Raw genomic sequence first — 48869 nt, 5'->3', positions numbered from 1 at the left:
CGCAACCAAAATGGTCCCGTGGTGTAGCGGTTAACATGCCTGCCTGTCACGCAGGAGATCGCCGGTTCGATCCCGGTCGGGACCGCCATTTTTTTTTTTGCCGGTGTAGCTCAGTTGGTAGAGCAACTGACTTGTAATCAGTAGGTCGTGGGTTCGACTCCTATCGCCGGCACCATCCCTTGGAGGGGTAGCGAAGAGGCTAAACGCGGCGGACTGTAAATCCGCTCCTTAGGGTTCGGCGGTTCGAATCCGTCCCCCTCCACCATTTTTAGGGGCATAGTTCAACGGTAGAATAGAGGTCTCCAAAACCTTTGGTGTGGGTTCGATTCCTACTGCCCCTGCCAGGTTTCAAGGTACTCGTTATCAAAAACTACTGTGATTACATATAGTGGCGATTGTGGCGAAGTGGTTAACGCACCGGATTGTGGTTCCGGCATTCGTGGGTTCGATTCCCATCAGTCGCCCCATTTATAATTGGGGTATAGCCAAGCGGTAAGGCAACGGATTTTGATTCCGTCATGCCTAGGTTCGAATCCTAGTACCCCAGCCATTCATTTTTTAATATGAGCCATTAGCTCAGTTGGTAGAGCATCTGACTTTTAATCAGAGGGTCGAAGGTTCGAGTCCTTCATGGCTCATCAGTTTTTATAAATGCGCCCGTAGCTCAATTGGATAGAGCGTCTGACTACGGATCAGAAGGTTATGGGTTCGACTCCTGTCGGGCGCGCCAAAAAAGCCTAATAGTATCGGAATGTAGCTCAGCTTGGTAGAGCACTTGGTTTGGGACCAAGGGGTCGTAGGTTCGAATCCTGTCATTCCGACCATCTTTCCTAACATGGGGCCTTAGCTCAGCTGGGAGAGCGCCTGCCTTGCACGCAGGAGGTCAGCGGTTCGATCCCGCTAGGCTCCACCATTTATATATTTCGGAGGTATACCCAAGTCTGGCTGAAGGGATCGGTCTTGAAAACCGACAGGCGGGTAACACCGCGCGGGGGTTCGAATCCCTCTACCTCCTCCATATTTTTTCGGGTCAGTAGCTCAGTTGGTAGAGCATTAGATTGAAGCTCTAAGTGTCGGCGGTTCGATTCCGTCCTGACCCACCATCTGCGGGTGTAGTTTAATGGTAAAACCTCAGCCTTCCAAGCTGATGTCGTGAGTTCGATTCTCATCACCCGCTCCAAAATAATGGGCCTATAGCTCAGCTGGTTAGAGCGCACGCCTGATAAGCGTGAGGTCGATGGTTCGAGTCCATTTAGGCCCACCATTATTCCGAAGTAGCTCAGTTGGTAGTAGCACCTGACTGTTAATCAGGTTGTCGCAGGTTCGAGTCCTGCCTTCGGAGCCACGGCCCGTTGGTCAAGTGGTTAAGACACCGCCCTTTCACGGCGGTAACACGGGTTCGAATCCCGTACGGGTCATCAAGCATGTTGCACATTAGTGCGACATGCTTTTTTTTGTATCTTTTGAAAACCCCTTGCTATGCGAGGGGTTCTAAAGAGCTTCTAGCTATGGACAAGAAAAAAACCCAGCCGTACAATGAAATCAGGTCTGGTCAACCGTGACTTCGTACGAAAGGGGATCAGCGTAAAAAAGCGGCAAATCCATGCTCAACAGTTATTCCCTCTGTAATTTCCCCTAATTTTAATAATGTCTACTCAAAATGGGCATCATAATCCATAAATAACTTTAGTTTTAGAAAAATAAAAGAGAGATGCTATAAAATATTGAACAAAGTATTTCATATATAAAATATGTATGTTTTCTGGCAGATTTTATCGTGGTGATTATAGTTCCATTCCTCTAATATGAGGGGAGATGGAGGAATTCAATATGAATTTACATGAAGTACAGCGGTTTTTAGAACTTTATCAAGTAGAACAAAATGAATCAAAAACATGGCTAGACAATAAATTACAGCAAATTAAAATAGCAGGCGAATATATACCGACAACGGAAGAATTAATCTTTGGTGCGCGAGTAGCATGGCGCAATAGTAATAAGTGTATTGGTCGATTGTTTTGGCAATCGCTGAATGTTGTTGATGCCCGTGATATTTCAAAAGAAGAGGATATTTTCAACGCATTGCTTGAACATATTCAATATGCAACAAATGATGGAAAGATTCGTCCAACAATAACGATTTTTGCACCGGGGCGTGTACGTATATGGAATCATCAGCTAATCCGTTATGCTGGCTATGAAACGGAATCTGGAATCGTTGGTGATCTGCATTCTGTTGAGTTTACAAAAGTATGTGAGTCACTCGGCTGGCAAGGTAAGAGAACAGCATTTGACGTGCTTCCACTCGTTGTACAGGTGGATGGAAGGGAACCACAAGTGGTTACTATCCCTGACGAATATGTACTAGAGGTACCTATTCGTCATCCGGAATCTGCTCAAGTAGAGAAGCTAGGATTAAAATGGTATGCAGTGCCGATTATTTCAAGCATGCGCTTTCAAATGGCAGGTATTGATTTTGAGGCGGCCCCATTCAATGGTTGGTATATGGGTACAGAAATTGGAGCACGTAATTTAGCAGATCATGAGCGTTACAATATGTTGCCCGCTATAGCAGAAATTTTCAATCTTGATACAACTAAACAGGCTTCTCTATGGCGTGATCGCGCATTAGTTGAGCTGAATATTGCCGTTCTGCATTCCTTTAAAGAAGACGGTGTCAGCATAGTAGATCATCATACAGCTGCACAGCAATTTAAATTGTTTGAGGAAACAGAAGCAGCAGCGGATCGAAAGGTTACTGGCAATTGGACGTGGTTGATTCCACCTCTCTCACCAGCTACGACTCATATTTTCCATAAACCTTATGTTAATGTTTACAATACACCAAATTACTTTTATCAGAAACCACCTTATTAGTAGAGAAAGGCAGCACACTTTAAGATTGTGCAAATACAAAGCGACCCATGATCAATTATGCCGAGGCATAATTTAATCATGAGCCGCCCTTTTTAATTCACATATTCATTTTTAGAAGCCCTAAATGAACATATAAAGAGAATAAATGTTACGACAACAAATAACCAGCCGGTGATATTCCAACCACCGAATAAATCATGTAAATAACCAAATAAGATTGGACCGATTGCGGCTAATAAATATCCTAGTGATTGCGCAAATCCTGATAAATCAGCTGCCTCAAAAGCTGTACGGGTACGTAGTGTAAAGAACATCATCGCTAATGCGAATGAAGCGCCTCCGGCTAAGCCTAGTAGCACCATCCACAGTACAGCGAGGGTCGTCCATTCCATGACTACTCCGATAAAGCCAACTAAGTAAAATACTGTAAACATTAATACGAGAGGACGTTGAGATGTCATTTTACTAGCGATAATAGGAACAGCTAAAGCCATTGGAACTTGTGAAAATTGCATGATGGAAAACATCCAGCCTGCGCGATCTGCAGCTAATCCTTGTGATATATATATTTCAGGAATCCAAGCGGCGGTTGTGTAGAATAATAATGACTGAAATCCCATAGCCCCTGCTACTGCCCAAGTAACAGGTGATTTCCATAATGGTGTACGTTCTTTCGTAGTCTTATTAGTCGGTTCAGGCTTATTAAATTTCAACTGTGGAATCCAAATTACAATAGTTAACACCACAAGAACAAGTGAAATGGCCAGTGCACCTTGCCAACCAAGTGATGAATTGGCAACAGGATAGCTAATGCCAGCACCGAGTCCAGCCGTCAAATTCATCGACATTGTGAAAAATGCCATAAGTAAACCTACGTGAAAGGGAAATTTCAATTTAAGTAATCCTGGAATTAGTACATTACCAAATGAAATGGCTATACCAATTAGCATCGTACCAAATACGAGTAAACTAGTTGTGCCAAGGGAGCGTAGTACAATCCCTCCCCCTAAAAGAATAGTTGATAAAAATAATGTTAATTCTAGTCCAAATTTACGTGCGACAATTGGAGCGAATGGTGAAATGATTGCAAATGCTAGCAATGGGATCGTTGTTAGAAAGCCTGCTAGTATATTGGATATGCCGAGGTCTTCACGGATAAAGGAAATGATAGGTCCAACAACTGTTAGCGGCATCCGTAATGTCGAGGCAATACAAATTATTCCGATAACGAGCAATAAGGTTGTACCTTTCCAGTTAATTTTCCTGCTAGGATAAGTATCGGTATGTTCATGAGTAGTCAGATAAATCCCCCCTTGTTAGAACAAACTTGATTGAATCACTATACCACTTTATCACAATAATAAAAATAGTGGAAAATTCACAAAATATAGAATATTAATCGAGTTATTGAAATGCCATAGGTCGTATGTTAAACTAATACCCATCATAAATTTAATATTTAATGCCTCATGTTTGTAGTGAGGTAGAGGTCGCGGTATTTAAGAGTATGTTAATGGAAATGACAAGCATTAGAGAAATTAGCTGAAAGGAAATACTGCCGAAGTGTGAGGGGACTTGAAAACCTCATGCTGGGGCTGTCTCCGAAAGGAACAGAACTGTCACGTTTGAACAACGTGTTGAGCTATCATTTTGAAGGAACAGAGGATTTACTTAGCCATCACAGCAACGTTCATGTGATGGCATTTTTTTCGCCTCTTAAAAAAGGAAGGAAGCTATATCGTGAGTGAAATAAAAGTCAATCAGCTCGGTCATAAAGCACCGAAGCTGAAAAAAGAATTAAAAAGCCGTCATATTACAATGATTTCATTAGGCGGTACAATCGGTACTGGATTGTTTTTAGCTAGTGGAGGTGCCATTGCGCAAGCAGGCCCTGGCGGTGCACTACTCGCCTATGCATTAATCGGTATCATGGTGTATTTTTTAATGACGAGCTTAGGGGAAATGGCAGCTTATATGCCATCATCGGGCTCATTTAGTACGTATGCTACAAAATTTGTAGACCCAGCTCTAGGCTTTGCGCTTGGCTGGAACTACTGGTACAACTGGGCAATTACAATTGCGGCAGAAATTTCTGCTGTCTCATTAATTATGAAATATTGGTTCCCAGATAGCTCATCAGCACTTTGGACTGTTTTATTTATTGCTGTCGTTTTAACGTTTAATCTATTATCTGTAAAAAGCTATGGTGAAAGTGAATATTGGTTTGCCATGATAAAGGTTGTAACTGTCATCATTTTTATTATTATCAGTTTCCTAATGATTTTTGGTATTTTAGGAGGAAACGCTCCGGTAGGCTTTACGAATTTCTTTATCAGTGATGGACCATTCCACGGTGGATTTCTTGCTACATTTGGTATTTTCTTAGCTGCTGGATTCTCGTTCCAAGGGACAGAGCTACTTGGAATAACAGCAGGTGAAACAGATGATCCTGGTAAAAATATTCCGAAAGCTGTTAAGTCTGTTTTCTGGAGAATTCTTTTATTCTATATTTTAGCGATCGGTGCAATTGGGCTGCTGATTCCATTTACAGACTCACGTTTGCTATCTGAAGATATCGCTGTTTCACCATTTACACTGGTGTTCGACCGTTTAGGAATTGCCTTTGCTGCTTCATTGATGAATGCTATCATTTTAACGGCAATGCTGTCAGCAGGGAATTCAGGGCTGTACGCATCTTCTCGTATGCTTTGGCAATTGGCAGTAGATGGACATGCACCGAAATTTTTCGCTAAACTAAGCCGTCGAGGTATTCCGATTTACGCATTACTGGCGACTTTAGCTGTAGGCTCCCTAGCATTTTTAGCTTCATTCTTTGGTGATGGTGTAGTCTATATGTGGCTTCTAAATGCCTCTGGGATGTCTGGCTTCATTGCTTGGCTAGGAATTGCATTTAGCCATTACCGTTTCCGTCGAGCATTCGAGGTACAGGGCTTAGATCCGAAACTGTTACCGTATAAAGCAAGGCTATTCCCATTCGGCCCGCTATTTGCCTTTACGGTTTGTATGATTGTTGTTATTGGACAAAACTACAATGCCTTTATGGGTAATACAATAGACTGGTATGGAGTCCTTGTCTCCTATATCGGTATTCCACTGTTCTTATTCTTATGGCTTGGCTATAAAATCAAGCATAAAACTAAAATGCTTCCATTAGAGCAATGTGATTTAAAAGTCGAACAATAAAAAATAAAACTGTCCTGTAAGTCATAGAAATTGACTTGCAGGGCAGTTTTTTTAGTTTAATAATAAATTTGTAATTCTAGACGTACAATCAAAATACTTCAAGTGAACGATTAATCTTTAAGGTTCAAAACCTCGTATCACCATAATTGCAATCATCGATCCGTAGATGACAAGAATAAGCAAAATGATGAGTAATCCTAAATATTTAGAAATACCTGTTTGTTTTGATCGAATTCCGGATATCCCAAAATAAACACTCATTATCCACAGTAGAGCACCTAAATAAAAGTAAATACCAAAAATGCTGTTTTCACTTAATGAACTAGCATAAAACAATAACAACCCAATAATACAAAATATAATAGAAAAAAACCGTAATTCCTTCTAAAAGTCATTTTTCCAGCCCTTTCTAAATTATTTTGATTATTGCTAACAATATACCAATCAATACAGTATGTTACAAATCTGCATTTTAGGCTTCAGATAAAATTACTGGAGAGAATAAAAAGGGGACTTTAGTTTCTCGAATCGTCCCCACTTTTGGTGCGCAACCTTAATATGGTAAAATGATAGATAAATAACACATCATCAAATTTTGGGTAGGACATTTGTTGAAACGTATACCATGCATATAAGTTGATTGGAGTGGAGGCTGGGCGACTCCTTGGGGATTAGCAATAGAGGAACGAAGGCTAAGAACATCACGTCCTGTGATAACGCCTTCGTGACCAACATCCTGCTGCTGACGCTTCGTTAGCACTACGCTTTCGCGCAAAAATCATCTGTTGCCCCAAGCGGCTCATCGGACGCCCCCAGGAAGCTCTGCTCTGCGCGAAAGCGAAGCGTCAGCGGCAAATGTTTTATCTGTGCGAAAGCGAAGCGACAGCAACAAATGTTTTATCTGTGCGAAAGCGAAGCGACAGCAACAAAGCGCCCAGTTGGAACGGAAATCAACCCCTCTTTGTGGTGATGATCATAGTAATGATAAGTCATATATATACTGCTTTATATTAGAAAGAGGTGCATGAAAGTGCAAAAGCATATTTTACTAGTAGAAGATGACGAAGCCATTCGTGAAATGGTAGAAAACTATTTAACGATGGAGGGGTTTCTTGTTACCTCTGCAGTAAATGGAGAAGAAGCATTACAAAACTGTTTAAACAACCCCTTTGATTTAGTGATCTTGGATATTATGATACCGAAACTTAATGGATTAGAAGTTTTAAAGATTATACGAGAGCAAGCATCACTTCCAATTATCATTATGTCAGCCAAGGATAGTGATGTTGATAAAGCATTAGGATTAGGGTTAGGGGCAGATGATTATATTGCCAAGCCATTTTCGATGCTGGAATTTTCGGCACGTGTTAAAGCCGTAATTCGTAGAGCTACAAAATACTCCAGTCAAGTAGAGGAGAAGAAAAATATTGTAGAGATAGACAAATTATCGATCGACCTTGTTAATTTTTCAGTTGAGAAGAATGGACAGCAAATAAAGCTCACATCAAAGGAATTTGGCATCTTAAAATTATTCGTGACAAATCGTAATCGAGTTTTTACAAAGCAGCAAATTTATCAATTGATTTGGAATGATGCTTACTATGGGGATGAAAATATTATTAATGTACATATAAGAAGATTACGCGAAAAAATTGAAGACGATCCATCCAATCCTCTATATATTAAAACACTTTGGGGAATCGGCTATAAATTAGAAGGATAAACTGATGATTATATTACTATTACTAATGATTGTGTTACTTTTAGGTATTATTATTTTTCAGGTGAGAGCAAAAAAACAACAAAACGCTATGATTCAATACATGCATCAAAAACTGCAAGCAATCATTAACGAACAATCGAGCGAAAAGATTTTAGTGTCGACGGCTAATCAAGAATTACAGCAGCTACTAATTGCGATGAATGCGTTGCTAGACCACAACCAAAAAGTACTGGCGACACATCGAAAAATGGAAAGCTCTATGAAAAAGATGTTGGCCAATATTTCTCATGATCTTAAAACGCCTTTAACAGTTGTACTAGGTTATACGGAAATGCTGAAGCTTCATCACTCACTTAGTGAAGAGGAGCAGAGACGATTGCTCACTGGCGTCCATTCGAAAACATTGGAAGTATTGAAAATAATCCATACATTTTTTGACCTGGCAAAATTGGAGGCAGGAGATACAGACTATCCAATGACGAAAATTAATGTAAGTGAAATTTGCCGGAAAAATATTTTATCATTTTACGATATGATCACATCTATGGGCCTAGAGATCGATATAGCAATACCAGAGATATCCGCATATGCACGTGGCAATGAAGAAGCGTTAGATAGGGTTTTGAATAATTTACTGTCCAATGCAGTTGCCTATGGAGCGGCAGGAAACATCATTGGGCTCACAGTAAGAAATGATGATACGAATATTTTTATTGATGTATGGGATCGTGGTAAGGGGATCGGCGAATATCATATTGATAATGTTTTTGAAAGAATGTATACACTTGAGGATTCCAGAAATAAATCCTTCCAAGGGAGTGGCCTTGGCTTAACTATTACAAAACGCCTTGTAGAATTAATGGAGGGTTCCATCCAGCTTTCTAGTATCCCATATGAGAAGACCATTTTTACAGTTTCTTTAAAACGAATGACATACTGAGCAGCCATGCTTGTAGAGCTTTTTAAGTGCTTTACAAGCTTTTCTTCTGCGCTTAAGAAATTTGTAAGAATCAAGTAATAAATTAGAGAGTTTCATTTTTTATAATAAGGATAGCAAATTTAAAGGAGAGATCTACATGACATATATTGTGAAAACAAATCAGCTTACGAAGGTGTTTGAGGGGAAAGAAGTCGTTTCTGCTGTGACTATGCATGTGAAAAAGGGAGAGATATACGGTTTTTTAGGTCCTAATGGTGCCGGAAAAACGACAGTCATGAAAATGCTAACAAACCTTACAAAGCCAACGAGTGGAGATATTGAAATCTTTGGTGAAAAATTAATGGACCGCTCATTCGACGTGCTGAAAAGGATGGGAACGATTATTGAATACCCAATTTTTTATGAAGATTTAACTGCACAGGAGACGTTAGAGCTACATTGTGAATATATGGGCTATTATGACAAGAAAGAAATTTCCCATGTCCTAGATCTAGTGAAACTAACAAACACGGAGAAGAAACGTGTAAAAGACTTTTCTCTTGGGATGAAACAACGGTTGGGTATTGCGCGTGCAATTATTACTAAGCCGGAATTACTTATTTTAGACGAGCCGATTAATGGACTAGATCCAGTTGGCATTAAAGAGCTTCGAGAACTATTTAGGATGCTTTGTAAAGAGTATGGAATTACGATTATTATCTCTAGTCATATTTTGGGTGAAATTGAACAATTGGCAGATACAGTTGGGGTTATTAAAGATGGAAGATTAATTAAGGAAGTATCAATGGACGCTGTCAATCGTAGTCAAACAGATTATATTGAAGTGATTGTCAATGATGGGAAAAAAGCTGCCTTTATTATAGAAAGTAAATTAAATATTACTAATTTCAAACTAATGGATGACAATTGTATTCGAATTTATGATTCGACAGCTTCACAAAAGGTGCTATCTAAAACATTGATTGAGCATGATATTGAAATTGAGGGCATCAGCAAAAAAACAAGCTCATTAGAGGATTATTTCTTGAAGTTAATCAATGGAGGTGTGGCTAGTGCTTAATTTAATGCGTCTAGAAATGAAAAAGTATCATATTGGTTCATATATAAAAAAAGCTGTTTTTGCAAATTTCATAATACTAGGTGTTATATTTATGCTTATATTTATTACTAAAATAGAAGGGGATCAAGATTTTAGAACTTATCAGACGGCATTTGGCCTTATAGATTCAGGCGTAAGGGCAGTATTTATTATTTTTGCTAGCGTGTTAATCGCCAAATTCATTATTGGAGAATTCAAATATAAGACCATCACAGTAGCATTTATGTATCCAATAAGTAGAAAAAAATTAATTGCTTCAAAGCTAGCCATTGTTGTTCTTTTTACCTTTAGTGCAATTATTTTATCGACTATTTTTGTAACAGCGATTTTTTGTGCTGTTAGCGAGAGTTTTCAGCTACTTCCAGAAACATTATCGTTCTCTTTCATAATACAACGAATTCCTGCCGTGATCATAAATGCAGTTTCAGCATCATGCATTGCATTAATACCATTGTATTTTGGCATGAGAAAATACTCCATTCCGGCAACTATTATATCATCTATAATAATTGTATCGGCCGTATCATCGAATTCAGGTAACTTCACCTTGTATGATATTATTTTCATACCCATCACTTTAGCTATTATCGGTATAAGCGTGGCCTATTTATCATTCCGAAACATTGAGAAGATAGATATTTAAGGGTAAATAAATAGCCAATCATAAAAAGTAGGGGATGATATTTGTTAAACCACGTTATGAAAAACCCCTTACATGTAAAAATGCCAGATACAAAGCCAAATAATGGTCTTTGTGTCTGGCATTTTATTAACCAAATACCGTTTGCCATAATAAATAAAGATTTAGAGCAACTACAATCACTACGACAATCCATCCTAATACAGTTGTAATACGATGATTGACGAGGCTTCCCATGATGTCACGTTTACTTGTAAACATAACAAGCGGTACAAGAGCAAATGCAATACCAAAGGATAAAATAACCTGACTTAGGACAAGCGCATATGTCGCATTAACGCCGGATGCAATGATCACCAGAGGAGGTATCATTGTAATAGCACGGCGTAAATAGAGCGGAATTTTCTTTTTAATAAAGCCCTGCATCACAATGTCACCTGCGAGTGTACCAACTGAAGAGCTAGCAAGACCTGCAATAAGAAGTCCAAGACCAAAGGACACTGCCGCCATCGGACCAAGCGCTTCTTTTAATCCGTTATAAGCGATATCTAAGTCTTCAACTACTACGCCCTGAGTATGGAATACTGCTGCAGCAATAACAAGCATACTCATATTGATAGCACCAGCGACAATCATCGCGATGATAATATCAATAAATTCAAAACGGAATATACGTTTTTTTTCAGCATCATTTCGGCCAACGATACGACTTTGAGTTAGTGAAGAATGTAAGTAAATAGCGTGTGGCATAACAGTTGCTCCTAAAATACCTGTTGCCAGTAGAATAGAATCTACACCATCAAAGCGTGGTGTTAACATGCCTATTGTTACCTCGCCCCAATTTGGCTGTGCTAAAAACGTCTGGAATGCAAATGCTAATACGACAATAACCACCATACCAGAAATGCCCGCTTCAAATGCTCTAAAGCCTCTGCGCTGTAATTCTAAAATAGCAAATGAGCCGACTGCTGTAATAAGCGCTGCAGGCAACATTGGAATGTTGAATAACAAGTACAGCCCTAGTGCAGCACCAATAAATTCTGCCAGGTCTGTTGCAATAATGACCAATTCAGCCTGTATCCATAAAAATATAGAAGTTTTTTTAGAAAAATTTTCACGTGCTATTTCGGGTAAATTTTTGCCTGTCGCAATACCAAGCTTTGCCGATAAGGATTGGATTAACACTGCCATTAAATTGGAAAAGGCGATTACCCACAGCAGTAAATATCCATATTGTGAACCTGCTGTAATATTTGTTGCGAAGTTGCCTGGATCAATATAGGCAACTGCTGCGATGAAGGCTGGGCCAAGAAACGGTAAGATTCGTCGCCAACCTTTTATATCTCCATCTAAAACCGCCTCCGCGGACGATTTATTCACTCGTTTGTAAACCATGTTGTTCCCTCATTTCAAAGAGTATCGCAAGTGAAATAAAGTTTCCTAGGGGAAAATGATATATTCTTATTTTATAGCTAGAAGAAGAAAATGTGAAGGAGTTTGCTCAATTTTTTTCTTAATACGAAATGTTTTTGATTTCGTAAATCAATTGCCATTAAAAGACTTTGATTTGGTTTGTGTATCATAATGTATTGAAGCATCATAGCAAAATATTCGATTCATTTTAAAATGATCCAAGGATTAATGTACTTAGCCATTTTAAAAGAGGGAATATACTTATAAGGTGGCCTTCTTAAATGATTTCTAATTTCGGTTATTCACATATTTTCTACCAATATTAAAGCGTTATTCTTCAAATAATAAAGAATTCTCGCCAAAGTTGAGGAATGATTAGAGTGAGGCTGGGCGACTCGGTGAGAGGTGACCTTAAACGCAAGCGAAGCGGCTTCCTAAGAAAGCGCCCAGTTGGAACGGAAATCAACCACACGTTATGGTAGTGGGACGTAATAAAAATATTCGAAATATCAAGTGAAAATTTTTTTTTGTAACCGTTCTTTTCATCTTTACTTTTTTTAAATACAGGCGTAATATGACATCATTATAAAAGTTTCAAATTTCTAAATCGCTGAAGCAATTAGACGCGGGGGACCCAATTTTTACGGATTACATAGGTATTCCTTGGGGTGAATCTCTTCATTTATTGAGGGGTAGGGCTACTCAGGCCCGAATCCGACAGCTAACCTCGTAAGCGTTAAGAGCAGAAAAGTGGAGCTTGGCAGACGAATGAACGTCTACAAGTCTTATTTAGTGATGACTTGTAGATTTTTGTATCTTCATTTTATAAAACAAGGCCCCGGTGAATGGAACAAAAAACGATTATGCTAAAGTGTAATCGATTTAGAAATGCGAAACACATTCTATGAAACTAGAAGGTGTTGAATATGAGATCCTCATTAAAACGTTTTATTATCGGTAAACCATTAAGATCGGATGCGTTAGGGGAACAAAAGCTTAGTAAAACAAAAGCACTTGCCATACTATCATCTGATGCGTTGTCATCAGTAGCGTATGGACCTGAGCAAATTTTAATTGTACTCATGACGGTAAGTACGGTTGCCTTTTGGTATTCTCTACCGATTGCTGCTGGGGTAGTTGTGTTACTGACAGCACTTATTTTCTCGTATCGCCAAGTTATTTATGCGTATCCACATGGTGGCGGAGCATATGTAGTTTCCCGAGAAAATTTAGGTGTCAATGCTGGTCTAGTCGCAGGTGGATCATTGCTTGTCGATTATATTTTAACAGTTGCGGTAAGTGTATCGGCTGGAACAGATGCCATTACTTCGGCATTTCCAAGTCTGCATCCTTATAACGTGGTAATCGCTGTGTTTTTTGTTATATGTTTAACGATTTTAAACCTACGTGGTGTCACAGAATCCGCATCCATTTTAGCGTATCCAGTTTATTTGTTTGTAATTGTGATGCTGATGTTAATCGGGGTAGGGGTTTATAACGTAGTAACAGGGCAAGTTCCTGCAGCGTTACATCCAAAGGTAGGTACACCTGTTGCAGGTATTAGTTTATTTATATTATTAAAAGCATTTGCATCAGGAAGCTCAGCTTTGACTGGTGTGGAAGCAATTTCAAATGCTATTCCTAATTTTAGAGATCCAGCACCAAAAAATGCGTCTAAAACATTATTGGCTATGGGCGGTATTTTAGCAGTGCTATTTATCGGTATTGTGAGTCTAGCATATTTTTATGGAGTTGCTCCAAATGCGAAAGAAACGGTTGTCTCACAAATTGCGGAGGTAAGTGTAGGTCGTAATATTTTTTACTATATAGTACAAGGAACAACAGCGATGATATTAGTACTTGCTGCGAATACAGGTTATTCGGCCTTTCCTTTACTGGCTGTCAATTTATCGAAAGACGGTTTTATCCCAAGAATATTCCAAATTCGTGGGGATCGACTTGGGTATTCAAATGGCATTATGATGCTTGGTTTAGCTGCCATTGTTTTAATCTTTTTATTTGATGGAACAACTGAGCATTTGATTCCACTTTATGCGGTAGGGGTGTTTATTCCGTTTACTTTAGCGCAGGCTGGAATGATGCGAAAATGGTGGCGAGAAAAGCCAAAAAGTTGGTTTGCTAAATTTACGATCAATACGGTTGGAGCGGTCATTTCCTTTGTTGTAGCCATGATGTTTTTCGTGACAAAATTGCCTCAAGTATGGCCAGTGTTTATCTTTTTACCAATTATTATTTGGACGTTCCATCGTATTAAACAGCATTATAAAACAGTTGGTGAACAGCTAAGATTAGATAATGTGGAATTACCGAATGTGGAGGGTAATGTTTTCATTGTCCCTGTTGCTGGTATTACGAAAGTAGTCGAAAACACTTTGCATTACGCGCAGACATTAAACGTTGATAAAATTATTGCCTTTTATGTGGCCTTCGATCAAGCGGACGCAAAAGCGTTTGAGGAGAAATGGAAAGCTTGGCAGCCGGATATACGGCTTGTAACATACTATTCACCATATCGAAGTATTACACAACCGTTGATGAAGTTTATTGATAAAGTTGAACATCAATGTACGAAATTGGGCTATCAAGTAACAGTTATCATCCCACAGTTTTTACCGAAAAAAGGATGGCACCATATGTTACACAATCAATCGAGTCTATTAATTCGCGCTTCGCTGTTATTTCACAGAAATATCGTCATTATGACAGTGCCCTTCCATTTATCAAAATAATGACTAGCAAGCTCGAAAATAGTCTGATATAATCATTACGTTGATTGTAAAACACGAACGTTTGCAATTGAAAGTTAGTAAAATAATAGTAAATTCCGAAAAAAACAGACTTTATTCAGTGTGAGAAACAAGTACATACCGAATAAAGTGCCATTTTTGGAAATAACGCCAAGGTGTATTAATAAAAGGAAGTTCTTACAGCTTAATACTATTTCACTCATATAATAGCGAGAATATGGCTCGCAAGTTTCTACCGATTTACCGTAAATAAATCGACTATGGGTAGCAATGCTTTAGAAGACTTCATAAAAGATGTTTTCTATTCATTTCGACGTTTTTACGCTGAATGCTTTGCTCCACTCGTAGATGATTGGAATCAAAGTATTCAGCGTTTTTTTATTACTTGCATTGCTTCTGGCGCTTGCCTGTAACGGAATGTAAGTTGCTCATTAAGAGTTATTACTATAAGAAAGAAGGCTATCAAGGAAATGAAGTTATTACACGACAAAATTACACAAGAGGGTAAAGTTTTATCTTCATCTGTATTAAAAGTAGATTCATTTTTAAATCATCAAATTGACCCAATGCTTATGAAAGAAATTGGTCATGAGTTTGCGACTCGATTCTCAGATCAAGTCATTACAAAAATATTAACGATCGAATCTTCAGGTATCGCACCATCTGTGATGCTAGGGCTTGAAATCGGTGCTCCTGTAGTGTTTGCACGTAAACGTAAATCATTAACACTATCAGATAATCTTTATAATTCAAAAGTACATTCTTTCACAAAAAATGAAACGAACGATATTTCAGTTTCACGTAGTTTCTTAAATGAAGATGATAACATTCTAATTGTTGACGATTTCTTAGCTAATGGGGAAGCTGTCAAAGGTTTGCTTGATATCGCAGCACAAGCTGGTGCAAATGTTGTAGGTGTAGGCATTGTTATTGAAAAAGGCTTCCAAGACGGTGGGAAATTATTACGCCAGCAAGGGGTTCGCGTAGAATCATTAGCAATTGTAGATTCTCTTGAGGATGGCAAAGTAACATTTGCTACGGAGGCTAATGCGTAATGAATACCGTTAAATCGACGACGCTAGCTATTCAACATTTACTTGCGATGTATGCAGGAGCCATTTTAGTACCACTGATTATCGGTGGGGCAATCGGCTTTGATTCAACACAAATGACGTATTTAGTAGCGATTGACATTATGATGTGTGGGATCGCAACGCTTTTACAAGTGTATTCAGGTAAAATGATCGGTATTGGTTTGCCAGTAGTACTAGGCTGTACATTTACAGCAGTTAGTCCAATTATTGCAATCGGTACAAATCCTGAACAAGGAATTACTGATATTTATGGATCTATTATTGCATCAGGTATAATCGTTATGATTATTGCAGGTTTTTTCGGTAAGTTAGTAAAATTCTTCCCACCAGTTGTTACAGGCTCGGTTGTGTCGATTATCGGTATCTCTTTACTACCAGTAGCTTTAAACAATATGGCAGGTGGACAAGATGCGGCAGATTTTGCATCTGGTTCTAATGTAACTTTAGCGTTTATTACATTGGTTATTATTTTAGTCGTTTATCGTTTTTCTACAGGTTTCATTCGTGCTATTTCCATTTTAATCGGATTAGTCGCAGGGTCAATCCTAGGAGTATTTATGGGGAAGGTTGATTTTAGCCCAGTATCAGATGCTGCCGTATTACACATGGTTCAGCCATTCTATTTTGGGGTCCCAACATTTAATTTATCTGCAATCATTACAATGACGCTTGTAGCAATGGTTTCTTTAGTAGAATCATCAGGGGTTTATTTTGCACTAAGTGATATTTGTAATAAAAAATTAGATTCAAAAGATTTATCACGTGGGTACCGTTCAGAAGGTCTAGCCTCTGTTATCGGCGGTATTTTCAACGCTTTCCCATATACAACATTCTCACAAAACGTGGGACTTACACGTATGTCAGGCGTAAAAAACCGTAAAGTCATTTACATCACAGGTGGTTTACTAGTAGCACTTGGCTTCTTACCAAAAATCGCGGCATTAACAACGATTATTCCAACACCAGTACTTGGTGCTGCAATGTTAGCGATGTTCGGTATGGTTATTACGCAAGGTATGGGCATGCTAGTACCTGTTATGAATGAGTCAGCGGAAAACGCCATGATTGCAGCAATTGCAGTCAGCCTTGGTGTCGGTGTATCAGTTGTACCTGGAATTTTTGATGCACTGCCAGAGAGTGTATCTCTTCTAACATCTAACGGTATCGTCTGTGGTTCTGTCACTGCGATTATCCTTAATATTTTATTCAACATGATTGGGCCGCAACGTAAGGAAGACCCTATGCATGGAGAAGCTTAAAGGAAATCTATACAAAATGTCATCTACTTCCATAGTAGGTGACATTTTTTTATGCGGAAAGAGGGCTACCTAATGAGGGGGGACTGCATTTTAACTTTACAACAAGGTTATTTCATTTTTATTCAGCTAAAAAGGCGGAAAATGCATGGGGAATATTGGTTAGAGGTTAGTGATTATAAAAGTTTATCGACTTATCGGGAGAAATAGTAAGGGCTTATATTTACTATATGCGGGAGGATCAATACAATTAAAAAACTAATGTTGCGAGCTGGAGAAGAGAAGTATTTTTTACCAGTGAGTTGGTTATATGCTTTTTGCTAGTATTGAGTATGTAATTAACAAGGAGTTGACTGAAAAATTGACAGCAAAAATAATAATATCATTGATGATATTGAGTGGATTGGTACTTATGTATATAGCGATTTTCTCCAAGAATAAAGATATTGAAGAGATATTTTTATTCGGTGTAACAGATTTAATTACCACAGTACTTATTTTAGTATTTAATTTTTCATCAATAAAGTTAAAAAGAATATTGCTATTTTTATTTGGGTTGCTTTGGGTAGGTTTATTCTTTTTTATCTTTATTACTGGGGAATATTAGCTTCTTTAAATGGAAGTCGTGGATTTTCGTCTTTATATATAGAATAAGTCCATCCGTAGTTTTCCATCTTCATACATTGCTTATTATTACAAGAAAACAAGTAGGTCTGTTCATCTGTACGAACACTGACCTGAAAATAGTAGGGGAAGGCACCGCCTTTATTTTTATTAATACTTGTATCAATAGCAATGACCTTTTCTTGTTCGGCTAACTTTTTATAATCTTCACTATCCACTGTTTTTTGAACCATTTCACTTAAAATAATCTTTTCTTCTGAAGTAGCTTCATACCATTGGTCAATCAGAAACCACTTCCCAAATATATATAAATTTACGCTTAAGCTAACTATCAGTAGAATGAACACCATCGTATTTCTCAATATAATCACTTCCTTTAATCTCCCATCGTTAGTAAAGTCTGTCAAAACTACGAAATCAAGTAGATATTAAACCTACAAATAATACCATCTTGCACTTTGTGTGTAATTTTACACTATTTTTGTTTTTGATGTCCATATATTTATAAAAGGGGAAAATTAGGTATTGTAATCCAAATTGGTATGGAATATCATGAATCTTATGGAAAGGTTGGTTATAAATGAGTTTAAAAACTGCTAAAGAAGTTATTGAAGAACTACAAGTAACTATGAATTCACATATGTGTCAAGAAGAAAGAATGAAATTAGAAGTTTGGTTAAAAGAGTATTACATAGACGAACTAATAAAAAATAAAGTACCGATGAATTCGGATTGCTAGTCATTTAAAAAAGTAGTTATGGGGCACTTCTTTTTGGAGGTGTCCTTTAAATACCCACCACTGCAAAGTACCCCACCCAATTAGTATTTGGCCAAAGCATCGGGAAGACTGAGACTTAAAGGATTTCTATAATATACACAATGTCATCTACTTCTATAGTAGGTGACATTTTTTTATGAAAAGTAGATGTTTAAATTTAAATTGTTAGGGAATCTAGAAAATAAATACATCTTAATAGAATGCAAGTCGATGTCTCAACATACATTTAAAATATATAAAACTACTTTTGAAAGGTCTCTTACAAATGCAAAGTATATTTCTGATTTTAATACTTCAATTAATTTATGTGCCTTTTTTAACGTTACGTACAATACTTTTAGTGAAGAATGTTACTTTCCTTGCCGCCATATTCGGTATGCTGGAGATGTTAGTGTATGTATTTGGCCTTTCACTCGTTTTTAGTGGGAAGCAAAGTATGTTAGCTATGGTTTTTTATGCAGTTGGCTTTGGGTTAGGTATATTTTTAGGGGCCAAAATTGAACGTAAATTAGCGATTGGCTATGTTTATACGACCATTAATACGCAAAATAAGAATGAGGAACTTGTGAAATTTCTTCGGAATGAAGGGTTTGCGGTCACGATTTACATTGGTGAGGGGCGAGATAGTAACCGCTATAAATATGAAATATTAACAAAGAGAAACCGTGAGCCGGAATTGTTCCAAATTGTTGAGCATTATGAACCGAATGCTTTTATTATTTCGTACGAGCCTAAATCATTTAAAGGTGGATTTTTGCTGGATCGAATGAAGGCCAAAAACAAATAGTTTTCCCCTAATATTGCCCTTCCGTTTATATACAGAAGGGCATTTTGGGGTTCTCACCAAAAGTTGTGGATGACTTTGTTAAAACGTCTATTATGTAAATAAGTTGATTGGAGTGGAGGCTGGGCGACTCCTTGGGGATTAGCGTCACAGATGAGACCCTGGAGCGAGCATCGCGAGTGAAGCGGCTCAACGGACGCCCCCAGGAAAGCGCCCAGTCGGAACGGAAATCAACCACACGTTTTGGTGATGATCCATTTTTTGTATTCACACAATTTATAGAGAAATTTAGCGACCAAGCTCGATAAAAAATATTACTACTATTATACCGACAGACGTGAACAATAACATGTTCAAATCGATTTTTTCATACTATAAAAACATGCAAGTCTCGGAGGGGTGTTGTATGTATTTTTTTACGAAAGGCTTGGTCATTCTTATAGGAAGTACCGCGGTAGCATTAGGGATAAACTTATTCTTAACACCCTATCAAATTTTAGATGGGGGCGTTGTAGGAATAGCGCTTATTTTACACTATATATATAAGCTTAAAATAGGTTTAATGATCATCATTATTAGTATTCCAATTTTCGTTATTTCTTGGTATAAATACAGAGCGTATTTTTACAATAGTATCCATGGATTATTCGCATATTCTCTTAGTATCGATTTACTAAAGCCCGTCCGGAATCTTATTCATGTAGATGCCATCTATAGCGCCATATTTGGAGGGGCACTTATGGGTTTTGGTGTTGGTTTGATGCTTAGATTTCAGACAAGCACTGGCGGTACAGATTTGATTGCCCAATTTTTAAGTGATAAAACCGGAATTAATGTCGGGATACTTATTTTTATGATAGATTCAATCGTCATTGTCATAGGGGGGCTGCTATTATCTTCTAGTACATTATTGCTTTCTATTATTACAATTTTGGTAGCAGGGATTACTACAAGTATCATGACTAGCCGTGTTTAATAAAAAATAGCTTCAGTAGGACTGAAACTATTTCGAAAATCGTTATCGAGAGCTCTTCATCATTCGCTTTTTAGGATGTGCAGGCTTCACTTCTGCAATTAATATGGCGAGTAAAATCAGTATTGCCCCTACAACCATACGACTTGTTAATACCTCATGTAAGAATATAACGGATAATACCATGCCGAAGAAGGATTCTGTAGACAGGATAATCGCAGCCTTTGTAGCAGACGTATATTGATTCGCAATATTTTGAAAAAGGTAGGCAAGGGTAGTTGAAAAAATGGCTAAATAAACGATTGAATAGATTGCTTCTTTTTCAAGAGTGGACGGGATATCGCCTTGACTGACTAAGACCAAGACACCTAAAAAAGATGCTGTGATAAATTGAATAATCGTCAGAGCAATGGCATCTTCCTTTTGGACAAAAAGGTTCGTACAAAAAATATCAAAAGCGAAGGCGACAGCGCATGCTAAGGAAAGCGCATCTCCGATGTTCATTGTTAGCGAGCCCTGCAAAGATAGAAAACCAATACCAACAATAGCTATAATCGAACCAATCATCTCATAGCCATCTATACGACGCTTGTAAACCGCAAAGGCAATTAGTGGAACAATAATGACATTTACAGCGGTTAAAAATGCATTTTTAGATGGTGTTGTATATTGTAGTCCTACTGTTTGAAGGGCAAAGGCGATATACAAAATGGTCCCTAACAAAATACCTTTCCAGATAACTGATTTTGAAGCTTTTTTTAATTTATATCCAAATAAGACTGTCAGTATAATTGAAGCTAATAAGAACCTACCTGCCATTACTTGATAGGCTGTTAAATATTCTAATGCAATAGCCGTTATGACAAAACCGCTACCCCAAACGATTGCAGTGACTAATAGCATACCATCAGCTATGTATTGTTTCATCATTCCTCCTCCTAACTTCAATAGAATAGCATGAGATGGGAGAAAATAGTTTGATTTTAATTCTAAAAATTCAGGCGTTTTTTTGTACTTATTCCAAAGCTGTCATTCAACATTCGTTTTGCTATGTAATAAGTACAATTTAACGGCTGCAGCTATATGCTCATAAAAAACATAATCATTTTCTAAAGGTGCTACTAGCTGACGTATTTTTGACATACGATAACGGATTGTGTTTGGATGGCAGAAATGAGCAACGGCTACTTCTTTAATATTTCCTCGTTTTACGACATAGGTGATGGCTGTTTTCATTAAGTCCGGATCAATCTTTTCCTCAAATAAGGGACCGAGATAGCTATTTACATAGTCCATAGCGAATGTAGCGTCCTTACGATGCAATTCAATTAATAACGAATCGGAAGCAAGGTTCTCATAATGGCATATAGGAGCCGTTTCAATTTCAGCCATGATGCGTGCGTAAAAGGCTTCACGAACAGCAATAGGGAGTTCGGTTTGTGTTACATGACAACGACTATAGCCAAAGGTCATTGATTCTGTTGAGATTGCATACATCGTCAACCATTCATTTAGAAGTTTTTCGAATTGAAATTGCTGTGATGGATGGGTCATTACAATAAAGAGGCTCTTTTTATAGCTACAAATCATACCAGATTTCAATAGAGGCTCTAATTGGAAAAGGGATTGCATCCATTGACTATTTGCATGATCTTGCATTTGAATATTAGCAACAAATACATATTTTTCAAAGGGCTTATTGATTTGTTGTAAAATAAACTTTATTTGTTCATCAGTTACTTCTTCCTCCATGATACGTCGCATAATCGTATCTAAAAAGAATGAATAATCCTGCGTTTTTGCATAGGCCATCGTTTCTAAAATAATCTTTTCAAAAAATTCATCTCCGCCAAATCGCAATATCGGGAAATTTTGTTCATCTGCATAGACGATCACTTCCTCAGGCAAATCCTCATAGATAACAGGTTTATAAGCTAGAGCACTTGCTCCTAGCTCAATAAGGCTTTTCACGGCATTCCATAAATATTCTGGTTTTTGCTTTGCGAATAATAAGCTGCTTAAAACAACACTATTCGGTGTGAAAATCGTTTCTCTCACAGTCTGAATATCGGGTGAAAATTCAAAGTCTAGAATTTCCACATTTTGAACGGGCTTATGTAAACCATTGCGACCAGCAACGACTGTAAAATCTTTTGTAATTGGCAGTTGTAAAAAGTTCTCTACGTTCATTAGGCTATCAAACAACCTTTCTTGTGATTGAGCTTCTATTACTTATTATAACTGATAAGCCCAGTGAAAAAGCTGATAAGGCAATTCGAATCGCTGATAAACCAACCAATTAAAAAGAATCTGCTGATGTTCTACAGACTAAGTCCGTAAAGCAAGCAGATTCTTCCACATTATTAAGTTTAGATATTAGCGAAAATATTAGGTTTTCTATTTTTCATTGGATTCGTTTGTTCAATGGCGTAACCAACGTTAAGAATACGACCTTCCTTAAAGGCTGGACCAATAATTTGGAGGCCAACTGGTAAATTACCTTTAAAGCCACAAGGAACGGAAAGGGCAGGTAACCCTGTTAGGTTACTTGGGCCTGTAAAACGAATGATATTATCAATTAAATCAACTTTTTCACCATTTAAATATGCAAAGTCATCACCAATAGTACTTGCCACTACAGGTAATGTAGGCGTAATAAGCACATCAACCTGATTAAAAATCTGTGTAAATTCTTGCTTGATTTGTCGTCGCACCTGTTGAGCCTGTAGGTAATCAACGGCAGATGGTATTTCACCTAGTTCAAATAACAGACGAATATCATCTCCGAAATCCTGTGGTCTTTTCTGTAAATCGGAATGATGGATTGCAGCTGCCTCCGAAAGGGAAGTAACGAGCTCTGCCCACTCTGCATATTGCAAGGATGGAATTCGAACGATTTCAACTTTTGCTCCTTGATCCACTAAGCTTTGAATACTTGCCCGAACAGCCTTCTCCACATCGGAATCTACTCTGTTAAAGAAATACTCTTCGTTGATGCCGATGACTAAATCCTTCACATTACCCGAAATTTGCTGTACATAATTCTCTGTTGGAACGTCTGTACAGGTAGGGTCTCTATGGTCAAATCCAGAAATAATCTCAAGTAAGCCGGCTGCGTCTTTTACTGTCTTTGTCATTGGACCAATATGGTCTAAGCTCCAAGCAAGAGGGTAGCAGCCATATTTACTTACGCGCCCATGAGTAGGCTTTAAGCCGACAATCCCACAGGCTGATGAAGGGATTCGAATAGAGCCAGCAGTATCTGTACCTAATGATGCGACGCTTGCCCCTGCTGCAACTGCTGCGCCAGAGCCTCCACTAGAACCACCAGGGATTTTATCTAAATCCCATGGATTTCGAACGGGTCCGTAATGAGGGTTATTATTCGTGATGCCCCATGCGTACTCATGCATGCTTAATTTACCTGTGAAAATAACACCGGCATTACGAAGCTTTTCTACAACCGTCGCATCATAATTTGAAACGAAGTCCTTATGAATCTTTGATGACATCGTTGTTATCTTATCTTTAAAGTACAAATTATCTTTTAATGCCATAGGAATCCCGTGATATATTCCTCGATACTGTCCATTCAAAATTTCTTTTTCTACCACTTGTGCTTGTGCTAGGGCTTCTTCACGATAAAAAGCCATGTATGAATTAATTTTAGGCTGACTTTCTTCAGCAAAATCTAAAATTGCTTTCGTCAACTCGACAGGAGAGAGTTTTTTAGTTTCAAGTAATGGTGCTAATTCTTCAACAGATTTTAAGTGTAAATCAGTTGTCAATGTGGTCACCTCCAGGGATGCTACGGATAGCGATATCAGCATCATCAATAGCGATGCCTTCTAAATTACCACGAAGGGATTGCATACCTTCCCACCGTGCTTTTAGAAGTTCAAGGTGTTCAGATTTTGGTGTAATTCCTTTATTCTCCAATAATTGTTGAATTGACAAACTCATTAACAGGATCCTCCCTTGAAAATAGTTTTTATCTAAATAGGCTTCCCTATAAAGAACAGATCTTCAATTATAAAAAATCATCGCCATAACATGAGGTATTTTTTGTTCCGACTAGGCACTTCGTTGGAGATGAGATTTGCGCATCGGGTTATCTGTGACGCTATGAGTGTTTTTACAATTAGCATCCTTAGTTTAAGGAGATGGGTTATTATTTTACTATAAAAATAATAAATTTCTATAAAAGGTAATAAAATACTATTATTACAAGCATACACTATTCACGATATATATCAACCAATTGATTGAATATATCATATATTATGAAAAATATACTACTCTATCAAGTAATTAAGATTACTTTGAATAGAGCAATGTCAACTATTGAAAAGGATTTCTAGTGCTAGAGACACTTGTTTTTACATAAAATTCACAGTGCTTTTACAATGAAAGCGTACAATAAATCTTAATAACCAATTTAAGAGGTGCGAGAATGGAGTCTATTGTGAGACAAAGCATAAAAACAAGTAATTTATTTTCTTATTTAAAGTATTTATACGGGCAGCATCAAAACAATACTCTCTATATAAAACGTTTAAAAGCATTGAAGCAAATTATTCAGGACAAGAGTTTACATACTTATTTTCAACCTATCGTCGATTTACAGACGAGGCAGACAGTTGGTTTTGAGGCACTGAATCGTCCAGAGCCTTCAGAATTGTTTCATAGTGTCGATCAGTTTTATGAATTTGTTGGGCAAACGGACTGCGTATTTTTATTTGAATGCTTTTGTCGTAATCTTTCATTACAGCGTTTCAAAGAACGACTACACGGGGAATGGATGGACAGAAATTTTTTAGTATTTGTCAATATACATCCTAATGTTTTACTAGATAAGAGTTACCATAGTGGTGAAACCTTGCAGCTATTAAAGGACCTTGGCATAAAACCACAGCAAGTAGTGTTTGAGCTAACCGAACGTAGTGCAGTGGTAGATTTTGTGGAGTTTGAACGTGTATTATCGCATTATCGATCACAGGGCTATCGAATTGCAGTGGATGATGTGGGTTCAGGCTATAATAGTTTGAAAACTCTTATTTACTTAAAGCCAGAGTTTATTAAACTAGACCGTTCTTTAATACAATTTATTGATAAAAACAGCGAGCAGCAGCAGCTCGTTACATTGCTGATGAGATACGCAGAGCAAGCTGAAACGAAAATTATTGCAGAAGGTATTGAACGCCAGGAAGAACTTGATTATTTACATACTATTGGAATCCACTACGCACAAGGCTATGCGGTAGGGAAACCCGCAAAGGAATTACATTTGGGGAAAATAAGGATGGGTGACCATGAAGATAGGGGAAGTCATAGAAAATGTTCCTTGTATTGATGAATTTGTGAAAAATATAGAGGTGGATTCACTTTTTACAAGTAATCCGTCTTTACGTAGTGTTGTCGTTGTTCGAGATGACAAACCAATTGGGCATATTACACGTACGCATTTCTATCAAAAAATTGGCACACGCTATGGCTATAATTTGTTTATGGGGCGACATAATCAGCTGATTATAAAAGAGAATCCTTTAATTGTAGATCGCAATATACCTATAACAGAGGTCAGTACATTAGCGATGTCTAGACCTTCAGAGGATCTATATGATGATGTGATTGTAACAAGGAATGACTTGTATTACGGTGTAGTAAGTATTCGGGAGCTACTGTTAAAGCTCGTAGACACACAAGTAGCTATTGCTAGCTTTTTAAATCCTTTAAGTAGTCTTCCTGGCAATAAATTAATAGATGAAAAACTAGAAGAGGCACTAAAGCTACCGCAATATAGTTTAATATATTTTGATTTAGACCATTTTAAATCTTACAATGATACGTATGGTTTTAATAAAGGGGATAAAATTTTACTGTATTTAACTGATATTTTGAAAAGAAATATAGTAGGTACAGAAGATTTTTTAGGACATATTGGTGGAGACGATTTCGTTGCGATTCTTCCGCATTATGAGGCTGCCATGATCTGTCAAAGAATTATTGATGAATTTGATGCATTTATTTTAAGCTTTTATGATGTAGAGGATTTAACATACTTACAAGTACAAAATAGAGCTGGTAAATTAGAGCCTCTATCTTGTACTACGCTATCCATTGCGGTTATTACTAATCAATATCAGCAATTTGAATCTGTTGACCGATTGTCAGATGCGGTGACACGTGTAAAAAAACAATGTAAAAAAATTTCGGGAAGTTGTTATCTCGTTAATGACAATGGGAAAGAAACCTACCTCGTTCATTAGACGAAGTAGGTCAGACTGTGGGCAAGCTCGCCCACAGTCTTTTTTTCATAACGGACGCTTTCCGCGAAGAAGCTCACATGTTCCGTAAGCATTTCTTATTAAATTTGGTTTTTAGGGCATAATCAAAAGAAATAAGCCGCTTTACTTTAGGAAATTATTAATCTAAATAAAACATACTTGAATTATAGGGATTATAGGTATATAATTCGATTACATTATAATTAAACTTCTTAGGAGGCTTTTCATTGTCTACATTACAAATTATTCTTAACGTTGCTGTCTTGCTCGTATTCGTTGGAATTTTATATTTTATGAATAAAAAGCACGTTAAGTTTTCAAATCGTGTATTTACGGCTCTAGGCTTAGGTATTGTACTTGGTCTTGGACTGCATTTAATTTATGGTATTGATTCAGATGTGTTAACTAAAACAACAAGTTGGTACAATATTATTGGTACTGGCTATGTTAAATTACTACAAATGGTTGCGATGCCATTAATTTTTATTTCTATCTTAATTGCCTTTACGAAAATGAAGGTTGGTAAAAACTTCGGAAGAATGGCAGCTCTTATTTTAGCCATTTTAATCGGTACAACTGCTGTATCAGCTGCTGTTGGTATTTTTTCAGCAACAGTATTCGATTTAGATGCTTCTCATATTATGCAAGGTGCTGCAGAAACTGAGCGTGGGGCGTATTTAGAGGAAAAAACTTCTGGATTAACTGCGCCGGATTTACCAACTCAAATTATTGAGTTATTCCCAGCAAATCCATTCTTAGATTTAACAGGTGCTCGTTCTACATCAACAATTGCTGTTGTAATTTTTTCAGCATTCTTAGGTTTTGCTTATTTACGTGTAGCACGTAAGGATGGAGATACTGCAGCTACTATTAAAAAGGGCTTGGATGCCATCTATGCATTAGTAATGGGCGTTGTAACGATTGTCTTACGTTTAACACCGTATGGTATTTTAGCAATTATGGCACGTACAGTTGCGACATCTGATTTCGGGGCAATCTATAACCTAGGTAAGTTTGTTGTAGCGTCTTATGTAGCGCTAATGATCGTGTTTATAGTACACTTACTAATTCTTACTTTAAGTGGTTTAAATCCATTTACGTACTTAAAGAAATCTGCGGAAACATTATTATTTGCCTTCACTTCACGTTCAAGTGCAGGTGCTTTACCAATGAACATTAAAACACAAACAGGTCGTCTTGGTGTACCTGAGGGTATTGCAAACTTCTCGGGCTCATTTGGTCTATCTATTGGTCAAAATGGCTGTGCTGGTGTTTATCCTGCAATGCTAGCGATTATGATTGCACCGACAGTTGGGATTAATCCACTTGATCCAGTGTTTATCATTACAGTTATTGCAGTTGTAGCAGTCAGCTCATTTGGTGTAGCTGGTGTCGGTGGTGGTGCGACATTCGCAGCAATTCTTGTATTATCAGCACTTGATTTACCGATTGCGCTTGCAGGTATATTAATCTCTGTTGAGCCGTTAATTGACATGGGCCGTACTGCACTTAATGTAAGTGGTTCAATGACTGCTGGTGTGACAACAGCACGTATTACAAAAGAATTGGACACTGAAATGTACAATAATAAAGAATTAGGTGCTCAAGTATCTGATTTATAAAAAGACAGAGCTACTCTCATATAGAGGGTAGCTCTTTTTTACGGACATAAAAGTGGGTTGTTATGTAAGAAACAACCCACTTTAATAATATGAAATTTTTATATTATTTTTACATAAAAATCTTTACCGTTTATAATCTCGGGCAGTTCAATGTTGTGATTTGTTTTATAGTAATTATAAATATTATGCGCTAACCCAGAGTGCCCATTTAAATATGTTCCTTTTTTAATCTCCCTACGTGGATTATGGAAATCAAAATACAAGCGAGAATCGTGGCACATTGCATCCAAAATTGCTTTAAACTCTTGTTCTTCAATATGAATCCCACGTGTATATCTGCACTCTCTGCGGTACGTATCATGAGAAACATTCACCGGCGGCGACTCAAGAACCATTTCGATTTTTTTACTCAAATATTAGCAGCTCCTTTTTTAAAATTAGCACCAAAGGGTAGAAAAAAGACTTGAATACTTTTAAAAGCATTGACCTAATTCTTAATATTTATCACCTAAAGTTAGGGATGATATATGTTAAAAGGAATACCATTTTAATTTAAGTTGATTAGAGTGGAGACTGGTCGCCCCCAGGAAGCTTTGCTCTGTGCGAAAGCGAAGCGTCAGCAACAAAGCGCCCAGTCGGAACAGAGATCAACCACACGCTATTTTGATGAGCCATGAGTCTATGACTAATATAGTTCAAGTATATAATTATCAGAAAATTATATCAATATTTTCCCTACCAATCTTGTTGCTGTATTTCTTCTGCCACTACTTGTAAATCATAAGCGGTAATCATCAAAAGTGTATATTCGTGTGTTTCCATATATTTTTCTGCTAGACGTTTCATATATTTCGGGGAGCCTTCATTTTCTTCATCATAAATAAGCAGCAGACCATCTGTATTTTGAATTATGAATTTGTCTTTTTCGATAAATTGCCACGGAGCCTCGTATGGTTTTTTCGTTACACTCGTTACGAAGTCCGCTTGAGCTACTAATGCCTGATATTTTTCTTTTTTATGTTCCTGCCAATTTTTCTCCTGCTCTAAAAAAGGAGTGATAACAGAATATTTTAAATGAGGGAATTCCTTTCTTAACATAAGAATAACCTCAGCACCCCATGTTTCTACACCTTGCTGGCCACTAATAATGACCCATTCTAAACCTTCATCGATCAATATACGCAGACGGTTTTCGAGTGCTTTTTTTATGATGGCAATGCCCGGGTGCTTGTCATTAAAAATGCCTAATTCGTGTGGTCTATAGCCAGTAATAATAATTCGCTGTAGCAAAAAAACGCCCCCTAAGCTGTATAGTATGTGTAGTCATAGTATACAGTAGGGGGCGAATGAAAACGAATTCCGAGATATTGTTGTATAGTTGTTCCCAAGTAAAGTTGATTGTTATATTAAAAAGCAAATAGTGTTAAAACAGCAGCTACGGCAGTGCAGATTCCTAAAAACCACCATGTATCTGTAAAGTCCTCTTTGGCGTCACTATTCATGTAAAGTACTTCCTTTCTGTTTTATTTTGATCTGTCCATTCCAAGACCAATTCGTCCATACACGCAGTACAGATTCAAATGGTCCGCGTTTAAATTTCTTGAAGTAGGCAAGGCTGAAAACACATTGCAAGCTATACACGACGATTCCAAATAAAATACCGCCAAACACGCCTAACTTGCCGTATAAGCCTAGACCGTATCCATAAAATACTGTTGTACAAATAATGGTTTGCATTAGATAATTAGTTAATGATAGTTTACCGACACTCTCAAAGGCAGGAGCGAGACGTTGTACAGGGCGGGTTTTATATATTAAAGCTGCAAGGCAGACATAGCCAACTGCTAATAATTCAGACCCACCTGTTAACAGCATTCCGGAAAAATTGCTTTCTATAATAAAACTCAGACTCTTACAAGCTAGTCCTATTGGAACAAGCAGAGCGCCGAGCTTATACCATTTTTTTTCATCTTCCATATTCACAAAAGCTTGCTTTTTAGCAAGCCCCATGCCGAAAAGGGTCAATGCAGAGGTATACATTGGTGCAAGGAAAACTAATAAGAAAAAGACTAATCCTGCATCATCCATGCCCGGAGGTAGATCATTTGCACGGAATTTATAAATGTCTAAGTAGCTCCCGTTAGCGTATACATTGTCGGCTTTTTCTACATAGGTTGCTAACTCTTGCTGTTCTTTTTTAGTTTTTTCTGTGGAACTAAATGATAAGCTAGTAATAAGTAATAAGAAGATACCAGCCCAAATGAATAAAGTTTTCGGTTTACGATTAATAAATGGGATTAAAAACAATATCATAATGCCGTAGGCAAATAAAATATCGCCTTCCCATAAAAACATTGAATGTAGTAAACCTAAAGCAATTAGCCCTGTTGCGCGGCGAAAAATGGACCATCGACTCTTATCTTTTTTTCTACGAATAGATTCTATAAGTTTAATAAGAGAGAAGCCGAATAAAATGGTGAAAATCGGCATAAATGATCCTTCTATAAAGATTTTCACAAAATACCAGGCTCCATTATCGAGGGCGGATAGATCTTTTAGTTCATCTTTGCCATACATGCCAAATTGGAAAATCAACAGATTTGCCATTAAGATGCCAAATAAACTAAATCCACGGATTGTATCTATGAAAGTAACGCGGTTAGTCGTCATTGCAATTCATCTCCTCAATTGGTTATCTTATACATAGTGTAGTTGGTAAAGCTTATGATGAAATGATGACTACCTTAAAGAAATCTTAAAAGAAGGTGATAGCATGCAAGATGCGTCAATTTTAGTATTAGAGGATGAACGTGCAATTGCAGAAATGATAGAAATTATTTTAAGAAAAGAAGGGTTTTTAAACATTACTCTCTGCGAATCTGTTCAAGAAGCAAAAAAGAAAATAGAAATGAAGGTTTTTGATTTTTATCTATTAGATATTATGCTCCCAGATGGTAGCGGACTTGATATGGCGAATATGATTCGAGAGCAAAGTGAAGCACCTATATTCTTTTTAACTGCAAAAGCTAGTGATGCAGATAAGCTTCGTGGTTTTATGAACGGAGCAGACGATTATATTACGAAGCCGTTTAATCCACTTGAGCTTGTTGCGAGGGTGAAGGTCCAGCTTACAAGATATATAAAGAGAAAAGATGTACCCGAAAGTCATTTATTTTCATGCAGTCGATTTACATTCGATATCGATGCGGCAGAGGTGACTGTAAATGGCACAAAGGAAATTATTAGCGGTAGGCTATTTTATTTATTGAAATATTTATGTGAAAATGCAGGGCAAGTGTTATCGAAGGAGCAAATTTACGAGCGCGTATGGGGTGACTGTTTGTTTGATGATAATACTGTGATGGTGCATATTCGAAAACTGCGAGAAAAAATAGAAAAGAATCCAGGTAAGCCAACCTGCATTATTACTGTGAGGGGTATTGGTTATAAACTTGCTGGAGATGTTTCTTCATGAAGCCAGCTAGAAGATTAACGCTTCGTTTTGTATCTTATTTCATCATTTTTTATTTACTAATCATTACAGGCTTTATTATAAGTTTGGTGTTTTTTGCAATCTTTATCAATCGTCATGTTGGTGACGATATTCATATAATGAGTTCCTCTGAAATTAAAGATGATGCTGTCGTAGAAAAAGGGGAATCTATTAAGATTGCTGATTATTTAGTAAAGCGAGCAGGGGAGAACTTAGGGCAATTATATTTGTTCAATCAATCGATGGACATTGTTGATTACACGGGAGACACATGTGAACTATGTAGTATGACAGATAACGAAAAAATGGCTCTTAAACGGCCAGGAATGCACACGTGGGAGATTCCTAAATATCATTTGTTATTCCTCCCGGCTTTACCTGTTCAGCCGCTTTTTGAGGAAGTAGTTCGGGATTGGAAGGATAAAGGAGAGGTTTCTTTAGAACTGCTCCAGCGTTTACAGGATAAGAAGGCCTCGGTTGAAATCTATAATGAGCAGTGGGATCGTGTAGAAGTCATTGGTGAGCGCTATAAAAAGCTCCATAAGCCTCAATTGCTGGAAGAGAATTACGATATTTTTGAGTATAAAGAGCTTTCGCAAAATGCTTCTTTAGAGGATGGCTCGACACTAGTTGTACGGATGCCCAACCCATCATATAAGCCGTTTGACGAGCCGTTTAATAAAGCGATGGTTTTATTTGTTTCCGTCTTCTTTGGTGGACATATTATATTGTTAATAGGGATTATCTTTTTATCGGTTAGCATTTCCCGTCAATTTGTTCGCCCGCTTGTTTATGTAATATCTCGTATCGAGCTACTAGCTCAGTTCGACTACAGGAAAGTAAGAGATAAAAGTATCCATCATCGGAAGACAGGGAAGTTAAAGAGGAAATTTAAATTATTTCAGCCAGTCGATGAATCGATAAATAATTTATCAAAACGCCTTTCCTCCAATGAAAGGCAAATTAAGCATGCAGAGCAATTACGGGAGGAATGGATAACTGGCTTATCCCATGATTTAAAGACACCGCTAAGCTCTATTTATGGTTATTCCACAATGCTAGCTTCCGAGGACTATGAGTGGACAAAGGAAGAAATGCGCGTCTTTGCAACTACGATGCAGGAGAAGGCGACGTATATGGATGCTCTTATACAAGACTTAACATATACGTATCAATTAAAAAATAAAGCGATACAGCTTGAAAAAGTGCTGTTACCACTCAACGTATGGTTACCTCAATTTGCAGATGAGCAAGTGTCTGTAAAAGTTTATGGGGATGTCATGCTTGAAGCGGACGAGCTTTTATTAAAGCGTATTTTAGATAATCTAATAACCAATGCTAAAAAATATACTCCTGAAGGTACAAAGGTAAACGTAGAAGCGCAAAATATAGGCCAGGAGATTATGCTGACAATCGCCGACCAAGGTCCAGGAATTCCTCAAGAGGAGCTCGATAACCTCTTCGAGCGATATTATCGAGGTACTAATACTACGGACGATGCAACGGGTACAGGTCTGGGATTGGCTATTACTAAGCAGTTAATAGATTTACATGATGGTACCATTAGTGTCCAATCAGGAGCGGAAGGTACAGTCTTTGTAATAAAGTTTAAATGTAAGTAGTAGGTTTTTGCATATCATCAAAAATTGGGGGGCATTTGTGAAAATGAATGCCATGTATATAAGTTGATTGGAGTGGAGACTGGACGACTCCTTGGGGATCAGCGATAGAGGAACGAAGGCTAAAACCATCACATCCTGTGATAACGCCTTCGTGACCAGCATCGTGTTGGCCCGAGACCCTGGAGCGCAGCGGATGTTTTCTGTGCGAAAGCGTAGCGACAGCAACAACAAATGTTTTCTGTAGCGAAAGCAAAGCGTCAGCTACAATTGTTTTATCTGCGCGAAAGCGAAGCGTCAGCGGCAAAACGCCCAGTCGGAACGGAAATCAACTCCACGTTATGGCAATGGCTAGTTTTTTATTGAAGAAGTAAAGTAAAACACTGTTAATTTGGGCAGTACAAGTGATGAAACATTCACCTTGTACTGCCCTTTTTGTAATGTTGACCATTGAAGTGTAAGTTTTTAGGGGATTACCCCTATATGAACGGCTCTCTCTTAAAACTATTATTAAGGTGTAAAAGGTGTATACGAAAGACAGCATGATAAGGAGGATATACACATGAAGACTTCTTTTAAAGTAGTCATCGTTGGAGGAGGAACTGCTGGTATTTCAGTAGCGGCACGCTTACTTCGTCAATCTCATTCGCTTCAAGGGGAGATTGCCATCATAGATCCTGCAGAAAAACATTATTATCAACCACTCTGGACATTGGTGGGAGGTGGTGCAGCAAATAAATGGGACTCTGAACGTGAGATGCTTTCTGTTATCCCTGAAGGAGCTGTTTGGTTAAAAGAGGCTGTTAGTAGTTTTTACCCCAATCAAAACCAGGTAATCACACTAGATGGTACAACATACACGTATGATTTTTTAGTAGTCGCTGGTGGGATAGAAATAAACTGGGGAGCTATTAAAGGGCTGAAAGAGGCACTAGGAACTAAAAGTGTATGCAGTAATTATTCTTTTAAGCATGTGGATTATACGTGGGAAACGATCCGCAATTTTAAAGAGGGAACAGCGTTATTTACACATCCGAATTCGCCAGTAAAATGTGGTGGTGCTCCACAAAAAATTATGCATTTAGCAGAAGACCATTTTAATAGAGTCAATGTTCGCGACAATATTAACGTTATTTTTGGTTCGGCCAATCCAGCTATTTTCGATGTTTTGAAATATCGTGAAGCACTTGAAAAGGTAATAGAGCGGAAAAATATTGATACTCGATTCCGTCGTAATTTGATTGAAATTAAGGCTGATGAAAAAATAGCTATTTTTGAAAATTTAGATACTGGCACAGTAGAAGAAATTAAATACGACATGATTCATGTGACACCTTATATGTGTTCACCTGAGTTTATACGAACAAGTGCATTAGCAGACGAATGTGGCTGGGTAGATGTTGATAAATTTACTTTGCAGCATAAAAAGTTTGGCAATGTGTTTGGGATAGGTGACAATGCCAATCTACCAACATCAAAAACGGGTGCAGCTATTCGCAAGCAAGCTCCTATCGTTGCACAAAATCTTATTGCTTTAATGAGACAACAACCAATGGCGCAAATGTATGATGGCTACTCTTCTTGCCCAATTGTAACAGGCTACAACAAACTAATATTGGCGGAGTTTGATTACAATAAAGAGCCTGTCGAATCTATGCCTTTCAACCAGGCAGTGGAAAGATCCAGTATGTATTTCATGAAAAAGGATTTACTACCTGTTATGTACTGGGATGGGATGCTGAAAGGCACTATGTAATTACGAATGAAGGGAGGCGACAGGCGTGGCTAATGCAACGGTAAGTATGAGCGAGGAATTATATCAATTACTCGAAACGCTTGAAAAACCAGAAGTTCGACACTCTTTACAACGATTGTTGGAAAAATTACCGAATGTAGAGCAAACGATAGACTCAGCAGAAAATGTTGTGGATTTTGGGAAAGCAGTACTAACAGATGAAAAGACATTAAATCGATACGAGCAATTTGTCTCTACTTATAATGTAGGCTCAGAAACGATAACGGCTATTGTGCAGCTAATGGAAAAATTGCCAAAGCTTGTTCAAATCATTCATCAGTTAGAAAACATCGTTGATTTTGTTACAGCAGTACTTCAGGATAAACAAACGACAGACTATACAATGAATAATTTAAAGAGCTATGCCGATCCATATGTTGAAAAAGGAAAGACAGGTTTGGATTTCTTAAAAATGGTACAGCAAAGAGCAGAAGAAAAGCCTCAGCATATTAATGTTTTTTCAATTGTTAAATGGATGAAAGATCCTTCTGTTCAAAAATCACTTAATTATGTCCAATCTGCATTAGATATTTTAAAAGAAAAAAACTAAGTATAAAGGGGAGTTTTACACATGTTATTACGATATTTTTACGATGAAAAATTAGCGCACGCTTCTTATGTTGTGGGATGTCAGGCGAAGGGAGAAATGGTTATCGTTGATCCGATGCGTAACATTGAACCCTATCTTGCATTAGCAGAAAAAGAGAAGATGCAAATTGTTGGAGCGTTAGAAACGCATATCCATGCGGATTTTGTAGCAGGGTCTCGTGAGTTAGCAGACCGTGTTGGAACAAAGATGTATATTTCCGACGAAGGGGATGCTGATTGGAAGTATCAAAATCTAGAAGGTATTCCTCATCAATTATTAAAAGACGGTGATGAATTTACTATAGGTAATCTTATTTTTAAAGTCATGCATACACCAGGACATACGCCAGAAAGTATCTCCTTCTTATTAACGGATCGTGGCGGTGTAGCAGATAAGCCAATGGGGATTTTTACAGGTGACTTTGTCTTTGTAGGTGATATCGGACGCCCTGATTTGTTAGAAAAGGCTGCTGGTATTCAGGGTACATCACTATCTGGTGCAAAAGCGATGTTTTTATCATTAGAACGTTTTAAGGCTTTACCAGATTACATGCAAATATGGCCGGCTCATGGAGCAGGTAGTGCTTGTGGTAAAGCATTAGGAGCTGTACCATCTTCGACAGTTGGGTATGAGAAGCAATTCAGCTGGGCTATGCAATTTGATGATGAACAAAAATTTATTGACGCGTTACTAGATGGTCAACCGGAACCTCCTTATTATTTCGCTGTTATGAAGCGTGTCAATAAAGTAGGAATAGAGCTTATTAAGAACTTACCACCGGTGAAGCTCGTGTCAAGCTATGAAGAGATTACTCAACTTCTTGCAGATGGGAAGCAAGTGATTGATACTAGATCGGCGGAAGATTTCTCGCAAGGATTTATCGCAGGTACACTAAACATCCCTTACAATAATTCAATGACAAATTGGGCTGGTTGGCTAGTAGCTTATACAAAGCCATTATATTTACTAATTAATCCTTCCCAACTAGATGATATTTTAATAGCATTACGTTCTATAGGTATCGACAATGTTGTTGGCTATGGAGATGTGACGAAAGTATTGGAAGAGGCTACTTCTCTAGATAGTTATGAAAATATAACTCCTTTAGAAGCAAAGCAGTTAATTGAAAGTGAAAAAGTCCATGTGCTTGATGTGCGCAATCAAACAGAATATGATGCAGGGCATATTGAAAATGCTCAACATATTATGGTTGGTACACTAGCTAGACGTTTAGATGAATTGCAAACAACTAAAAAAATTGTTGTTCAATGCCAAGGTGGTGCTCGTTCTGCAATTGCTGTAAGTGTACTAAAAGCAAATGGCATTCATGACATTGTAAATTTAACGGGGGGCTATATGGCTTGGCAACAAGAGGTAGTGACTAAATAAATGAGGTTGTTCTAAAAGAAAAATAGCATACTAGTAAGTCTAGTCTGCTATTTTTTTTCTTTGCTTAGTACTTCCGAGAGGCATCTTTTGAAGATGATGAGTGGAAATCGTCATTTTAAATCAAAGATTTTAGTAAGGCGTTGTGAGATTCGTCAATGGAAAGTTAAACGGATTTAGACAACCTTTTTTCTCGGTAAAAGGGGTTAAAAAATGATTATTGTAAGTTTGAGTATATTCCTTCTTTTTATTGGTAGAATTATTTATAAACGGCATATCCCGGTGCGTCAAATACAGGAGTGTTTACTACAAGAGTTGAAAGTGGGAATGGTGATAGTAGATGTACGTGATTATAATGATTCTTACAAATCACCTACACCAAATGCATTAAATTTACCAATTGCCTATTTAGTACGTCACATGCATGAACTACCCAAAAAGCCCCTTCATATTATTGCGTCAACACAGCTAGAAAAAAATATGAGTGTTCGTATCATTCGTAAAGCGGGGCATGAAGTGAAGAGTTATAGCATGATGGAAGAAAAAGTATAGGGCAAAGTATGCGGATTAGTAACAAGTAAACCTAAAGCCTCCGGACGTAATTATGCCGAGGTATAATTAATACTAGGAGTGTGTTTAGATTGGAGAAAGAACAGCTGAAAAATAAATATTTACAGCAAATATTTCAATATATTCAAGATGGCATCATCATAATGAATCACAACCGTGAAATTTTAATGATGAATCCCTCAGCGAAGCGGTTATCGGGATGGGAAATAGGAGATCGAGTGCCCTTTTGTTCATTTTGTGAAAATCGTCAAAAATCTCCAAAAGAACATACATGTTATTTAATAGAGCATAATGAGGTTCCCTATTTTTTATCGAAAATGCCGACGTATCATGGGAGTAAAATAGACGTTGAAATGAGCACGGCGCTGATGTATACAGATAGTAAAACAAACGAGCAAGAATTTCTTCTTGTATTGCGCGATCAGACCCTTCAGTTAAAGGAAGAAGAGGCTCGCATTTCAAAGCTAATTATAAAAAAGCTAATTGAGGCAAAAGAGGAAGAACATAAAAGGCTTGCGCAAGAATTACATGATGGCGTTGGTCAGTCATTGTATACAATATCTGTTGCATTGCAAGCGATAGAATCTTATGTCAAAGACAATGAAAAACTAAATACGTATATCGAAGAAGTACGCAATGAGCTAGAGCAAGTAATGAATGATATTAAATTGTATTCCTATCAGCTTCGCCCCCATAGCATAGATCAGTTAGGGATTTCACCTACATTAGACACCCTTGTCGATTCAGTGCAAAAGGTACATCCTGATATTGCTATATCGTTAGAAACAGATTTTGAAGAACGTTGTCATCCATCTGTAGAAATCAATATTTATCGCGTCGTGCAGGAGGCTTTACACAATATTATTAAATATGCAAAAGCTTCTAAAGTCGTCATTCGACTCGAAAAGAAAGCTACAAATTTATCACTCTATATAGAAGATAATGGCGTAGGGTTTGATCTGCAGTACTTGAAAAAAGAAGGGCTCGGTTTAAAGCATATGGAGGAGCGAATTACACTATTAGGCGGATTTTTTAATATTACTTCGGCTCACAATAAAGGTACACAAATTAGCATTCAAGTACCTAATTGGAAGGATGACTTTAGATGATTCGTGTTTTAGTAGTAGATGATCATGTGCTAATCCGTAAAGGGATTGTTCTTTTATTGGAAAATTATATAGATATAGAGGTTGTAGGTGAAGCGAGTGATGGAGCGGAGGCAATCACTCAGGCAATTTCATTAAACCCAGATGTCATTTTAATGGACGTATCCATTCCGAATGGGTTAGATGGATTTACGGCTACTCAAGAAATTCATAAGCAAATGCCTAACGTGAAAATTATTATGTTAACAATGCACAATGAAGTTGCTTATATTCAAAAAGCGATTGCTGTTGAAGCCCATGGCTATATTTTAAAAAATAGTCAAGGTGGAATTCTCTACGAGGCTATCCATGCCGTATATAGTGGTCGCATATATTACAACGTTGGTATTCCTCAAGAGCAGATGGATAAATTATTTGAACATAAGGGGCATGAAGATCAATGCATTTTAACTGTGCGTGAGCAGGAGATAATGAGGTTAACAGTTCTAGGGTATACGAATATCCAAATTGCTGGGCAGCTATATATTAGTAGTAAAACGGTTGAAAATCATAAATCAAATATTATGCAAAAGCTCAATTTAAGTAATAAAGCTGAGCTTATTCAGTATGGGCTTGCAAATAACTATATGTAACAACTTGTTGCTGTGCAATATGTAATTGAAATATGGCTCTTCGGCAAAATGAAGGGTTGATTTATGTTCCGGCTAGGCGCTTTGTCGCTGCCGCTTTGCTTTCGCTACAAAAAACATTTGTCGCTGCCGCTTCGCTTTCGCGCAGATAAAACATTTGTCGCTGCCGCTTCGCTTTCGCACAGAGCAAAGCTTCCTGGGGGCGTCCGATGAGACCTTGGAGTGCAAGCAAAGCGACGACTAGAATTACGCCAAGGTGAAATTGATGGATACACATTTTTTATAATTATTCCTTTGCCGACAAGCTAAGATCACTTGAAATATGAGTGATCTTTTTTTATTTTTTAGAGATAATTTTTAATATTGTCACAGTGAGTAAGCTAATAGTGGAAAACCCCTATATGTCTGAAATTGCAGCAGGACTATACTGAAAGCACATGAATAAAAGGAGATGCAAGAACGATGGATATTACATTTATAATTGTGATTTTCCTGATTGGATTCGTTGGCTCATTTGTGTCCGGTATGTTGGGCATCGGCGGTTCAATCATTAAATACCCAATGCTACTATATATACCGCCACTTTTTGGTTTAGCAGCATTTTCAGCACATGAAGTTTCAGGAATCAGTGCAGTACAAGTGTTTTTTGCGTCGATTGCAGGCGTTTGGGCATATCGAAAAGGTGGTTACCTTAACAAGCCCCTCATTATTTATATGGGAGGAGCAATTTTAGCCGGTAGCTTTGTTGGGAGCTACGGATCACAGTTTTTATCTGAAAACGGTGTGAATGTCGTATACGGTATTTTAGCCTTGATTGCAGCTGTGATGATGTTTATTCCTAAGAAACAAATTGATGATAAGTCAATGAATGAAGTAACTTTCAACAAGCCTTTAGCTGCAATTTTAGCATTTATTGTTGGGATTGGTTCAGGGATCGTTGGTGCTGCAGGTGGTTTCTTGCTTGTACCGATAATGCTTGTAGTACTTGGGATTCCAACGCGCATGACGATTGCCACTAGCTTAGCTATTACGTTTATCTCATCGATTGGTGGAACAATCGGTAAGTTAATGACAGGACAAGTCGAGTACTATTCCGCAGGTATTATGATAGTGGCAAGTTTACTGGCGGCTCCTCTTGGGGCAAAAGTAGGTAAAAAAATGAATACGAAAATTTTGCAAAGTATTTTGGCCGTACTCATCTTAGCGACAGCGATTAAAATTTGGGTTGATCTATTATGATGAAAAAACAAAAAGTGGTTGCCTATAAGTCACATGAAAAAAAGCTAATAATTATAAGTTTTTTAGTAGCGGGGATAATGTTTCTTTCAATCATTGGAAGAATTTTTGGTACCTAGGAGATGAAATAAAATGAATGATTCAGCTGTAATGTGGAGTCGTGCCTTAACAGAGTTAACATTGTCATTCCATATCGTTTACGCAACAATTGGCGTCGGTATACCTTTAATGATCATGATTGCTCAATGGGTTGGATTAAAAAATAATGACGAGCACTATTTATTACTAGCAAGAAGATGGGCAAGAGGGTTTGTGATTACTGTGGCAATCGGGGTTGTCACTGGTACTGCGATAGGATTGCAGCTATCACTACTATGGCCAAGCTTTATGGAGTTGGCTGGACAGGTGATCGCATTACCATTGTTTATGGAAACATTTGCGTTCTTTGTTGAAGCGATTTTCTTAGGGCTTTATTTATATACATGGGACCGATTCAAAAATCCAAAGAGACATCTATTATTATTGGTCCCAGTAGCTATTGGTGCTTCTATGTCGGCCGTTTTTATTACGATTGTGAATGCCTTTATGAATGCACCGCAGGGCTTTGATCTTGTAGATGGAGAGCTTGTAAATATTCAACCAGTATTAGCAATGCTAAATCCTGCAATGCCAACGAAGGTAGCGCATGTATTAGTAACATCTTATATGACGTCAGCATTTTTATTAGCTTCTATTGCTGCTTATCGTATGCTACGAGGATCGAAGCATGTGTATCATAAAAAAGCATTACATCTTTTATTGAAACTTGGACTAGTATTTTCGCTAGCAGCACTGATTGTAGGTGACTTTTCTGGGAAGTATTTAGCGGAATATCAACCAGAAAAATTAGCTGCTGCTGAATGGCATTTTGAAACAAAAGAGGATGCTTCGCTTATGTTATTTGGAGTATTAGATGGAGAAGAGGTAAAATATGCTATCAAAATACCGTACGCATTGAGTGTATTGGCGCATAATAATCCTTTTGCAGAAGTAAAAGGTTTAGATCAATTTCCTGAGGACGAACAGCCGCCACTTTATATCCATTATTTGTTTGACGTCATGGTAGTTATCGGAACTTTACTAATTGTCGTTGCAGCTATTTATGTGCTAGGTAAGTTGCGAGGGTGGAAGTTTATTTCTTCAAAAAGTTTTAAGAGAATAGTAGTGGCAGGTGGTCCATTATCGCTTATTGCTGTTGAGGCAGGCTGGTGGTTTGCCGAAGTAGGGCGTCAGCCTTGGATACTTCGTGGTTATATGAAAACGGCGGAAGGTGCTACAACAAGTGGCCAAGTCGATACTATGCTAATACTATTTGCAGGGCTGTACATTGTATTAGCGGTAGGAAGTATCGTAGTACTTATTCGTATGTTCCGTAACAATCCGATTGAACGTGAAATTGAAGAACATCAACAAGTGGAAGGATGTGCAGGGCAATGAGCTTAGAGATATTAGGAATTTCGGTACTGTGGTTATTTCTATTCGGCTATGTCATTGTTGCGTCCATAGACTTTGGAGCGGGCTTCTTTAATGCTTATAGTGTCTTAATTGGTAAAGATCATATATTAGCAAATGTTATTAAGCGCTATTTATCTCCGGTGTGGGAAATTACAAATGTCTTCCTTGTATTTTTCTTTGTTGGAACGGTAGGCTTCTTTCCTCAAACGGCTTATTATTATGGCACAATTTTGCTAGTGCCAGTCAGTATCTCATTAATATTAATTGCAATTAGAGGGAGTTATTATGCATTTGAATCCTACGGTGGAAAAGGCGGACATATCGGATATACTATGATGTACGGAATTACTGGTTTATTTATACCTGCATCCCTATCTATTGTATTAACGATATCTGAGGGAGGGTTCGTAAAAATCGTAAACGAAGAACCTCATTTACAAATTGCTAAACTTTTCACCAGTCCGTTAACGTGGTCTATTGTGCTATTAAGTGTAGTGGCAGTTTTGTATATTTCAGCTGTTTTCCTAACATGGTATGGGAAAAGAGCGCGAGATGAACATGCTTCTAATTTAATGAGAAAGTATGCACTCGGTTGGTCTTTGCCGCTCATAATAAGTGTAATAGGGATTATGGTGGAGTTAAAGGGACATGTGCCTGAGCATTACGAAAATATGTTAGATCTGTGGTGGCTTTTCGCGGTTTCAGGTGTGCTATTTCTTATAACGCTAATTCTTTTATTTAAAAAGAAAAACTATGGCATAGCTGTCTTTTTAATGGTTGCCCAATTTGGATTTGCATTCTTCGGTTATGGTATTTCACATTATCCGTATTTACTGTATCCGTATATATCAGTCTATGATAGCTTTACAAATGAAACAATGGCAATTGCATTAGTGATAGCGTTTGTTGGAGGATTGGTTCTACTCATACCTTCACTTTATTTAGTAATGAAATGGTTTGTGTTTGATCGTGATTATGCTTGCGGTAAACATGATCACCATGCATAGGGGGAACTATAATGAATCAATTTATTATTTTGTACGCACCTTTTCTTGTAGTAGCTATTAGCATTGTGATTGGTTTTTGGATAGGACCGAAAGATCGTCAAGTTAAGTAATTGCAGACGCTAATCCTAAGGAGTCTGTTTTATCGTATTAATTAAATAGGATAGAAGCTCAAAAAAAGGGGCTATATGGATAGTCGTGAGTGTTTGACTTTCTATATAGCTCCTTTTGTTTATGTGGTTAATTTACTTGATGCAACGCTCTGATGGTCGCTCAATTTTTACATAGCGCCATAAGCTATTAGCGATATCACGTGCCTCTTCTGCGTGTTCGGTTCCAACGAATGCTTTACGGAAAGGTGTAAGAAGTGATTCGATGATAAAGAGCTTTGGCTTTTCGCGCTGTAGTTCCTCTAATAAGAATTCCACATACTCTAAGCCTTCCGCTGTTTCATTCTTAGACAATCCTTTTTTAAAGCCTGTTAATTGCTCGATGACCGTTCCCTTATCTACAGTTTTATAGTTCGCGACGTTTTGTATCGTGTTGATCATTTCCGTACTAATGAGGATTTCTTTTGATTCAAGCATAACGGGTATAATTACGCTAATATTGCGTAATGCTACACGTACAATGGCTTCGCGATTTATATATTTATAATCAGCAATTAAGACAGCACGTATTGAAAGGTTAATCATACCAAGTGTTTGCACAGCACATTCGTAGCTAATTGGACTAACTTCTTCTCCGAAAACTTGAACAAGTCGATTGGCAAGCCACTCCAGTTCTTGTAAATGATAGTTTAAAATAATTTTTTTCAGTTCATTATCACGAGAATGGAAAACCGATTCAAAAATTTGAATTAAATTATGTTCTCGATTGACATACATGAGTACCGCAACTTGCTGTGTTAATACTTCCAAATCAGTAGGATCTTTGCCGTAAAGAAGTTCGTGGCGGCGATTACTTGCCTCCTCACGCCCTTCATCTAATATGGCGATTAAGCATTCATTTTTAGAAGAAAAATGATTATAAAATGTACCTTTTGAAATTTTAGCTGCACTGATGATGTCGTTAATCGACGCATCCACGAATCCTTTTTCAATAAAAAGAGCACGAGCAGCAGTAATGATTTGTCTTTTTCTTTTGTTCATAACCTCACCTTTTTTAAAATATTATACTCTTATTCTATAGATAAAACGCCTATATATCAATGTTTTTAAAAAATATAATCTTAATTCTTGAAAAAAGTAGACTGCGAGTATAAAATAAGTTTTATCGAAAAAAACAAGAAAGAATTGAGGGATATAAATGAATAGTGGTCAAACACTGCAAAAGCCCCCCTATGGCATGATTGGTATTTTATTTGTGGGTGCTTTTGTTGCTTTTCTTAATAACACATTGTTAAACGTTGCGTTACCAACAATCATGAAAGATTTTGACATAACGTATTCAAAGGTACAATGGCTAGCAACAGGTTATATGCTTGTAAGTGGTATTTTAGTACCTGCTTCAGCATTCTTCGTAACACGCTTTAAAAATAGACATTTATTTATTGTAGCGATGTCAGTCTTTACAATCGGTACAATTATGGCTGGCTTTGCACCTAACTTCGGTATGTTACTTGCAGGTCGTATGGTGCAAGCAGCAGGTGCCGCAAGTATGTCACCACTTCTAATGAATGTAATGTTAATTAGCTTCCCAAAAGAAAAACGTGGGGCAGCGATGGGGATTTTCGGTTTAGTTATGATTTCTGCACCAGCGATTGGTCCTACATTATCAGGATATATTGTTGAGCACCATGATTGGCGCATGCTATTCCAAATGATTATTCCGTTTGCGGTTATTAGTTTATTATTTGGTATTTGGAAATTAGAAAACGTGATGGAGACACGCAAAGTTCAGTTAGATTTCCCATCAGTACTATTATCAACAGTTGCGTTCGGTGGTATTCTATATGGTTTCAGTACTGCAGGGGATAAGGGCTGGTCAAGTCCTTGGGTATATGGCACAATTTCAGTTGGCCTTCTTGCTTTAATCATCTTCATATTTAAACAACTACGTATGGATCAGCCTTTACTAGAATTACGTATTTATAAATATCCAATGTTTGCATTGGGATCAGCTATCTCGGTTATCGTGTCAATGGCTATGTTCTCGGGTATGATTTTGACACCTGCTTATGTACAATCGATTCGAGGAATTGATCCATTTAAAGCAGGCTTAATGATGCTTCCTGGGGCACTTGTAATGGGGATTATGTCGCCGATTACAGGGAAACTTTTTGATAAATTTGGACCGCGTCTACTAGCGGTTATCGGTTTAACGATTACAACAATTGCGACATTCGGTTTAACAAAGTTAGAATTAGATTCAAGCTATACATTTATCGTGTCTATGTACACAATTCGTATGTTCGGTATGTCAATGGTTATGATGCCAATTATGACAAACGGTTTAAACCAATTACCACAAATGATGAACCCACATGGTACAGCTATTAATAATACTTTACAGCAAGTGGCAGGGGCGATTGGTAGTGCTGTGATGGTAACGTTCATGAATAACCGTACAAAAGCAACAGCCGAAGATTTAATTGCAGAAGCAAAAGCCAATGCAGCGCAATCAGGTGTTGCAGCAACGCCAGAACAAATGCAACAAATGCAGGATCAGATTACACAAACTGCTTTATTAGATGGTATTACACACTCATTCTTAATAGCAGCTTGTGTTACAGTCCTTGCGCTAGTGCTTGCCTTCTTCCTAAAACGTGTAAAAATTGAAAGCTCAGCGGCTTCTATGGATATGAAAAAACCAACTAAATAATTTTGATATATAGACCTGTTAGTAGAATTTTTCTTCTAACAGGTCTTTTATATGATTTATCGATAAATGAGGCAATTTGGGTGATAAATCGTAATTAGTAGTCAATAAACTTAAAAAGTTGGTCGATAAATCAAAAAATGTAGGCGATAAATTTTTACTTATTGAGTATTACATGCAGGATGAAGGGGAAGTTTAAACAGACCAAATAAAAATAAAGTGTTATACAGAGATATTTAAAATGGTGGATGACATTTGTTAAAAAGTACGCCTCATATAAGTTGATTGGGGTGGAGGTTGGGGATTAGCAATAGAGGAACGAAGGCTAAAACCAACACATCCTGTGATAACGCCTTCGTGACCAACATCGCTGCCGCTTCGCTTTTGCGCAAAAACATCTGTTGGCCCGAGACCCTGGAGCGAAGCGGCTCATCCGATGCCCCCAGGAAGCTTTGCTCTGTGCGAAAGCGAAGCGTCAGCAACAACAAAGCGCCCAGTCGGAATGGAAATCAACCACACGTTATGGTAATGATCCTTCGAGCTCAAAAATATATATTATATTTTTAAACAGTAGGGACAAAAAGTAAACTTAACTACGATATATAGTTACAAATCAATGAATTTTGAAAAGATTGTCGAAATTGTGATTTAGCTCATTGAAATAATGTACAAACAACCTTATAATGGAGGTTGTAACGTCACCAAGACAAGATAAGGATGGAATTATGATGCACTTTTTGCGAAATAAAGTTAACATTGTAATAACAAATTATACAAATTGCTATCCAGCTCTTGAGACTGGTGATTTGTAAGATATACGCGCTGTAACGACTGTTAAGAAGTGCCTTAATGGTCTTTTTTACATGGAAGCAATAAAATTAAAATAGTGATAGTGATGGCAAAGGAGAGTTCAAAATGTCAGAAACGAATAACCAAACACAGTCTGAACAATTAACTGTGAGTCAAGAACAATTGGATGTGCTAGATCAATTATTAAAGCCTGAGGTTCAGGAATCACTTACAACTTTAGTTGAACAATTACCTAAGTTAACTGAAATGATGACGTTATTAACAAAATCATATGAGTTTGCTCAAGCTGTTGCAACTGACGAAGTACTGAAAAATGATACTGTTGGTGCGGTAACGGAAATGGCAGGCCCAGTAGTAGGCTCAGCTAAAAACCTTGCAGCTACTGCAATTGAAGCGAAAGACCGTGCGTCTGAAAGCCAAGAAGTAATTGGTTTATTCGGTCTTATGAAAATGTTAAAAGACCCACAAGTTCAAGGTGTTTTCCGTTTTGTTAATGCTTTCTTACAAGTAAGCGCTGAACGTAAAGCTAAATAAGAATCGACTTGAGATATATTCAAAACGTAAGGACGGAGGATTAATTAATCATGTCAAAAGAAATCGTCATCTTAGGTGCTGGTTACGCTGGCGTTTTAACTGCATTAACTGCACGCAAGTATTTATCAGCTGATGAAGCTAAAATTACTGTTGTAAACCAATTCCCAACACACCAAATCATCACTGAACTTCACCGTTTAGCTGGTGGTACTATTGCAGAAGGTGCTGTTGCTTTACCACTAAAAAAAATCTTTAAAGGTTTAGATATTGATTTACAAATTGCTAAAGTAACAAAATTCAATGTAGACACTAAAAAAGTGGACCTAGACAATGGTTATACTTTAAATTACGATACTTTAGTAGTATCTTTAGGTAGCCAAACTGGATTCTTCGGTATCCCTGGATTAGAAGAAAACTCAATGGTACTTAAATCAGTGAACGAAGCAAACAAAATTAACAAACATATCGAAGACCGTATTAAAGCATATGCACAAACAAAAGACGAAGCAGATGCAACGATCGTTATCGGTGGTGGCGGTTTAACAGGTGTAGAGCTTGTTGGTGAAATCGTGGACAACTTCCCGAAAATCGCAGCAAAACACGGTGTTAACTTTGCTGACCTTAAAATCAAGCTTGTTGAAGCTGGTCCAAAAATCTTACCAGTACTTCCAGATGTACTTATCCAACGTGCTACTGAAAGCTTAACAAAACGTGGTGTTGAATTCATCACTGGTACTCCTGTAACAGGTGTTGATGGTAACGTCATCTCTCTTAAAGATCGCGAATCAATCGTTGCCAATACACTTATTTGGACAGGTGGGGTAGCTCCGCTTCCAATCGTAGGTGAGTCGGGCCTTGCTGCTGACCGCGGTAAAGCTACGATTAACGAGTTTTTACAATCTACATCTCATAATGATGTATTCGTAATCGGTGATGCATCTGTAGCATTACCAGCTGATGGCGGACGTCCGCTATACGCACCAACTGCTCAAGTTGCATGGCAAATGGGTGAGTGCGCTGGTTACAACCTATTCGCACAATACAAAAACCAAGAGATGAAACCTTTCTCTGCAATTAATTCGGGTACACTTGCAAGCTTAGGCCGTAAAGACGCTGTTGCGACTATCGGTGCTAGCAACACACAACTTAAAGGTCTTCCAGCAACACTTATGAAAGAAGCGTCTAACATTCGCTATCTTACACACATTAAAGCGCTATTCGGCTTAGCGTATTAATATTTTAAGGGCATGAATCAATAGTAATATTGAATTCATGCCCTTTTTTTGTTTTATTAGGGTAGCTAGAGCGGCAGAAAAAAATCAGAGCGACAGAAAGAAGAGCCAGAGCTACGGAAAGAAGAGTCAGAGCGACGGATAGTAGAGCCGGAGTGACAGAAAGACCAGTCAAAGAGGTGGATAGCAGAGCTAGAGCGACGGGAAGAAATCAGAGCGACGGAAAGAAGAGCCGAAGTGACGGAAAGACCAGTCAAAGCGACGGATAGCAGAGCCGGAGTGACGGAAAGAAATCAGAGCGACGGAAAGCGGAGTCAGAGTGACGGATAGCAGAGCTAGAGCGACGGAAAGAAATCAGAGCGACGGAAAGAAGAGCCGGAGTGACGGAAAGACCAGTCAGAGCGACGGAAAGAAGAGCCGAAGTGACGGATAGAATCGTCAAAGTCGTGGATAGAGCGGCCAAAGTCCGT

43 protein-coding genes, 16 tRNA genes and 3 riboswitches are annotated in these 48869 nt (G+C 37.8%); of the genes, 47 read left to right on the top strand and 12 right to left on the bottom strand.

The genetic code is table 11. The annotated features are described in order from the left end of the window. The first annotated feature begins 12 nt into the window (after nucleotides 1–12). The 17 genes from ACIQ7T_RS14565 (at nucleotide 13) to ACIQ7T_RS14485 (ending at nucleotide 2877) form a co-directional block, all read left to right on the top strand. A tRNA-Asp gene (locus ACIQ7T_RS14565) sits at nucleotides 13–88 on the top strand. A gap of 11 nt (nucleotides 89–99) precedes the next feature. Further along, nucleotides 100–175 (top strand) — tRNA-Thr (locus tag ACIQ7T_RS14560). A gap of 6 nt (nucleotides 176–181) precedes the next feature. Continuing rightward, nucleotides 182–265 (top strand) — tRNA-Tyr (locus ACIQ7T_RS14555). A 5-nt stretch (nucleotides 266–270) separates the two neighbouring features. After that, nucleotides 271–344: transfer RNA gene (locus ACIQ7T_RS14550), tRNA-Trp, on the top strand. 47 nt (nucleotides 345–391) lie between these two features. Further along, nucleotides 392–467 (top strand) — tRNA-His (locus ACIQ7T_RS14545). A gap of 8 nt (nucleotides 468–475) precedes the next feature. Continuing rightward, nucleotides 476–550: transfer RNA gene (locus ACIQ7T_RS14540), tRNA-Gln, on the top strand. A 15-nt stretch (nucleotides 551–565) separates the two neighbouring features. Next, a tRNA-Lys gene (locus ACIQ7T_RS14535) sits at nucleotides 566–638 on the top strand. 15 nt (nucleotides 639–653) lie between these two features. After that, nucleotides 654–730 (top strand) — tRNA-Arg (locus ACIQ7T_RS14530). A 17-nt stretch (nucleotides 731–747) separates the two neighbouring features. After that, nucleotides 748–824: transfer RNA gene (locus tag ACIQ7T_RS14525), tRNA-Pro, on the top strand. 13 nt (nucleotides 825–837) lie between these two features. Continuing rightward, nucleotides 838–913, top strand: a tRNA-Ala gene (locus ACIQ7T_RS14520). Nucleotides 914–925: 12 nt separating this feature from the next. Then, nucleotides 926–1018, top strand: a tRNA-Ser gene (locus tag ACIQ7T_RS14515). Between the two features lie 9 nt (nucleotides 1019–1027). Next, nucleotides 1028–1103 (top strand) — tRNA-Phe (locus tag ACIQ7T_RS14510). Nucleotides 1104–1106: 3 nt separating this feature from the next. Continuing rightward, nucleotides 1107–1180 (top strand) — tRNA-Gly (locus ACIQ7T_RS14505). A 7-nt stretch (nucleotides 1181–1187) separates the two neighbouring features. Then, a tRNA-Ile gene (locus ACIQ7T_RS14500) sits at nucleotides 1188–1264 on the top strand. Nucleotides 1265–1268: 4 nt separating this feature from the next. After that, a tRNA-Asn gene (locus tag ACIQ7T_RS14495) sits at nucleotides 1269–1345 on the top strand. Nucleotide 1346: 1 nt separating this feature from the next. After that, nucleotides 1347–1418: transfer RNA gene (locus tag ACIQ7T_RS14490), tRNA-Glu, on the top strand. 412 nt (nucleotides 1419–1830) lie between these two features. Continuing rightward, nucleotides 1831–2877 carry a nitric oxide synthase oxygenase gene (locus ACIQ7T_RS14485; RefSeq protein WP_370080729.1) on the top strand — a complete coding sequence of 349 codons (1047 nt, stop codon included), beginning with the start codon at nucleotides 1831–1833 and terminating at the stop codon, nucleotides 2875–2877. 92 nt (nucleotides 2878–2969) lie between these two features. Here ACIQ7T_RS14485 and ACIQ7T_RS14480 read toward each other — a convergent pair whose 3' ends face one another. Further along, on the bottom strand, nucleotides 2970–4178 hold the full coding sequence (locus ACIQ7T_RS14480) for a CynX/NimT family MFS transporter (RefSeq protein ID WP_370080885.1): 1209 nt from the start codon (nucleotides 4176–4178) through the stop codon (nucleotides 2970–2972). Nucleotides 4179–4353: 175 nt separating this feature from the next. After that, nucleotides 4354–4530, top strand: a riboswitch (Lysine riboswitch). An 87-nt stretch (nucleotides 4531–4617) separates the two neighbouring features. Here ACIQ7T_RS14480 and ACIQ7T_RS14475 point away from each other — a divergent pair. Next, the gene (locus ACIQ7T_RS14475; RefSeq protein WP_370080731.1) at nucleotides 4618–6081 is read left to right on the top strand and encodes an amino acid permease; all 1464 of its coding nucleotides are present in this window, start codon (nucleotides 4618–4620) and stop codon (nucleotides 6079–6081) included. Nucleotides 6082–6634: 553 nt separating this feature from the next. On the opposite strand, the gene ACIQ7T_RS14470 is transcribed toward ACIQ7T_RS14475, so the two are convergent. Beyond that, a complete protein-coding gene (locus ACIQ7T_RS14470; protein ID WP_370080733.1) occupies nucleotides 6635–6856 on the bottom strand; it encodes a hypothetical protein in 222 nt (73 codons plus the stop codon). Nucleotides 6857–7111: 255 nt separating this feature from the next. On the opposite strand from ACIQ7T_RS14470, the gene ACIQ7T_RS14465 reads away from it, so the two are divergent. The 4 genes from ACIQ7T_RS14465 (at nucleotide 7112) to ACIQ7T_RS14450 (ending at nucleotide 10486) form a co-directional block, all read left to right on the top strand. Next, nucleotides 7112–7804 (top strand): response regulator transcription factor, encoded by a 693-nt coding sequence (locus tag ACIQ7T_RS14465; RefSeq protein WP_402871164.1) that lies wholly within the window; start codon nucleotides 7112–7114, stop codon nucleotides 7802–7804. Nucleotides 7805–7808: 4 nt separating this feature from the next. Next, a complete protein-coding gene (locus ACIQ7T_RS14460; RefSeq protein ID WP_402871161.1) occupies nucleotides 7809–8744 on the top strand; it encodes a sensor histidine kinase in 936 nt (311 codons plus the stop codon). A 136-nt stretch (nucleotides 8745–8880) separates the two neighbouring features. Continuing rightward, on the top strand, nucleotides 8881–9804 hold the full coding sequence (locus ACIQ7T_RS14455; protein ID WP_402871158.1) for an ABC transporter ATP-binding protein: 924 nt from the start codon (nucleotides 8881–8883) through the stop codon (nucleotides 9802–9804). After that, entirely contained in the window at nucleotides 9797–10486 is a 690-nt protein-coding gene (locus tag ACIQ7T_RS14450) for an ABC transporter permease (RefSeq protein WP_370080741.1), read from the top strand. Before ACIQ7T_RS14455 ends, ACIQ7T_RS14450 begins: the two co-directional genes overlap by 8 nt. A 126-nt stretch (nucleotides 10487–10612) precedes the next feature. Here the strand turns inward: ACIQ7T_RS14450 and ACIQ7T_RS14445 are convergent, their stop codons facing one another. Then, the gene (locus ACIQ7T_RS14445) at nucleotides 10613–11878 is read right to left on the bottom strand and encodes an Nramp family divalent metal transporter (RefSeq protein WP_370080743.1); all 1266 of its coding nucleotides are present in this window, start codon (nucleotides 11876–11878) and stop codon (nucleotides 10613–10615) included. 616 nt (nucleotides 11879–12494) lie between these two features. Further along, nucleotides 12495–12646: riboswitch (cyclic di-AMP (ydaO/yuaA leader) on the top strand. A gap of 176 nt (nucleotides 12647–12822) precedes the next feature. On the opposite strand from ACIQ7T_RS14445, the gene ACIQ7T_RS14440 reads away from it, so the two are divergent. From ACIQ7T_RS14440 to ACIQ7T_RS14425, 4 genes are all read left to right on the top strand, one after another. Next, entirely contained in the window at nucleotides 12823–14646 is a 1824-nt protein-coding gene (locus ACIQ7T_RS14440; protein ID WP_370080744.1) for an APC family permease, read from the top strand. Between the two features lie 197 nt (nucleotides 14647–14843). Beyond that, nucleotides 14844–14945, top strand: a riboswitch (purine riboswitch). A 189-nt stretch (nucleotides 14946–15134) separates the two neighbouring features. Next, nucleotides 15135–15719: a xanthine phosphoribosyltransferase gene (locus ACIQ7T_RS14435; protein WP_370080746.1), complete on the top strand. Its 585-nt coding sequence runs from the start codon at nucleotides 15135–15137 to the stop codon at nucleotides 15717–15719. Next, entirely contained in the window at nucleotides 15719–17017 is a 1299-nt protein-coding gene (locus ACIQ7T_RS14430; RefSeq protein ID WP_370080748.1) for a nucleobase:cation symporter-2 family protein, read from the top strand. The genes ACIQ7T_RS14435 and ACIQ7T_RS14430 overlap by 1 nt, the downstream gene beginning before the upstream one ends. Before the next feature lie 358 nt (nucleotides 17018–17375). Then, nucleotides 17376–17621 (top strand): hypothetical protein, encoded by a 246-nt coding sequence (locus ACIQ7T_RS14425; RefSeq protein WP_402871153.1) that lies wholly within the window; start codon nucleotides 17376–17378, stop codon nucleotides 17619–17621. Here the strand turns inward: ACIQ7T_RS14425 and ACIQ7T_RS14420 are convergent. Beyond that, nucleotides 17605–18000 carry a hypothetical protein gene (locus ACIQ7T_RS14420; RefSeq protein ID WP_402871150.1) on the bottom strand — a complete coding sequence of 132 codons (396 nt, stop codon included), beginning with the start codon at nucleotides 17998–18000 and terminating at the stop codon, nucleotides 17605–17607. The two genes, ACIQ7T_RS14425 and ACIQ7T_RS14420, sit on opposite strands and share 17 nt — an antisense overlap. Nucleotides 18001–18218: 218 nt before the next feature. Here ACIQ7T_RS14420 and ACIQ7T_RS14415 point away from each other — a divergent pair, with 218 nt between their 5' ends. The 3 genes from ACIQ7T_RS14415 to ACIQ7T_RS14405 all read left to right on the top strand — a co-directional run bounded on the left by ACIQ7T_RS14415 (nucleotide 18219) and on the right by ACIQ7T_RS14405 (nucleotide 20176). Beyond that, nucleotides 18219–18377, top strand: coding sequence for a hypothetical protein (locus ACIQ7T_RS14415; protein ID WP_370080752.1), 159 nt, complete (start codon nucleotides 18219–18221; stop codon nucleotides 18375–18377). Between the two features lie 304 nt (nucleotides 18378–18681). Then, complete coding sequence (locus ACIQ7T_RS14410) at nucleotides 18682–19203, top strand: DUF2179 domain-containing protein (protein ID WP_370080754.1); 522 nt, start codon at nucleotides 18682–18684, stop codon at nucleotides 19201–19203. A gap of 403 nt (nucleotides 19204–19606) precedes the next feature. Beyond that, on the top strand, nucleotides 19607–20176 hold the full coding sequence (locus tag ACIQ7T_RS14405) for a YitT family protein (protein ID WP_402871146.1): 570 nt from the start codon (nucleotides 19607–19609) through the stop codon (nucleotides 20174–20176). A gap of 42 nt (nucleotides 20177–20218) precedes the next feature. On the opposite strand, the gene ACIQ7T_RS14400 is transcribed toward ACIQ7T_RS14405, so the two are convergent. From ACIQ7T_RS14400 to ACIQ7T_RS14385, 4 genes are all read right to left on the bottom strand, one after another. Then, complete coding sequence (locus ACIQ7T_RS14400; protein WP_402871144.1) at nucleotides 20219–21100, bottom strand: DMT family transporter; 882 nt, start codon at nucleotides 21098–21100, stop codon at nucleotides 20219–20221. Between the two features lie 102 nt (nucleotides 21101–21202). Next, complete coding sequence (locus tag ACIQ7T_RS14395) at nucleotides 21203–22363, bottom strand: PucR family transcriptional regulator (protein ID WP_402871141.1); 1161 nt, start codon at nucleotides 22361–22363, stop codon at nucleotides 21203–21205. Nucleotides 22364–22542: 179 nt separating this feature from the next. Beyond that, nucleotides 22543–23961, bottom strand: coding sequence for an amidase (locus ACIQ7T_RS14390; RefSeq protein ID WP_370080761.1), 1419 nt, complete (start codon nucleotides 23959–23961; stop codon nucleotides 22543–22545). Further along, nucleotides 23951–24136, bottom strand: a complete 186-nt coding sequence (locus tag ACIQ7T_RS14385) for a hypothetical protein (RefSeq protein WP_249075639.1) — start codon at nucleotides 24134–24136, stop codon at nucleotides 23951–23953. The genes ACIQ7T_RS14390 and ACIQ7T_RS14385 overlap by 11 nt, the downstream gene beginning before the upstream one ends. A 490-nt stretch (nucleotides 24137–24626) precedes the next feature. Between ACIQ7T_RS14385 and ACIQ7T_RS14380 the strand changes: the two genes are divergently transcribed. From ACIQ7T_RS14380 to ACIQ7T_RS14370, 3 genes are all read left to right on the top strand, one after another. Beyond that, nucleotides 24627–25526 carry an EAL domain-containing protein gene (locus tag ACIQ7T_RS14380; protein WP_402871138.1) on the top strand — a complete coding sequence of 300 codons (900 nt, stop codon included), beginning with the start codon at nucleotides 24627–24629 and terminating at the stop codon, nucleotides 25524–25526. Continuing rightward, complete coding sequence (locus tag ACIQ7T_RS14375; RefSeq protein WP_370080765.1) at nucleotides 25486–26442, top strand: GGDEF domain-containing protein; 957 nt, start codon at nucleotides 25486–25488, stop codon at nucleotides 26440–26442. The genes ACIQ7T_RS14380 and ACIQ7T_RS14375 overlap by 41 nt, the downstream gene beginning before the upstream one ends. A gap of 311 nt (nucleotides 26443–26753) precedes the next feature. Beyond that, nucleotides 26754–28082, top strand: a complete 1329-nt coding sequence (locus ACIQ7T_RS14370; protein ID WP_370080887.1) for an L-cystine transporter — start codon at nucleotides 26754–26756, stop codon at nucleotides 28080–28082. 98 nt (nucleotides 28083–28180) lie between these two features. Here ACIQ7T_RS14370 and ACIQ7T_RS14365 read toward each other — a convergent pair whose 3' ends face one another. The 3 genes from ACIQ7T_RS14365 to ACIQ7T_RS14355 all read right to left on the bottom strand — a co-directional run bounded on the left by ACIQ7T_RS14365 (nucleotide 28181) and on the right by ACIQ7T_RS14355 (nucleotide 30752). Further along, nucleotides 28181–28495, bottom strand: a complete 315-nt coding sequence (locus tag ACIQ7T_RS14365; protein ID WP_402871135.1) for a hypothetical protein — start codon at nucleotides 28493–28495, stop codon at nucleotides 28181–28183. A 322-nt stretch (nucleotides 28496–28817) separates the two neighbouring features. Further along, nucleotides 28818–29372 (bottom strand): SLOG family protein, encoded by a 555-nt coding sequence (locus ACIQ7T_RS14360; RefSeq protein WP_370080769.1) that lies wholly within the window; start codon nucleotides 29370–29372, stop codon nucleotides 28818–28820. 204 nt (nucleotides 29373–29576) lie between these two features. Beyond that, nucleotides 29577–30752 (bottom strand): DUF418 domain-containing protein, encoded by a 1176-nt coding sequence (locus ACIQ7T_RS14355; protein WP_370080771.1) that lies wholly within the window; start codon nucleotides 30750–30752, stop codon nucleotides 29577–29579. A gap of 103 nt (nucleotides 30753–30855) precedes the next feature. Between ACIQ7T_RS14355 and ACIQ7T_RS14350 the strand changes: the two genes are divergently transcribed. From ACIQ7T_RS14350 to cydS, 12 genes are all read left to right on the top strand, one after another. Then, the gene (locus ACIQ7T_RS14350; RefSeq protein WP_402871131.1) at nucleotides 30856–31557 is read left to right on the top strand and encodes a response regulator transcription factor; all 702 of its coding nucleotides are present in this window, start codon (nucleotides 30856–30858) and stop codon (nucleotides 31555–31557) included. Beyond that, nucleotides 31554–33197 carry a sensor histidine kinase gene (locus tag ACIQ7T_RS14345; RefSeq protein ID WP_370080775.1) on the top strand — a complete coding sequence of 548 codons (1644 nt, stop codon included), beginning with the start codon at nucleotides 31554–31556 and terminating at the stop codon, nucleotides 33195–33197. The genes ACIQ7T_RS14350 and ACIQ7T_RS14345 overlap by 4 nt, the downstream gene beginning before the upstream one ends. A 559-nt stretch (nucleotides 33198–33756) precedes the next feature. Further along, nucleotides 33757–34950, top strand: a complete 1194-nt coding sequence (locus ACIQ7T_RS14340; RefSeq protein WP_370080777.1) for an NAD(P)/FAD-dependent oxidoreductase — start codon at nucleotides 33757–33759, stop codon at nucleotides 34948–34950. 25 nt (nucleotides 34951–34975) lie between these two features. Beyond that, on the top strand, nucleotides 34976–35539 hold the full coding sequence (locus tag ACIQ7T_RS14335; RefSeq protein ID WP_370080779.1) for a helical membrane plugin domain-containing protein: 564 nt from the start codon (nucleotides 34976–34978) through the stop codon (nucleotides 35537–35539). A gap of 21 nt (nucleotides 35540–35560) precedes the next feature. Beyond that, nucleotides 35561–36967 (top strand): MBL fold metallo-hydrolase, encoded by a 1407-nt coding sequence (locus tag ACIQ7T_RS14330; protein ID WP_402871126.1) that lies wholly within the window; start codon nucleotides 35561–35563, stop codon nucleotides 36965–36967. Between the two features lie 210 nt (nucleotides 36968–37177). Then, nucleotides 37178–37516, top strand: a complete 339-nt coding sequence (locus ACIQ7T_RS14325) for a rhodanese-like domain-containing protein (RefSeq protein WP_370080782.1) — start codon at nucleotides 37178–37180, stop codon at nucleotides 37514–37516. A gap of 89 nt (nucleotides 37517–37605) precedes the next feature. Beyond that, on the top strand, nucleotides 37606–38643 hold the full coding sequence (locus ACIQ7T_RS14320) for a PAS domain-containing sensor histidine kinase (protein WP_370080784.1): 1038 nt from the start codon (nucleotides 37606–37608) through the stop codon (nucleotides 38641–38643). Further along, the gene (locus tag ACIQ7T_RS14315; RefSeq protein ID WP_370080786.1) at nucleotides 38640–39272 is read left to right on the top strand and encodes a response regulator; all 633 of its coding nucleotides are present in this window, start codon (nucleotides 38640–38642) and stop codon (nucleotides 39270–39272) included. The genes ACIQ7T_RS14320 and ACIQ7T_RS14315 overlap by 4 nt, the downstream gene beginning before the upstream one ends. A gap of 459 nt (nucleotides 39273–39731) precedes the next feature. Then, nucleotides 39732–40508, top strand: coding sequence for a sulfite exporter TauE/SafE family protein (locus ACIQ7T_RS14310; protein WP_370080788.1), 777 nt, complete (start codon nucleotides 39732–39734; stop codon nucleotides 40506–40508). Nucleotides 40509–40637: 129 nt separating this feature from the next. Next, entirely contained in the window at nucleotides 40638–41981 is a 1344-nt protein-coding gene (locus tag ACIQ7T_RS14305; RefSeq protein WP_370080790.1) for a cytochrome ubiquinol oxidase subunit I, read from the top strand. Then, nucleotides 41978–43006 carry a cytochrome d ubiquinol oxidase subunit II gene (locus ACIQ7T_RS14300; protein WP_370080792.1) on the top strand — a complete coding sequence of 343 codons (1029 nt, stop codon included), beginning with the start codon at nucleotides 41978–41980 and terminating at the stop codon, nucleotides 43004–43006. The genes ACIQ7T_RS14305 and ACIQ7T_RS14300 overlap by 4 nt, the downstream gene beginning before the upstream one ends. Nucleotides 43007–43017: 11 nt before the next feature. Then, entirely contained in the window at nucleotides 43018–43116 is a 99-nt protein-coding gene (gene cydS / locus ACIQ7T_RS14295; RefSeq protein ID WP_386846937.1) for a cytochrome bd oxidase small subunit CydS family protein, read from the top strand. A gap of 132 nt (nucleotides 43117–43248) precedes the next feature. Here the strand turns inward: cydS and ACIQ7T_RS14290 are convergent, their stop codons facing one another. Further along, the gene (locus tag ACIQ7T_RS14290; protein ID WP_370080794.1) at nucleotides 43249–44154 is read right to left on the bottom strand and encodes a TetR/AcrR family transcriptional regulator; all 906 of its coding nucleotides are present in this window, start codon (nucleotides 44152–44154) and stop codon (nucleotides 43249–43251) included. A 157-nt stretch (nucleotides 44155–44311) separates the two neighbouring features. Between ACIQ7T_RS14290 and ACIQ7T_RS14285 the strand changes: the two genes are divergently transcribed. The 3 genes from ACIQ7T_RS14285 to ACIQ7T_RS14275 all read left to right on the top strand — a co-directional run bounded on the left by ACIQ7T_RS14285 (nucleotide 44312) and on the right by ACIQ7T_RS14275 (nucleotide 48402). Further along, nucleotides 44312–45826, top strand: a complete 1515-nt coding sequence (locus tag ACIQ7T_RS14285; RefSeq protein ID WP_370080796.1) for a DHA2 family efflux MFS transporter permease subunit — start codon at nucleotides 44312–44314, stop codon at nucleotides 45824–45826. A gap of 912 nt (nucleotides 45827–46738) precedes the next feature. Next, on the top strand, nucleotides 46739–47167 hold the full coding sequence (locus ACIQ7T_RS14280; RefSeq protein ID WP_079563022.1) for a helical membrane plugin domain-containing protein: 429 nt from the start codon (nucleotides 46739–46741) through the stop codon (nucleotides 47165–47167). Between the two features lie 50 nt (nucleotides 47168–47217). Next, the gene (locus tag ACIQ7T_RS14275) at nucleotides 47218–48402 is read left to right on the top strand and encodes an NAD(P)/FAD-dependent oxidoreductase (protein ID WP_370080798.1); all 1185 of its coding nucleotides are present in this window, start codon (nucleotides 47218–47220) and stop codon (nucleotides 48400–48402) included. Nucleotides 48403–48869 lie beyond the last annotated feature (467 nt).

It is taken from the genome of Lysinibacillus sp. NPDC096212 (assembly GCF_044763105.1).
Taxonomy (GTDB): Bacteria; Bacillota; Bacilli; order Bacillales_A; family Planococcaceae; genus Lysinibacillus.
This window is presented reverse-complemented; position numbering and strand designations above follow the sequence as displayed.

What these genes read in the sequence shown, in the direction of transcription:
- ACIQ7T_RS14485 (WP_370080729.1), top strand. Translation starts at nt 1,831, where the DNA reads ATGAATTTACATGAAGTACAGCGGTTTTTAGAACTTTATCAAGTAGAA.
- ACIQ7T_RS14460 (WP_402871161.1), top strand. Translation starts at nt 7,809, where the DNA reads ATGATTATATTACTATTACTAATGATTGTGTTACTTTTAGGTATTATT.
- ACIQ7T_RS14455 (WP_402871158.1), top strand. Translation starts at nt 8,881, where the DNA reads ATGACATATATTGTGAAAACAAATCAGCTTACGAAGGTGTTTGAGGGG.
- ACIQ7T_RS14445 (WP_370080743.1), bottom strand. Translation starts at nt 11,878, where the DNA reads ATGGTTTACAAACGAGTGAATAAATCGTCCGCGGAGGCGGTTTTAGAT.
- ACIQ7T_RS14440 (WP_370080744.1), top strand. Translation starts at nt 12,823, where the DNA reads ATGAGATCCTCATTAAAACGTTTTATTATCGGTAAACCATTAAGATCG.
- ACIQ7T_RS14435 (WP_370080746.1), top strand. Translation starts at nt 15,135, where the DNA reads ATGAAGTTATTACACGACAAAATTACACAAGAGGGTAAAGTTTTATCT.
- ACIQ7T_RS14430 (WP_370080748.1), top strand. Translation starts at nt 15,719, where the DNA reads ATGAATACCGTTAAATCGACGACGCTAGCTATTCAACATTTACTTGCG.
- ACIQ7T_RS14415 (WP_370080752.1), top strand. Translation starts at nt 18,219, where the DNA reads ATGAGTTTAAAAACTGCTAAAGAAGTTATTGAAGAACTACAAGTAACT.
- ACIQ7T_RS14410 (WP_370080754.1), top strand. Translation starts at nt 18,682, where the DNA reads ATGCAAAGTATATTTCTGATTTTAATACTTCAATTAATTTATGTGCCT.
- ACIQ7T_RS14405 (WP_402871146.1), top strand. Translation starts at nt 19,607, where the DNA reads ATGTATTTTTTTACGAAAGGCTTGGTCATTCTTATAGGAAGTACCGCG.
- ACIQ7T_RS14400 (WP_402871144.1), bottom strand. Translation starts at nt 21,100, where the DNA reads ATGAAACAATACATAGCTGATGGTATGCTATTAGTCACTGCAATCGTT.
- ACIQ7T_RS14395 (WP_402871141.1), bottom strand. Translation starts at nt 22,363, where the DNA reads ATGAACGTAGAGAACTTTTTACAACTGCCAATTACAAAAGATTTTACA.
- ACIQ7T_RS14385 (WP_249075639.1), bottom strand. Translation starts at nt 24,136, where the DNA reads ATGAGTTTGTCAATTCAACAATTATTGGAGAATAAAGGAATTACACCA.
- ACIQ7T_RS14380 (WP_402871138.1), top strand. Translation starts at nt 24,627, where the DNA reads ATGGAGTCTATTGTGAGACAAAGCATAAAAACAAGTAATTTATTTTCT.
- ACIQ7T_RS14375 (WP_370080765.1), top strand. Translation starts at nt 25,486, where the DNA reads ATGAAGATAGGGGAAGTCATAGAAAATGTTCCTTGTATTGATGAATTT.
- ACIQ7T_RS14370 (WP_370080887.1), top strand. Translation starts at nt 26,754, where the DNA reads ATGAATAAAAAGCACGTTAAGTTTTCAAATCGTGTATTTACGGCTCTA.
- ACIQ7T_RS14355 (WP_370080771.1), bottom strand. Translation starts at nt 30,752, where the DNA reads ATGACGACTAACCGCGTTACTTTCATAGATACAATCCGTGGATTTAGT.
- ACIQ7T_RS14350 (WP_402871131.1), top strand. Translation starts at nt 30,856, where the DNA reads ATGCAAGATGCGTCAATTTTAGTATTAGAGGATGAACGTGCAATTGCA.
- ACIQ7T_RS14345 (WP_370080775.1), top strand. Translation starts at nt 31,554, where the DNA reads ATGAAGCCAGCTAGAAGATTAACGCTTCGTTTTGTATCTTATTTCATC.
- ACIQ7T_RS14340 (WP_370080777.1), top strand. Translation starts at nt 33,757, where the DNA reads ATGAAGACTTCTTTTAAAGTAGTCATCGTTGGAGGAGGAACTGCTGGT.
- ACIQ7T_RS14330 (WP_402871126.1), top strand. Translation starts at nt 35,561, where the DNA reads ATGTTATTACGATATTTTTACGATGAAAAATTAGCGCACGCTTCTTAT.
- ACIQ7T_RS14325 (WP_370080782.1), top strand. Translation starts at nt 37,178, where the DNA reads ATGATTATTGTAAGTTTGAGTATATTCCTTCTTTTTATTGGTAGAATT.
- ACIQ7T_RS14315 (WP_370080786.1), top strand. Translation starts at nt 38,640, where the DNA reads ATGATTCGTGTTTTAGTAGTAGATGATCATGTGCTAATCCGTAAAGGG.
- ACIQ7T_RS14310 (WP_370080788.1), top strand. Translation starts at nt 39,732, where the DNA reads ATGGATATTACATTTATAATTGTGATTTTCCTGATTGGATTCGTTGGC.
- ACIQ7T_RS14305 (WP_370080790.1), top strand. Translation starts at nt 40,638, where the DNA reads ATGAATGATTCAGCTGTAATGTGGAGTCGTGCCTTAACAGAGTTAACA.
- ACIQ7T_RS14300 (WP_370080792.1), top strand. Translation starts at nt 41,978, where the DNA reads ATGAGCTTAGAGATATTAGGAATTTCGGTACTGTGGTTATTTCTATTC.
- cydS (WP_386846937.1), top strand. Translation starts at nt 43,018, where the DNA reads ATGAATCAATTTATTATTTTGTACGCACCTTTTCTTGTAGTAGCTATT.
- ACIQ7T_RS14290 (WP_370080794.1), bottom strand. Translation starts at nt 44,154, where the DNA reads ATGAACAAAAGAAAAAGACAAATCATTACTGCTGCTCGTGCTCTTTTT.
- ACIQ7T_RS14285 (WP_370080796.1), top strand. Translation starts at nt 44,312, where the DNA reads ATGAATAGTGGTCAAACACTGCAAAAGCCCCCCTATGGCATGATTGGT.
- ACIQ7T_RS14280 (WP_079563022.1), top strand. Translation starts at nt 46,739, where the DNA reads ATGTCAGAAACGAATAACCAAACACAGTCTGAACAATTAACTGTGAGT.
- ACIQ7T_RS14275 (WP_370080798.1), top strand. Translation starts at nt 47,218, where the DNA reads ATGTCAAAAGAAATCGTCATCTTAGGTGCTGGTTACGCTGGCGTTTTA.